Annotated in this window: 49 protein-coding genes, 1 tRNA gene, 1 pseudogene and 1 riboswitch (1 of these 52 cut by a window edge); of the genes and pseudogenes, 30 read left to right on the top strand and 21 right to left on the bottom strand. The window is 64.0% G+C overall.

Translation table 11 applies throughout. From position 1 onward, the window contains the following. Both F6X37_RS17250 and F6X37_RS17245 read left to right on the top strand, forming a co-directional pair. Positions 1–6: the end of an NAD(P)/FAD-dependent oxidoreductase gene (locus F6X37_RS17250; protein WP_187612170.1), read on the top strand. It extends 1,350 nt beyond the left edge of the window; only the last 6 of its 1,356 coding nucleotides appear in the window; the start codon falls outside the window, past its left edge; the stop codon is at positions 4–6. Between the two features lie 90 nt (positions 7–96). Next, positions 97–969: a dienelactone hydrolase family protein gene (locus F6X37_RS17245; protein ID WP_187612169.1), complete on the top strand. Its 873-nt coding sequence runs from the start codon at positions 97–99 to the stop codon at positions 967–969. 50 nt (positions 970–1,019) lie between these two features. Here the strand turns inward: F6X37_RS17245 and F6X37_RS17240 are convergent, their stop codons facing one another. Together F6X37_RS17240 and F6X37_RS17235 are read right to left on the bottom strand one after the other, a co-directional pair. Then, positions 1,020–1,889 (bottom strand): sulfurtransferase, encoded by an 870-nt coding sequence (locus tag F6X37_RS17240; RefSeq protein WP_187612168.1) that lies wholly within the window; start codon positions 1,887–1,889, stop codon positions 1,020–1,022. 149 nt (positions 1,890–2,038) lie between these two features. Next, complete coding sequence (locus tag F6X37_RS17235; protein WP_013092999.1) at positions 2,039–3,145, bottom strand: aromatic ring-hydroxylating oxygenase subunit alpha; 1,107 nt, start codon at positions 3,143–3,145, stop codon at positions 2,039–2,041. Between the two features lie 320 nt (positions 3,146–3,465). Between F6X37_RS17235 and F6X37_RS17230 the strand changes: the two genes are divergently transcribed. From F6X37_RS17230 to folE2, 4 genes are all read left to right on the top strand, one after another. Next, positions 3,466–3,774, top strand: a complete 309-nt coding sequence (locus tag F6X37_RS17230; protein ID WP_090808406.1) for an exodeoxyribonuclease VII small subunit — start codon at positions 3,466–3,468, stop codon at positions 3,772–3,774. Then, positions 3,771–4,652 carry a polyprenyl synthetase family protein gene (locus F6X37_RS17225; RefSeq protein ID WP_184057461.1) on the top strand — a complete coding sequence of 294 codons (882 nt, stop codon included), beginning with the start codon at positions 3,771–3,773 and terminating at the stop codon, positions 4,650–4,652. Before F6X37_RS17230 ends, F6X37_RS17225 begins: the two co-directional genes overlap by 4 nt. Before the next feature lie 87 nt (positions 4,653–4,739). Beyond that, positions 4,740–6,647, top strand: a complete 1,908-nt coding sequence (gene dxs, locus F6X37_RS17220) for a 1-deoxy-D-xylulose-5-phosphate synthase (protein ID WP_184057459.1) — start codon at positions 4,740–4,742, stop codon at positions 6,645–6,647. A 245-nt stretch (positions 6,648–6,892) separates the two neighbouring features. Further along, positions 6,893–7,699 carry a GTP cyclohydrolase FolE2 gene (folE2, locus tag F6X37_RS17215; RefSeq protein ID WP_187612167.1) on the top strand — a complete coding sequence of 269 codons (807 nt, stop codon included), beginning with the start codon at positions 6,893–6,895 and terminating at the stop codon, positions 7,697–7,699. A 94-nt stretch (positions 7,700–7,793) separates the two neighbouring features. On the opposite strand, the gene tsaD is transcribed toward folE2, so the two are convergent. After that, positions 7,794–8,822 (bottom strand): tRNA (adenosine(37)-N6)-threonylcarbamoyltransferase complex transferase subunit TsaD, encoded by a 1,029-nt coding sequence (gene tsaD, locus F6X37_RS17210; RefSeq protein WP_187612166.1) that lies wholly within the window; start codon positions 8,820–8,822, stop codon positions 7,794–7,796. A gap of 145 nt (positions 8,823–8,967) precedes the next feature. On the opposite strand from tsaD, the gene F6X37_RS17205 reads away from it, so the two are divergent. The 7 genes from F6X37_RS17205 (at position 8,968) to F6X37_RS17175 (ending at position 18,113) form a co-directional block, all read left to right on the top strand. Next, positions 8,968–10,203 (top strand): NAD(P)/FAD-dependent oxidoreductase, encoded by a 1,236-nt coding sequence (locus F6X37_RS17205; RefSeq protein WP_187612165.1) that lies wholly within the window; start codon positions 8,968–8,970, stop codon positions 10,201–10,203. Between the two features lie 49 nt (positions 10,204–10,252). Beyond that, positions 10,253–10,465: a 30S ribosomal protein S21 gene (gene rpsU, locus F6X37_RS17200; protein ID WP_018424196.1), complete on the top strand. Its 213-nt coding sequence runs from the start codon at positions 10,253–10,255 to the stop codon at positions 10,463–10,465. A gap of 235 nt (positions 10,466–10,700) precedes the next feature. Next, a complete protein-coding gene (locus F6X37_RS17195; RefSeq protein WP_184057455.1) occupies positions 10,701–11,147 on the top strand; it encodes a GatB/YqeY domain-containing protein in 447 nt (148 codons plus the stop codon). Positions 11,148–11,264: 117 nt separating this feature from the next. After that, a complete protein-coding gene (gene dnaG, locus F6X37_RS17190) occupies positions 11,265–13,145 on the top strand; it encodes a DNA primase (protein WP_187612164.1) in 1,881 nt (626 codons plus the stop codon). 91 nt (positions 13,146–13,236) lie between these two features. Further along, positions 13,237–15,627, top strand: a complete 2,391-nt coding sequence (gene rpoD / locus F6X37_RS17185; RefSeq protein ID WP_187612163.1) for an RNA polymerase sigma factor RpoD — start codon at positions 13,237–13,239, stop codon at positions 15,625–15,627. A 153-nt stretch (positions 15,628–15,780) separates the two neighbouring features. Then, positions 15,781–15,868: transfer RNA gene (locus tag F6X37_RS17180), tRNA-Ile, on the top strand. A 1,102-nt stretch (positions 15,869–16,970) separates the two neighbouring features. Beyond that, entirely contained in the window at positions 16,971–18,113 is a 1,143-nt protein-coding gene (locus F6X37_RS17175; RefSeq protein ID WP_187612162.1) for a porin, read from the top strand. Positions 18,114–18,398: 285 nt separating this feature from the next. Here the strand turns inward: F6X37_RS17175 and F6X37_RS17170 are convergent. Then, a pseudogene (locus F6X37_RS17170) lies at positions 18,399–19,186 on the bottom strand (porin); the annotation flags it as partial. A gap of 223 nt (positions 19,187–19,409) precedes the next feature. On the opposite strand from F6X37_RS17170, the gene F6X37_RS17165 reads away from it, so the two are divergent. Continuing rightward, a complete protein-coding gene (locus F6X37_RS17165; RefSeq protein WP_187612161.1) occupies positions 19,410–19,766 on the top strand; it encodes a transposase in 357 nt (118 codons plus the stop codon). An 18-nt stretch (positions 19,767–19,784) separates the two neighbouring features. Here F6X37_RS17165 and F6X37_RS17160 read toward each other — a convergent pair whose 3' ends face one another. Beyond that, positions 19,785–20,591 (bottom strand): Crp/Fnr family transcriptional regulator, encoded by an 807-nt coding sequence (locus tag F6X37_RS17160; RefSeq protein WP_410451375.1) that lies wholly within the window; start codon positions 20,589–20,591, stop codon positions 19,785–19,787. A 115-nt stretch (positions 20,592–20,706) separates the two neighbouring features. Here F6X37_RS17160 and F6X37_RS17155 point away from each other — a divergent pair, with 115 nt between their 5' ends. Next, the gene (locus F6X37_RS17155; RefSeq protein WP_187612159.1) at positions 20,707–22,341 is read left to right on the top strand and encodes an acyl-CoA synthetase; all 1,635 of its coding nucleotides are present in this window, start codon (positions 20,707–20,709) and stop codon (positions 22,339–22,341) included. Between the two features lie 81 nt (positions 22,342–22,422). Here the strand turns inward: F6X37_RS17155 and F6X37_RS17150 are convergent, their stop codons facing one another. After that, positions 22,423–23,061 carry a LysE family translocator gene (locus F6X37_RS17150; RefSeq protein WP_184057444.1) on the bottom strand — a complete coding sequence of 213 codons (639 nt, stop codon included), beginning with the start codon at positions 23,059–23,061 and terminating at the stop codon, positions 22,423–22,425. A 489-nt stretch (positions 23,062–23,550) separates the two neighbouring features. On the opposite strand from F6X37_RS17150, the gene F6X37_RS17145 reads away from it, so the two are divergent. Further along, the gene (locus F6X37_RS17145) at positions 23,551–23,817 is read left to right on the top strand and encodes an H-NS family nucleoid-associated regulatory protein (protein ID WP_187612158.1); all 267 of its coding nucleotides are present in this window, start codon (positions 23,551–23,553) and stop codon (positions 23,815–23,817) included. A gap of 96 nt (positions 23,818–23,913) precedes the next feature. Here the strand turns inward: F6X37_RS17145 and pcaG are convergent, their stop codons facing one another. Together pcaG and pcaH are read right to left on the bottom strand one after the other, a co-directional pair. Continuing rightward, positions 23,914–24,501 (bottom strand): protocatechuate 3,4-dioxygenase subunit alpha, encoded by a 588-nt coding sequence (pcaG, locus tag F6X37_RS17140; RefSeq protein WP_187612157.1) that lies wholly within the window; start codon positions 24,499–24,501, stop codon positions 23,914–23,916. A gap of 3 nt (positions 24,502–24,504) precedes the next feature. After that, positions 24,505–25,209, bottom strand: a complete 705-nt coding sequence (pcaH, locus tag F6X37_RS17135) for a protocatechuate 3,4-dioxygenase subunit beta (protein ID WP_187612156.1) — start codon at positions 25,207–25,209, stop codon at positions 24,505–24,507. A gap of 112 nt (positions 25,210–25,321) precedes the next feature. On the opposite strand from pcaH, the gene pcaQ reads away from it, so the two are divergent. Together pcaQ and F6X37_RS17125 are read left to right on the top strand one after the other, a co-directional pair. Next, the gene (gene pcaQ / locus F6X37_RS17130) at positions 25,322–26,275 is read left to right on the top strand and encodes a pca operon transcription factor PcaQ (protein ID WP_090808443.1); all 954 of its coding nucleotides are present in this window, start codon (positions 25,322–25,324) and stop codon (positions 26,273–26,275) included. Between the two features lie 162 nt (positions 26,276–26,437). Beyond that, positions 26,438–27,565 carry a 4-hydroxyphenylpyruvate dioxygenase family protein gene (locus tag F6X37_RS17125; protein ID WP_187612155.1) on the top strand — a complete coding sequence of 376 codons (1,128 nt, stop codon included), beginning with the start codon at positions 26,438–26,440 and terminating at the stop codon, positions 27,563–27,565. Between the two features lie 57 nt (positions 27,566–27,622). Here F6X37_RS17125 and F6X37_RS17120 read toward each other — a convergent pair whose 3' ends face one another. Next, a complete protein-coding gene (locus F6X37_RS17120; protein WP_187612154.1) occupies positions 27,623–28,555 on the bottom strand; it encodes a LysR substrate-binding domain-containing protein in 933 nt (310 codons plus the stop codon). 125 nt (positions 28,556–28,680) lie between these two features. Here F6X37_RS17120 and F6X37_RS17115 point away from each other — a divergent pair, with 125 nt between their 5' ends. Together F6X37_RS17115 and F6X37_RS17110 are read left to right on the top strand one after the other, a co-directional pair. Next, complete coding sequence (locus F6X37_RS17115; protein WP_187612153.1) at positions 28,681–29,718, top strand: DUF1338 domain-containing protein; 1,038 nt, start codon at positions 28,681–28,683, stop codon at positions 29,716–29,718. A gap of 63 nt (positions 29,719–29,781) precedes the next feature. Next, the gene (locus F6X37_RS17110; protein WP_187612208.1) at positions 29,782–32,754 is read left to right on the top strand and encodes an FAD-binding and (Fe-S)-binding domain-containing protein; all 2,973 of its coding nucleotides are present in this window, start codon (positions 29,782–29,784) and stop codon (positions 32,752–32,754) included. Between the two features lie 17 nt (positions 32,755–32,771). On the opposite strand, the gene F6X37_RS17105 is transcribed toward F6X37_RS17110, so the two are convergent. Both F6X37_RS17105 and F6X37_RS17100 read right to left on the bottom strand, forming a co-directional pair. After that, positions 32,772–33,407 (bottom strand): helix-turn-helix domain-containing protein, encoded by a 636-nt coding sequence (locus F6X37_RS17105; protein ID WP_090808454.1) that lies wholly within the window; start codon positions 33,405–33,407, stop codon positions 32,772–32,774. Between the two features lie 198 nt (positions 33,408–33,605). Next, positions 33,606–34,427 (bottom strand): oxaloacetate decarboxylase, encoded by an 822-nt coding sequence (locus F6X37_RS17100; RefSeq protein ID WP_187612152.1) that lies wholly within the window; start codon positions 34,425–34,427, stop codon positions 33,606–33,608. 261 nt (positions 34,428–34,688) lie between these two features. Between F6X37_RS17100 and F6X37_RS17095 the strand changes: the two genes are divergently transcribed. Next, positions 34,689–35,000: a DUF4148 domain-containing protein gene (locus F6X37_RS17095; RefSeq protein ID WP_187612151.1), complete on the top strand. Its 312-nt coding sequence runs from the start codon at positions 34,689–34,691 to the stop codon at positions 34,998–35,000. Positions 35,001–35,188: 188 nt separating this feature from the next. Here F6X37_RS17095 and F6X37_RS17090 read toward each other — a convergent pair whose 3' ends face one another. From F6X37_RS17090 to F6X37_RS17080, 3 genes are all read right to left on the bottom strand, one after another. After that, complete coding sequence (locus tag F6X37_RS17090) at positions 35,189–35,497, bottom strand: DUF4148 domain-containing protein (RefSeq protein WP_187612150.1); 309 nt, start codon at positions 35,495–35,497, stop codon at positions 35,189–35,191. A gap of 192 nt (positions 35,498–35,689) precedes the next feature. Continuing rightward, complete coding sequence (locus tag F6X37_RS17085; protein WP_090808459.1) at positions 35,690–36,784, bottom strand: aldose epimerase family protein; 1,095 nt, start codon at positions 36,782–36,784, stop codon at positions 35,690–35,692. A gap of 33 nt (positions 36,785–36,817) precedes the next feature. Continuing rightward, a complete protein-coding gene (locus tag F6X37_RS17080; protein ID WP_090808461.1) occupies positions 36,818–38,038 on the bottom strand; it encodes a XylR family transcriptional regulator in 1,221 nt (406 codons plus the stop codon). Between the two features lie 270 nt (positions 38,039–38,308). On the opposite strand from F6X37_RS17080, the gene xylA reads away from it, so the two are divergent. The 6 genes from xylA (at position 38,309) to F6X37_RS17050 (ending at position 46,719) form a co-directional block, all read left to right on the top strand. Further along, positions 38,309–39,631 carry a xylose isomerase gene (gene xylA / locus F6X37_RS17075; RefSeq protein ID WP_187612149.1) on the top strand — a complete coding sequence of 441 codons (1,323 nt, stop codon included), beginning with the start codon at positions 38,309–38,311 and terminating at the stop codon, positions 39,629–39,631. Positions 39,632–39,763: 132 nt separating this feature from the next. Further along, the gene (gene xylF, locus F6X37_RS17070) at positions 39,764–40,792 is read left to right on the top strand and encodes a D-xylose ABC transporter substrate-binding protein (RefSeq protein WP_187612148.1); all 1,029 of its coding nucleotides are present in this window, start codon (positions 39,764–39,766) and stop codon (positions 40,790–40,792) included. Positions 40,793–40,885: 93 nt separating this feature from the next. Further along, entirely contained in the window at positions 40,886–42,445 is a 1,560-nt protein-coding gene (xylG, locus tag F6X37_RS17065; protein WP_187612147.1) for a D-xylose ABC transporter ATP-binding protein, read from the top strand. Beyond that, entirely contained in the window at positions 42,442–43,641 is a 1,200-nt protein-coding gene (locus tag F6X37_RS17060; protein WP_187612146.1) for a sugar ABC transporter permease, read from the top strand. Before xylG ends, F6X37_RS17060 begins: the two co-directional genes overlap by 4 nt. A gap of 290 nt (positions 43,642–43,931) precedes the next feature. Continuing rightward, entirely contained in the window at positions 43,932–46,202 is a 2,271-nt protein-coding gene (locus F6X37_RS17055; RefSeq protein WP_187612145.1) for a xanthine dehydrogenase family protein molybdopterin-binding subunit, read from the top strand. Positions 46,203–46,257: 55 nt separating this feature from the next. Beyond that, on the top strand, positions 46,258–46,719 hold the full coding sequence (locus F6X37_RS17050; RefSeq protein WP_187612144.1) for a (2Fe-2S)-binding protein: 462 nt from the start codon (positions 46,258–46,260) through the stop codon (positions 46,717–46,719). Positions 46,720–46,933: 214 nt separating this feature from the next. Here F6X37_RS17050 and F6X37_RS17045 read toward each other — a convergent pair whose 3' ends face one another. The 6 genes from F6X37_RS17045 to F6X37_RS17020 form a co-directional block, all read right to left on the bottom strand. Further along, complete coding sequence (locus F6X37_RS17045) at positions 46,934–48,520, bottom strand: efflux transporter outer membrane subunit (RefSeq protein WP_187612143.1); 1,587 nt, start codon at positions 48,518–48,520, stop codon at positions 46,934–46,936. Further along, positions 48,517–49,524: an efflux RND transporter periplasmic adaptor subunit gene (locus F6X37_RS17040; RefSeq protein WP_187612142.1), complete on the bottom strand. Its 1,008-nt coding sequence runs from the start codon at positions 49,522–49,524 to the stop codon at positions 48,517–48,519. Before F6X37_RS17040 ends, F6X37_RS17045 begins: the two co-directional genes overlap by 4 nt. Next, on the bottom strand, positions 49,521–49,730 hold the full coding sequence (locus tag F6X37_RS17035) for a DUF1656 domain-containing protein (RefSeq protein ID WP_090808477.1): 210 nt from the start codon (positions 49,728–49,730) through the stop codon (positions 49,521–49,523). The genes F6X37_RS17040 and F6X37_RS17035 overlap by 4 nt, the downstream gene beginning before the upstream one ends. Before the next feature lie 82 nt (positions 49,731–49,812). After that, positions 49,813–51,915 (bottom strand): FUSC family protein, encoded by a 2,103-nt coding sequence (locus F6X37_RS17030; RefSeq protein ID WP_187612141.1) that lies wholly within the window; start codon positions 51,913–51,915, stop codon positions 49,813–49,815. Positions 51,916–51,921: 6 nt separating this feature from the next. Further along, positions 51,922–52,626, bottom strand: coding sequence for a MarR family winged helix-turn-helix transcriptional regulator (locus F6X37_RS17025; protein ID WP_090808481.1), 705 nt, complete (start codon positions 52,624–52,626; stop codon positions 51,922–51,924). A 97-nt stretch (positions 52,627–52,723) separates the two neighbouring features. Continuing rightward, positions 52,724–54,238, bottom strand: a complete 1,515-nt coding sequence (locus tag F6X37_RS17020) for an ATPase domain-containing protein (protein WP_187612140.1) — start codon at positions 54,236–54,238, stop codon at positions 52,724–52,726. A gap of 197 nt (positions 54,239–54,435) precedes the next feature. On the opposite strand from F6X37_RS17020, the gene F6X37_RS17015 reads away from it, so the two are divergent. Then, entirely contained in the window at positions 54,436–54,876 is a 441-nt protein-coding gene (locus F6X37_RS17015; RefSeq protein ID WP_187612139.1) for a hypothetical protein, read from the top strand. A gap of 13 nt (positions 54,877–54,889) precedes the next feature. Here F6X37_RS17015 and F6X37_RS17010 read toward each other — a convergent pair whose 3' ends face one another. Further along, positions 54,890–55,507, bottom strand: coding sequence for a histidine phosphatase family protein (locus F6X37_RS17010; protein ID WP_187612138.1), 618 nt, complete (start codon positions 55,505–55,507; stop codon positions 54,890–54,892). Positions 55,508–55,635: 128 nt separating this feature from the next. Then, a riboswitch (cobalamin riboswitch) is annotated at positions 55,636–55,709 on the top strand. 64 nt (positions 55,710–55,773) lie between these two features. On the opposite strand from F6X37_RS17010, the gene F6X37_RS17005 reads away from it, so the two are divergent. Then, a complete protein-coding gene (locus F6X37_RS17005) occupies positions 55,774–55,995 on the top strand; it encodes a CbtB domain-containing protein (RefSeq protein WP_187612137.1) in 222 nt (73 codons plus the stop codon). A gap of 11 nt (positions 55,996–56,006) precedes the next feature. Beyond that, on the top strand, positions 56,007–56,747 hold the full coding sequence (locus tag F6X37_RS17000) for a CbtA family protein (protein ID WP_187612136.1): 741 nt from the start codon (positions 56,007–56,009) through the stop codon (positions 56,745–56,747). Positions 56,748–57,226 lie beyond the last annotated feature (479 nt).

The raw sequence follows: 57,226 nt of genomic DNA, 5'->3' as shown, positions 1-57,226 counted from the left end.
CACTGACGCGCGCGGACGATCTCCTCAGTTGAATGTGCAACGGGATGCGCGCAAGGCGTATCCTGTTGCCTCTAACAGTACTTCGAGGAGCGCCACATGCTGAAGCCTGAGGTCGACTGCCTGGTCCCGCACGTTCCCTTCGATCGGCGCACCTTCATCAAGGCGGCGCTGGGCACCGGTTTCGCAGCGGCGGTGCTGCCAGTCTCGGCGCAAACCATTCATACCGACAGCGACGGCCTCGAAGCAGGGGAGGTGGCGTTTCATTCGCTCGGTACGCTGATACCGGCCTACCGCGCGCAGCCGAAGGGCAAGACGCATCTGCCGGTGATCCTCGTCGTGCATGAGGCTTTCGGCGTGCACGAGCATATCGCGGACGTCTGCCGGCGCTTCGCGAAGCTGGGCTATCTGGCAATCGCGCCGAACCTGTTCGAGCGCGAGGGCGATCCGACCGTCTACACGAGCATCCAGCAACTGAGCGAGCAACTGCTCAGCAAGGTACCCGACGAGCAGGTGCTGGCCGACCTCGACGCAGCCGTCGCGTGGGCCGGCGAAAACGGCGGCGACCTGAACCGGCTCGGCGTGAACGGCTTCTGCTGGGGTGGGCGCATCTCGTGGCTCTATGCCGAACACAATCCGCGCGTGAAGGCGGGGGTCGCCTGGTACGGTCGCGTGACCGGCGCGAAGAATGCGATGACGCCGGCCAATCCGATCGATCTCGTCGCTGACCTTCATGCGCCGGTGCTCGGCCTGTACGGGCGCCAGGATCAAAGCAATCCGCAGGACACGCTCGAGCAGATGAAGCAGGCGATCGCGCAAGGGCCGCAAGCGGGACGCGGCTCGCAGTTCGTCGTATATGACGACGCAGGTCACGCGTTTTTCGCCGATTACCGTCCGAGCTACAGGAAGGCCGATGCCGAGGATGGCTGGCGTCGCGCGCTCGTGTGGTTCAAGCAGCACGGCGTGGCTTGAAGCGCTGCTCGAATTCCTCGCGTCTGGTTACGACTTGCGGCGGCTCGCGCTCAAGGTTTCGCCCCCGTCGCCACCGGCCGTTTCGGGTCGGAACTCCATTCGCTCCAGGAGCCCGCGTACAACGCTGAACCATGCAGGCCGGCAACCTCCATCGCAAGCGAATTGATGCAGGCGGTCACGCCCGAGCCGCATTGCAGCACCACGTGTTCGGGCGGCGTGTCGCCGAGCAGCGCGTGGAATTCCTCACGCAGTGTGTGCGCCGGCTTGAAGCGGCCGTCGGGGGTCAGGTTGTCCTTGAAGAAGCGGTTCAGCGCGCCCGGGATATGGCCGCCGACGCGGTCGAGCGTCTCGTTTTCGCCGCGATAGCGATCGGCCGCGCGCGCATCGATGACGATTCGCTCCTTCGAACCGAGGTTGCGCTCGACCGCCTGGGTATCGATGGTCACGGCGAGCGGCGCGGCCGCCTTGAAGTCGCCGGTGTTCTGCGCGGGCACGTCCTGCGTCAGCGGTTGGCCAGCCGCTTCCCATGCCTGCAGCCCGCCGTCGAGCAGCGCGACCGCGTCGTGACCGAGCCAGCGCAACAGCCACCAGACGCGCGCCGCGTACATGCCGCCTTGTGCGTCATATGCGACGACCTGTTGACCTTGCTTCAGTCCCCGCGACTCCAGCGTTTCGACGAGCCGCGCGCGATCGGGCAGCGGATGCCGGCCGTTCGAGCCGTTCTTCGGCCCGGACAGATCGCGATCGAGATGCAGATAGTGCGCGCCCGGCAGATGGCCGGCCAGCCAGGCTTTCTCGCCCGCGTCGGTGTCGGCGAGGTCGAACCGGCAGTCGATCACGAACACGCTGCCCGGCGCGGCCGTGAGCCGCTCGGCAAGATTGGTCGCGGAGATCAGGGTGGTGTAATGAGTGTGGGGCATGAGGGTCTCCTCGATACGGGCGATGGCGGCTGCGGGCCGCGTCGTTCACGCGGCTGGCGCATGGCCGGTCTATATCGGTAGTCTAAACAAAAAAAGACGGGTCGAAGCCCGTCTTTCCTTGAGTCGATCGATGCGCCACGCGGCGCGGATCAGATCGTGCCGAGTTCGCGCCGCAGAAACTCGTGGAAGTGCTGCATACCGTCTTCCATCGGGCTCTGATACGGTCCGACCTGTGATTCGCCGCGCTCCATCAACGCGAGGCGGCCGGCGTCCATGCGCTCGGCGATCTCGTCGTCTTCGCGGGCTGTCTCCATATAGGCGGCGCGCTCGGCTTCGACGAAGTCGCGCTCGAACAGCGCGATTTCCTCGGGGTAATAGAACTCCACCACGTTGGTGGTCTTCTGCGGACCGCGCGGAATCAGCCACGACACGACCAGCACGTGCGGATACCACTCGATCATGATGCCCGGGTAGTACACCATCCAGATCGCGCCGAACTCGGGCGGATTGCCGTCGCGAAAGCGCAGCACTTCGTCGTGCCACTTGCGATACGTCGGGCTGCCCGGTTGCTCGAGCGCCTTGTGCACGCCGACCGTCTGCACGCTGTACCAGTCGCCGAACTCCCACGTCAGATCGTCGCAATTGACGAAGCTGCCGAGGCCCGGATGGAACGGTGCGACGTGATAGTCCTCCAGATAGACCTCGATGAAGGTCTTCCAGTTGTAGTTGCACTCATGGACTTCGACGTGATCGAACATGAAGCCCGAGAAATCGAAATGGCGCTTGGTGCCGAGGCGTGCGAGATCTTTCGCGACGTCCCGACCTTGGGCCTCGAACAGCAGACCCTGCCAGTTCTGCAGTGGCGTGGCGCCGAGATTCAGGCACGGGTTGTCGGCGAAATGGGGCGCGCCGAGCAGCTCGCCCTTCAGGTCGTACGTCCAGCGATGCAGCGGACAGACGATGTTCTGCGTCTGGCCGCGGCCGTTGAGCATGATGGCTTGCCGGTGGCGGCACACGTTCGACAGCAACTCGACTTGCGACTGCTGGTTACGGACGAGTACCCGCCCCTCGCGTTCGCTGGGCAAGGCAAAATAATCCCCCGCTTCGGGCACCATGAGATCGTGGCCGATGTAGCGAGGACCTTTCTTGAAAAGGGTGTCGATTTCGCGCGTAAGAAGCGCTTCGTCAAAGTAAGCCGTGACTGGCAGCTGGCTATGAACAGACCGCAACTGCAATGCATTGCTCAGATTGGACATTCCCACTCCCGATGAAGACGTGAAAGCAGTGAACAACCCAACCATCGAAGATTCGATTTAGGGAGCCCGCGATTATACCCGTTTCCCTGTGACAGGGGCACTTAAGTCCCTGATTTGGGTTAAAAATGTCAAGAAAGTTCGGCATTTTCGCCGCAGACCTCGAGCTTTTTTTCTGCGAGACTTCAGGGTCGAAGCGGGGCAAGGGTGGGCATCGGACAGGCTCGAAGCGAGACAGCACGGCGGGGCGCAGGCCGGCGAGCGGATCGAAAATGTCGCTTTTGCCGTAGAATGTCCGACTTGTTTTAATTTTGCGACTATTCATGGCGAAGACCGCATCGAACGATTCCGCCGCCGCACCAGCCGAAAGCGGCGATAGCGCGCCGCTGCCGGAGAACTACGAGGCCGCGCAGACCGAACTGGAAGAACTCGTCGCGCGCATGGAAGGCGGCAGTCTGAGCCTCGAGGAATCGCTGGCCGCTTACCGTCGCGGGGCGGCACTTGTCGCATTCTGTCAACAGCAGCTCGAAAAGGTCGAGCAGCAGGTGCGGGTCCTTGATGGCGAGACCCTCAAGCCGCTGCCCATGAATACCGCAGGAACAGCCGCGACTGAGAGCGGGGACGACCTATGACATTCGAACAATGGACGCGCTCGGTGCTCGAACGCGTCGAAACGGCTCTGGAACACTATCTGCCGGCCGAGACGACCGAACCCGCCAGGCTGCACGAGGCGATGCGCTATGCGGTGCTCGGCGGCGGCAAGCGGGTGCGGCCGCTCCTGTGCCACGCGGCCGGCGAGCTGACCGGCGCGCGTGCCGAATGCCTCGATGCGGCGGCGGCGGCGCTGGAAATGATTCACGTGTACTCGCTCGTGCACGACGACATGCCCTGCATGGACGACGACGAACTGCGCCGCGGCAAGCCGACGGTCCACGTCAAGTATGACGAAGCGACCGCGCTGCTGGTCGGCGACGCGCTGCAGTCGCAGGCATTCATCGTGCTCACGTCCGACGTACTCGGCCGGCCGCAGCAGGCCTCACTCGTACGCGAACTCGCGCTCGCAAGCGGCTCGATCGGCATGTGCGGCGGCCAGGCCATCGATCTGGCGAGCGTCGGCCACACGCTGACCCGCCCGCAGCTCGAGACCATGCATCGCATGAAGACCGGCGCGCTGCTGCGCGCGGCCGTGCGCATGGGCGCATTGGCCGGCGAGACGCCGGACGCGCAGGGTCTGGCGTCGCTCGACGCCTACGCCGCCGCGGTCGGTCTTGCGTTTCAGGTCGTCGACGACATTCTCGACGTCACGACCGACTCCGCAACGCTCGGCAAGACCGCCGGCAAGGACGCGAAGGACGGCAAGCCGACCTACGTGTCGATTATTGGGCTCGACGCGTCGCGCGCGCTCGCGGCGCAACTGCGCAGCGACGCGCACGCCGCGCTCGCGCCGTTCGGCGCGCGCGCGCAGCGTCTTGCCGAACTGGCCGACCTGGTGGTGAACCGGGTCAGCTGAACGCGAAAGCCCGCCGCCGCGCACCCTCCATCCCCGGGGTGCATGTATGAAGTGCGGGCGCGTAAGTTTTCCTACAATGGAACGACGATGTACGACTTGCTGAAAACCATCGACGACCCGGCAGCCCTGCGCCGCCTCGATCGCCGCCAATTGCACCCGCTTGCCGACGAGTTGCGTGCCTTCGTGCTCGACAGCGTATCGCAGACGGGCGGCCATCTCTCGTCCAACCTCGGCACGGTCGAGTTGACCATCGCGCTGCACTACGTCTTCGATACGCCGCACGACCGGATCGTCTGGGACGTCGGCCATCAGACCTATCCGCACAAGATCCTGACCGGTCGTCGCGACCAGATGCACACGCTGCGTCAGTTGGGCGGCATCTCGGGCTTCCCGAAGCGCGACGAATCGGAATATGACACCTTCGGCACCGCGCACTCGAGCACGTCGATTTCGGCCGCGCTCGGCATGGCGATCGCGAGCAAGCTGCAAGGCGACAACCGCATGGGCATTGCCGTGATCGGCGACGGCGCGATGACGGCCGGCATGGCCTTCGAGGCAATGAACAACGCGGGCGTCGAAGACGACGTGCCGCTGCTCGTGATCCTCAACGACAACGACATGTCGATCTCGCCGCCGGTCGGCGCGCTGAATCGCCATCTCGCGCGTCTGATGTCCGGGCGCTTCTATGCGGCCGCGCGCGCGGGCGTCGAGCGCGTGCTGCGCGTCGCGCCGCCGGTGCTCGATCTCGCGCGCAAGCTCGAGGAGCACGCGAAGGGCATGATCGTGCCGGCGACGCTGTTCGAAGAGTTCGGCTTCAACTACATTGGACCGATCGACGGTCACGATCTCGATTCGCTGATTCCGACGCTGCAAAACATCAAGGAACTGCGCGGGCCGCAATTCCTGCACGTGGTCACGAAGAAAGGCCAGGGCTACAAGCTGGCCGAGGCTGATCCGGTGCTGTACCACGGCCCCGGCAAGTTCAATCCGGCCGAGGGCATCAAACCGGCCGCGACGCCGTCGAAAAAGACCTACACGCAGGTGTTTGGCGAGTGGCTGTGCGACGCAGCCGAGCTCGACTCGCGCGTGATCGGCATTACGCCGGCAATGCGTGAAGGCTCGGGCATGGTCGAGTTCGAAAAGCGCTTCCCGGATCGTTACTTCGACGTCGGCATCGCCGAGCAGCACGCGGTGACGTTCGCGGGCGGCCTTGCCGCGGACGGCATGAAGCCTGTCGTCGCGATCTATTCGACCTTTCTGCAACGCGCGTATGACCAGCTGATTCACGACGTCGCGCTGCAAAACCTGCCGGTGGTGTTCGCAATCGATCGTGCGGGTCTCGTTGGTGCGGACGGCGCGACGCATGCGGGCGCGTACGACCTCGCGTTCATGCGCTGTATTCCGAACATGACCGTGATGGCGCCGTCGGACGAAAACGAGTGCCGCCAGATGCTGTACACCGCGTTGCAGCAGTCGCATCCGACCGCTGTGCGCTACCCGCGCGGCGCGGGTACCGGGGTCGCAACGGTCAAGCAGATGGCCGCGTTGCCGCTCGGCAAGGGCGAAGTGCGTCGCGAGACGTCGGCGCCGGCCGGCAAGCGCATCGCGATTCTCGCGTTCGGCACGATGGTCGCGCCGTCGCTCGCGGCCGCCGAGCAACTCGACGCCACCGTCGCGAACATGCGCTTCGTGAAGCCGCTCGACACCGAACTCGTGCGCAAGCTGGCCGAGACGCACGACGCGATCGTCACCGTCGAGGAAGGCTCCATCATGGGTGGCGCGGGTTCGGCGTGCGTCGAAGCCCTGCTCGCGAGTGGGGTTATGCGCCCCGTACTACAATTGGGCCTCCCCGATCGGTTCATCGATCACGGGGACCCGGCCAAGCTGCTCGCCGCGTGCGGTCTCGACGCCGCGGGTATCGCCCGGTCGATCCGCGAACGCTTCCTTGCGAGCGGCGCGGTCGGCGGTCAGTCGTCCGTGAAGCGCGTCGCGTAAAGCGCTGTCGGCTCTCGTGCCGTCGTAGGTGCGACTCATGCCGCCGTCATGCGACGGCGGCTTCGGCAATCTCCAGTTTGAACCGACGGGTGTTGTGGGCCGTCACCCAACGCCGGCGCGAGCCGGCGTTCGCCGTTGCGCGCACTGATCCGCATGGCCGATGGGTGCCTCGCACTCGCTGCGCGATAGTCGCCGATGCAGCGAAACCTTGGCGCAGCCCGGCGCTTTCCAGAAAGGACAAAAGAATGAATCAGATGAATCCCGCTTTCGTGATGCCCGACGTGCAAAGCACCCCCGACACGCGCCAGATTCCGATCCAGCGGGTCGGCGTGAGGGGCGTGCGTCATCCGTTGACGATTCGCACGCAAGGTGGCGAAGTGCAGCCGTCGGTCGGCACGTGGAATCTCGACGTGCATCTGCCGGCCGAGCAGAAGGGCACCCACATGTCGCGCTTCGTCGCGTTGCTCGAAGAGAACAAGGCGCCGCTCGAACCGGCCACGTTCCGCACGATGCTCGCGGCTATGCTCGAAAAACTCGAGGCGGAGGCGGGCCGCATCGAAGTGTCGTTCCCGTACTTCGTGAACAAGACCGCGCCGGTGTCGGGCGTGCAGAGCTTGCTCGATTATGAAGTCACGCTGACCGGCGAGACCCGCCATGGCGCGACGCGGGTGTTCCTGAAGGTGCTGGTGCCGGTCACGAGCCTGTGCCCGTGCTCGAAGAAGATCTCGCAGTACGGCGCGCACAATCAGCGTTCGCACGTGACGATCGATGCCGAGCTGAACGGCGACGTCGCTGTCGAAGAGTTGATCCGTATCGCCGAGGAAGAAGCGTCGTGTGAACTGTGGGGCCTGCTCAAGCGCCCGGACGAGAAGTTCGTCACCGAGCGCGCGTATGAAAATCCGAAGTTCGTCGAAGATCTCGTGCGCGACGTTGCCCAGCGTCTGAATGCCGACGAGCGCATCGTCGCGTATGTGCTAGAAGCGGAGAACTTCGAGTCGATTCACAATCACAGCGCGTATGCGGTGATCGAGCGGGACAAGCGCCTCGCCTGATACGTTCCTGATCGCTCCACGCTGTTTCGTTGCGAAAGCATTGAAGCAAAAAAGCCGCTTGTAAAGCGGCTTTTTGTCCTCTTGGGGCGGCGGTTCAGTGCGCGAGCGACGTCAGATCCCAACGCGGCTTCACGGTGAACGCGTAGTCGTGGCCGGCCTGTTCGGGCCAGCGTTGCAAACGCAGCGCGCCGGCCAGCGCGATCATCGCCCCGTTGTCCGTGCACAGCGACAGGTCCGGGTAGTGGACGTAGAAATTGCGCTTCTGCGCGGCGGCCGACAGCGCTTCGCGCAATTGCCGGTTCGCGCCGACGCCGCCCGCCACCACCAGCCGGTTCAGCTTCGTGCGCTTGAGCGCCGCTAGCGATTTCGCGGCCAGCACGTCGACGGCGGCATCGACGAAACCGCGCGCGAGGTCGGCCTTGGCCTGCTCGCAGATGTTCGCGCCGCCCAGCCGGTTCGCGTGCGTGAGCACGGCGGTCTTCAGGCCGCTGAAGCTGAAATCGAGGTCGCCGGAATGCAGCATCGGGCGCGGCAGCACGACTGCGCCGGGTGTACCGAACTCGGCCATGCGCGAGACTTCGGGGCCGCCCGGATAGCCGAGGCCCAGCAGCTTGGCGGTTTTGTCGAAGGCTTCGCCGGCGGCGTCGTCGAGCGTCTCGCCGAGCGTCTCGTAGAAGCCGACGTCCGTCACGCGCATCAACTGCGTGTGGCCGCCCGAGACCAGCAGCGCGACGAACGGGAACGGCGGCGGCTCGTCGACGAGCAGCGGCGACAGCAGATGCCCTTCGAGATGGTGAATGCCCACGGTCGGCTTGTTCCACGCCATCGCCAGCGAATTCGCGACGCTCGCGCCGACCAGCAGCGCGCCCGCGAGCCCGGGCCCTTGCGTGTAAGCGATCGCGTCGATGTCGCCGCGCGCGACGCCGGCGCGCTCCATCACCTCTTCGAGCAGCGGCAGCGCGCGGCGGATATGGTCGCGCGATGCAAGCTCCGGCACGACGCCGCCGTACTGCCGATGCATCGCAATCTGCGAATGCAGCGCGTGCGCGAGCAGGCCGTGCTCCGTGTCGTAGAGCGCGAGACCGGTTTCGTCGCAGGAGCTTTCGATGCCGAGAACGAGCATGATGAATCGCTTGAGACGGGCGCGCGCGACGCGCGTCCGGAAGTGAAAGGTAAGCCTGAAAGTATACCAGCGCGGACAGGCGGCCGCAGGCGGCCGGCAGAGCACGGGCATGGACGCGAGGGCCCGGCAGGTACAATACGGCCCCATGGAATCCTTCGATATCGCGGTGATCGGCGCGGGCGCGGCCGGCATGATGTGCGCGGCCGTGGCCGGTCAACTCGGCCGGCGTGTGGCGCTGATCGACCACTCGCAGCGTCTCGCGGAAAAAATCCGCATTTCCGGCGGTGGCCGGTGCAACTTCACGAATCTGTATGCGGGGCCGGCCAATTATCTGTCGGCGAATCCGCATTTTTGCCGCTCGGCGCTCGCGCGCTATACGCCGCGCGATTTCATGGCGCTGCTGAAGCAGCATCGCGTGACATGGCACGAGAAGCACAAGGGCCAGCTGTTCTGCGATCAGTCGAGCGACGCGGTCATCGACGTGCTGAAGAACGAGTGCGACGCCGGTGGGGTTGCATGGCGCACGCCGCTGTCGGTCGAAGAGGTGCGCCAGGACGCCGAAGGACAGTTCCTGCTCGGCACGACGGCGGGCACGATCGCCGCCCGTGCGCTCGTGATCGCGACGGGCGGTCTGTCGATCCCGAAGATCGGCGCGACCGATTTCGCGTACCGGATCGCCAGGCAGTTCGGCCACAAGTTGATCGACACGCGTCCCGCGCTGGTTCCGCTGACCTTCGCTCCGGCCGACTGGGAGCCGTTCGCGGCGCTATCGGGCGTGTCGCTTGAAGTACAGCTGTCGACTGGCAATACGAAGACCGGCGCCGAATTCACCGAAGATCTGCTGCTCACGCACCGCGGCCTGTCGGGCCCAGGCGTGCTGCAGATCTCGAGCTACTGGCAGCCCGGCGAGCCGATTCACATCAATCTGCTGCCGGAGCGCGACGCCGCGACTGCGCTCATCGACGCGAAAAACGGCACGAAGCGGCAGATCGCCAATCTGCTATCGGAATGGGTGCCGCAGCGGCTCGCGCATGTGTGGCTCGACACTCACCGGATGGTTGCCGAGGCCCGCGTCGCCGATCTGCCGGACAAGGCGCTGCGCGGCATCGGTGAGGCGCTATCGCGCTGGACCCTCACGCCGAACGGCACCGAGGGTTATCGCAAGGCCGAAGTGACGCGCGGCGGGGTCGATACGCGCGGTTTGTCATCGACCACGATGATGAGCGCGCGGGTGCCGGGCCTCTACTTCATCGGCGAGGCGGTCGACGTGACCGGTTGGCTCGGCGGCTACAACTTCCAGTGGGCGTGGGCGTCGGGTGTCGCGGCGGGCGAGGCGGCGGCCGAATATGCCCGGGGGCTTGACGGCGCAATGGCTTTGTGAGAAAGCTCTGCTATACTCCTGAACCTTTGCAAAGTTCCGTTATTGAAAAATGACGACCATCCGCGTAAAAGACAATGAGCCGTTCGAAGTCGCCATGCGCCGTTTCAAGCGCACCATGGAGAAAAACGGCTTACTGACGGAACTTCGCGCTCGCGAGTTTTACGAGAAACCCACAGCCGAACGCAAGCGCAAGAAAGCGGCGGCGGTGAAGCGTCATTTCAAGCGTCTGCGTGGCCAGATGCTGCCAAGGAAGCTCTACTGATTCTGGCGTTGCCCCGCTGTACGTGGCGCGGCAGCATCCAAGCCGATGGCGGCACGACAGGTGTCATCATGGCAAACCCGGCCCGTCGGGCCAACCGGCAGGGTCGCATCCACTACGCAAAATTGCGCCAACCCGCTTGAGGAAGAAGTCCCAAGCGGGTTTTTGTGCTGATGCGGCGGTATCGCCGCCGTCGACCGGCCGGTTTTTCAACTTTTCAACGCAATTCAGGTGAGTGATGAGTCTCAAGGACCGGATCAACGACGATATGAAAGCTGCCATGCGGGCGCGCGAGACCGAACGTCTCGGGACGATCCGCCTGCTGCTCGCCGCGATCAAGCAGCGTGAAGTCGATGAGCGGGTCACGCTCGACGATGCCGCCATAACCTCCGTCATCGACAAGATGATCAAGCAGCGCAAGGATTCGATCAGCCAGTTCGAGGCCGCAGGACGTACGGATCTTGCGGACAAGGAAAAGGCCGAGTTGGCCATTCTTTCCGCGTACATGCCTGAGCAGATGTCCGAAGCGGAAATCGTTGCCGAGGTGCAGGCGGCGGTCGCGCAAACCGGCGCTGCCGGCCCGCAGGACATGGGCAAGGTGATGGGCGTGCTGAAGCCGAAGCTGGCCGGCCGCGCCGACATGACCGCCGTCTCCGCACAGGTCAAGGCCGCGCTCGCTAAGTAACTCTGTCGACTTGTCCGGGTCGCGCGCCTCCTGAAGGCGAGGCGCGGGACCCGGGCGCGGTGTCGAGCCCGGGCTCCGGGCTTGGATTTTGAAGCTTTCCAGGCAGCGTCATTTACTGTGATCCCACCGTCATTCCTGCAGGACCTGCTCAACCGCGTCGATATCGTCGACGTGGTCGGCCGGTATGTGCAGCTGAAAAAGGGCGGCGCGAACTTCATGGGGCTGTGCCCGTTTCACAACGAGAAGAGCCCCTCGTTTACGGTTAGTCCGACTAAACAGTTTTATCACTGCTTCGGCTGCGGTGCGCATGGTACGGCCATCGGTTTCCTGATGGAACACGTGGGCGCGTCGTTTCCCGAAGCGGTCAACGAGCTCGCGCAATCGGTGGGTCTCACCGTACCGCACGAGGCTTCTCCCGGATATGGCGGCGGCGGTGGTGGCGGAGCTGGCGGCGGCTACGCGCCGGCGGCATCGAAGGCCGTGACAACCGCGCTGTCCGATCTCATGCAGACCGCCTGCGACTACTACCGTAAGCAACTGCGCGGTGCGCCGGGCGCGATCCAATATTTGAAGAAGCGCGGCCTGACCGGCGAAGTCGCCGCGCGCTTCGGTCTCGGCTATGCGCCGGACGGGTGGCAAAACCTCGAGGCGGCGTTCCCGAACTATCGCGACGACGCCCTGGTCGAAGCGGGTCTCGTGATCGTCAGCGAAAAGTCGGACGCGCAGGGTCAGAACCGCCGCTACGACCGCTTTCGCGAGCGGATCATGTTCCCGATCCGCAATGTCAAAGGGCAGGTGATCGGCTTCGGCGGCCGCGTGCTCGACGGCGGCGAGCCAAAGTATTTGAATTCACCGGAAACGCCGCTATTTAACAAGGGCAGCGAGCTGTACGGGCTGTTCGAGGCGCGTCTTGCGATTCGAGAGCAACATTACGTGCTGGTCGTCGAAGGTTATATGGACGTGGTTGCGCTGGCCCAATTGGGCTTCCAGAACGCCGTCGCGACCCTCGGCACCGCTTGCACGCCGATTCATGTGCAGAAACTGATGCGCCAGACCGACACGGTCATCTTCAGTTTCGACGGCGACGCGGCCGGCCGGCGCGCCGCGCGTCGCGCGCTCGATGCGTGCCTGCCGCACGCCGCCGACAACCGGACGATCCGTTTCCTGTTCCTGCCCAGCGAGCATGATCCCGACAGCTACGTGCGCGAGTTCGGCACCGAGGCTTTCGCCGAGCAGGTCGAACGGGCGATGCCGTTGTCGCAGTTCATGCTCAACGAGGTGTTGACCGGCAAGGAGCTCGATCAGCCCGAAGGCAAGGCCCGCGCGCTGTTCGACGCGAAACCGCTGCTGCAGGCGTTGCCGGCCAATGCGCTGCGCGCGCAGATCATGCATATGTTCGCAGACCGGCTCGATGTGCCATTCAGCGAAGTCGCGGCGCTTTGCGAAGTCGACGCGCGGATCGCGGCCGCGTCGCGCAGGGCGCCGGCCCGCAAGGACCGGCGCAGCGTGACCGGCATCGAGGAAAAGACGCTGCGCAATCTGGTGATGTATCCGCGCACGGTCGCGATGCTCGACGAAGCGGCCGAAGAGGCGCTGCTCACCGTGACCCGGCACGGCGAACTGTTCGCGGAAGTGACGACGCACGCGCGAGCCCTAGGCGATTCGGCAGCGTTCCAGTTGTTGTCCGATCTCTTGCGAAATGGCGCGAACGCCCCAACTTTCGAGGAAATCTTTCGCAAAATTCTAGACTATGATGAAAACGTCCGGGATTTGCTGCTGAAAGACCCGCAGGACGCGGCCGTCATCGAGGAACGGCGCGAGCAGGAACGAATTGTCGGCGAGGAGCTGAAAGCCGCGATTTTGAAGATGCGATACGACGCTTATTGCGATCGTCTCGAACAGCTTTCGCGACAGTCGCGGCATACGCCGGAAGAGTTTGCCGAGTTTTCGGAGCTCAACCGGAAGCGGGCCGACATGAAGCGTCAACTCGGGCTGTAGCGGAGAGGCCGAAACCTCGGGTGGTATAATCAAAAGTTTCTAGCGGTTTGTTTTTTCAAGGGTTTTCCTAGCAAAGGCGAAAGGCGATGCGATGGCAAAGACGACAGGCGGAAATCATGCAACGGGCTCACGCGCTAAAGAGCGCACCGGAAAAGTTACCGAAGCCAGGCTGACTGCATCCGCCAGAAGAACGTCTGCTGTCAGCGTTGCACCGGCTGCCGGGAAGAAGTCGTCGACCACTGCGGCCGCGCAGGCCGCACCGGTTCGGGCGGCGAAAGCTGTAGCACCGCCGGCTGCCAAGCGGGCGGGTGTCAGAAGCGCAAGGGAAGCGGCTGCCGTTCAGGACGATGAGGTAGCGCGCGTGACTTCAGTATCCACGGTTCAACCGGCTGTTGTCCAACAGCCGGGGGTCGAGACTACAGCCGGTACGGCGAACTCCATGACGAAAAAGCTGAATGAAGTACCCGTCGATGACGATGCAACCCAGACCGAAGAAACCGCTGCTGCCGCACCGGGCAAGCCGGAGAAGGTCAAGGCTCGCGACCGTCGTGCAAAGGAAAAAGCGCTGCTGAAGGATGCGTTCGCGTCGTCGCAGCCTGGCACGGTGGAGGAACTCGAGGAGCGTCGCTCGAAGCTGCGCGCCCTGATCAAGCTCGGCAAGGAGCGCGGCTTCCTCACGTACGCTGAAATCAACGATCACCTGCCGGACAACTTCACCGAGACCGAGGCGATCGAAGGCATCATCAGCACGTTCAACGACATGGGCGTCGCGGTCTACGAACAGGCCCCGGACGCTGAAACGCTGCTGCTCAACGACAACGCGCCCGCGGCTTCGTCAGACGACGAAGTCGAAGAGGAAGCTGAAGTCGCGCTGTCCACCGTCGACTCCGAATTTGGCCGCACCACCGATCCCGTGCGTATGTACATGCGCGAAATGGGCACGGTCGAGCTGCTTACGCGTGAAGGCGAAATCGAAATCGCGAAGCGCATCGAAGACGGCTTGAAGCACATGGTGATGGCCATCTCCGCGTGCCCGACCACGATCGCCGACATTCTCGCGATGGCCGAGCGCGTCGCCAACGACGAAGCGCGCATCGACGAACTCGTCGACGGTCTGATCGACGTCGACGCGGCAGACGCCGACGGCTTCTCCGCGCAGGAGGCGGAAGCGATCGAGAATGAAGACGAGGAAGCCGAGGAAGAGGACGAAGAGGACGAGGAAGAAGACGATGGCGCGGCGCAAGCCACCGCCAACGCCGCGCAGCTCGAAGCGCTGCGGCGCGCGTCGCTCGAAAAATTCGCGTCGATCAGCGAATGGTTCGACAAGATGCGTCGCGCGTTCGAGAAGGAAGGCTACAAGTCCAAGTCGTATCTGAAGGCGCAGGAAACCATCCAGAACGAGCTGATGACGATCCGCTTCACCGCGCGTACCGTCGAGCGTCTGTGCGACACGCTGCGCGCGCAGGTGGATGAAGTGCGTCAGGTCGAGCGTCAGATCCTGCATACGGTCGTCGACAAGTGCGGCATGCCGCGTGCGGAATTCATCGCGCGTTTCCCGGGCAGCGAGACGGACCTCGAATGGGCCGACAAGATCGTCGCCGAAGGTCACGGGTATAGCGCGATCCTCACGCGCAACATTCCGGCGATCCGCGAACAGCAGCAACGTCTGCTCGATCTGCAGGCGCGCGTGGTGCTGCCGCTGAAGGACCTGAAGGAAACCAACCGTCAGATGGCGGCCGGCGAGCTTAAGGCGCGCCAGGCGAAGCGCGAAATGACCGAGGCCAACCTGCGTCTCGTGATCTCGATCGCGAAGAAGTACACGAACCGCGGTCTGCAGTTCCTCGACCTGATTCAGGAAGGCAACATCGGCCTGATGAAGGCGGTGGACAAGTTCGAATACCGTCGTGGCTACAAGTTCTCCACGTATGCGACGTGGTGGATCCGCCAGGCCATTACGCGTTCGATCGCCGACCAGGCGCGCACGATCCGGATTCCGGTTCACATGATCGAAACGATCAACAAGATGAACCGCATCTCGCGTCAGATCCTGCAGGAAACCGGTCTCGAGCCGGATCCGGCGACGCTGGCCGAGAAGATGGAAATGCCGGAAGACAAGATCCGCAAGATCATGAAGATCGCGAAGGAGCCGATCTCGATGGAAACGCCGATCGGTGACGACGACGATTCTCATCTGGGCGACTTCATCGAAGATACGAACACGGTCGCCCCGGCGGATGCGGCGTTGCACGCGAGTATGCGCGACGTCGTGAAGGACGTGCTCGATTCGCTGACGCCGCGCGAAGCGAAGGTGTTGCGCATGCGTTTCGGTATCGAGATGAGCACGGATCACACGCTCGAAGAAGTCGGTAAGCAGTTCGACGTGACGCGTGAGCGAATTCGTCAGATCGAGGCGAAGGCGCTGCGCAAGCTGCGTCATCCGAGCCGTTCGGACAAGCTGAAGTCATTCCTCGAAGGGAATTGACGGCGACGGCCGCGGTTGGCCGCAAATGATGCGATCAAAGGGGCCTCCCGGTCGTTTCGCCGAAGCGAAGCGGTTGCGGAGGCTCCTTTTTCGTGTAGTATGTCGGCCAATCGACGAAACGGGCCCGGCCTTCACGACCGGGTCTTTTTTCTTGGGCTGGACGCCGTGTTGGTTGCAGGCAGTGGACTCATAATCCACCTCCGAAAGGACATCGTGGGTTCGAATCCCACCCGGCCCACCAAAGTATCGAAAAAAGGGTTCCGAATTCCGGAACCCTTTTTTGTTTTTGGGCGGCCTTCGGCTGCCTCAGCTGGGCGACCCAGTGCCAGCCTCAACCCCGGCGAGCGGCGTCCGTTGCCCCACACACCGCCCGACACCGACCCGCTCGCGCCAGGCTCCTCGCCTGAGGACGAGGAGGCGCTCAAGCGCGCTCCGCGCCAGCCATAACCGGTGATCACGCGTAATCAGGGAAACTCCGTGTAAAAGCGGGCGCAACCCCGCCGTTAATTGAATGCGAAAGGCTTGTTGATGCATGCCGTCCGCTTTCAGCGCGGGTCTTGTCACGCGGTGGCCGGCGTCGCAATTCACCTCCGGGCAACGTCCGTGCTGAAGGCTTTTTCGAATCGCGCGCGCATCTTATAGAGACGTGACAGAGGGTGCTCACTAAAGCGAGAAATCAGAAGACCGCCGCAATGGCAGTGTCTCAATAGTGAATGCTGATTCGGCGCGGTGGGCTCGGACCGTTGCGCCGCCCGGGGGCGGCAGCGATTGCTTGCGTCGGTCAATAAAGATTAGGTGAATGAGCCGTCTTGGTGATTCGACGAGTTAATCGCCCCGCCGGAAACCATTAATTGGCGGGTGCGCGAGCATGACTGCATTTAACTCTATTAAGTTCCGGCGCTCCAAAAATAAATCTCAAACGACGCGGATAACCGTCACTTCAACCATTTGATTACAAAAATATCGGCCGGTCTTTTCGTCAATTTGCTCCGACCCGATTACGTCACGCGTATTAAAGCACTGTTGCAAACGCGCAACTCAGAATATTGAGGCGTTGCAAATTCGTTTTGGCTGGAGCTGTCGATCCGGCCCCTCGATCTTGCAATAAACGGTGGAAAAACAAGAAGTTATCCCCATCGGCTCTAACATTGTTGCGAATTTCGAAAGATCCTGTTGCGGGAATTGCCTGCGTCGGTACCAGGGTGTCCCCCTACACTCACGCTTCGCTTCAAGGGTGCCCGGTCGATCCCCACGGTTCGGCCAAGCGGGCGGCGGCAAATGCGATGCATCGGCTGCTGAAGCAGGTCCTGCTCCCCGTATAAATTTTTCGAATTGGAGTTCCCATGAAAAAGAGTCTCATCGTCGTTGCGGTTGCCGCATCGTTCGCTTCGGTCGCTCACGCACAAAGCAGCGTGACCCTGTACGGTCTGCTCGACGCAGGTCTGACGTACACCAGCAACGTTGCCCACAACTCCAAGTGGGCAGCAGGTAGCGGCGGCATCAACCAGAGCATGTTCGGCCTGCGTGGTTCGGAAGATCTGGGCGGCGGTCTGAAGGCAATCTTCACGTTGGAAAGCGGCTTCAACATCAACAACGGCAAGTACGCTAACAACACCGGCATGTTCAACCGCCAGGCCTTCGTCGGTCTGTCGAGCTCGCAATTCGGTACGGTCACGCTGGGTCGCCAGTACGACGCAGCGCAGGACTACCTCGCACCGCTGACCGCAACGGGCAGCTGGGGCGGCACGTACTTCGCGCACCCGTTCAACAACGACAACCTGAACACCAACGGTGGTCTGTCGGTCAACAACTCGGTCAAGTACTCGAGCGCTAACTACGCTGGCTTCACGTTCGGCGGCACGTACGGCTTCTCGAACCAGGCTGGTGGCTTCGCAAACAACCGTCAGTACAGCTTGGGCGCCGCATACCAGTGGCAAGGCCTGCACCTCGGTGCTGCCTACGCTCAGCAAAACAACCCGGCTGCTAACGCAAGCGGCGCATCGGACGGCGTTCTGGCGAACACCGCGGGCGTGCTGCAAGGCGACTTCCTTCAGCGTCAGTTCGGCGCAGGCGCTTCGTACGGCTTCGGCCCGGCGCTGGTTGGCGTGGCATGGACGCAATCGCGCGTCGACAACCTGGTTGGTGAAGCTCCTGGTCAGCGTCAAGGCCACACCAACAACTACGAAATCAACGGCAAGTACAACGTGACCCCGGCTATGGCTCTCGGCGTCGCGTACACGTTCACCGACGCGCGCGGCTACGGCATCAACGCCGACGGTAACGACATGAAGACCCGTTACCACCAGATCGGCCTGCAGGCTGACTACTCGCTGTCGCGTCGCACCGACGTCTACGCTCAGGCTGTGTACCAGCACGCAATGGGTGACGGCGGCGTGGCTTCGATCTACAGCGGCGACAACACGGTTCCGACCTCGTCGTCGAAGAACCAGACGGCTGCTACGGTCGGTCTGCGTCACCGCTTCTAAGCTTCAGCAGAAGCTGCCTGTAGCACAGTAAGGTGCCGTTCGCGGCACCTTTTTTTATGCGCGCGGCAGACCGGTGAGCCGGTTTCCGTATGCGGGGCAAAAAAAACGGGCGTCCCTGGGGATGCCCGTTTTGCCATGACGACGTGAAACGATTCAGAAAATTGTCCGCAAACCGAGCGCAACGTCGGTCTGGTTGTCGCGGCCCGGCAGTTCGACCGACGCCGCGCCCGACACCTTGTCGAAATCGACGGTGCCGTACACCTCGGTGCGCTTCGACAGCGCGTACTCGGCCAGTGCGACGAACGTGTAGCGATAGCCACTGCCGAGCTGACCAGCGCCGATCGCCGCGTTCGACATGTGGTCGTAGTACCCGGCGCCAGTCAGCGTCAGCGCGCGCGTGGCCTGCCACCTGACGCCGGCGAACGGTCCGTTGTCGATGCGGCCCGAGCCCTTGACGATATCGACGCCCGGCATGAGCGTCTGCTGCGCGAGCGCGCTGTCGACGAAGCCGGTGTCGTCCTTCGAATGCAGATAGCCGACGTACAGCTTCGTCGAGCTGAACGCATAGACCGCGTTCGCGTTGAAGATGGTCTGCTTGTGATTGCTGTTGTCGCTGTTCTGCTGCACGCCGGCCGCGACCGACAGCGGACCCGCCGCGTACGACAGCGTGAAGCCGTACATGTTGCCCGCGCCGAGATGGCCTGGCACCTGGCCCGAGAAGCCGCCGTCGCCGGTCGATTCCGAGTTCGTGCCGAATGAGTACATCGCGGCCACCGTCAGGCCTTTGAACGTGCCCGTGTACCTGATCGCGTTATCGGCGTAAAGCCCCGCGCCGAGCGCGCCAGGCAGCCAGGAGTTCTCGTTGTAGTTGCCGACCGTGAGCGGGTCGTAGGTGTCGCCGAGCAGAGGTCTTCCGAGCCGCGCAGACCCCAGCGGCTGTTGGTGATCGCGCCGTTCGTCATGTACAGACGATTGTCGTTTTTGGCGTTCGAGTTCGTCAGATAGCGCACGCTGACGTCGGCGACGCCATACAGCGTGATCGAGCTTTGTGCCGAAGCTTGTTCGGACGTCACGGCAAGGGCGGCGCCGCCGGGCGCGCCGATGATAGATCACCGTCCATGCCGCGCCATCGCCGCTCTCGCGCAATGACCTATTGCCATTTTTGACAATCGCGCCGTTCCTGTGACAAAAGTTGACCTTCTCCCAGGCAAGCTTCGAGTAGTCTCGAGCGAATTGACGTATCGACACGACTTTCGGAGCGACGCCAGCACGCGTTTTACGCGCGCGCTTTCACGCATGAATAGTCCATCTTCCGAATCCATCGAGACCTCGCCAGTCGTTCAGGAGCTGACCGACGAGCAATGGCAGCGGGTCGCGCCGCTGTTACCTGAAACCTTGCATGATGACGGCCCGCGCCGTGGTCGTCCGCCGATCGAAATTCGCCACGTGCTCAATAGCGTGATGTGGGTGCTGCACGCGCGCACGCCGTGGAGCGCAATGCCCGAGCACTACGTCCCGTACCAGACCGCGCATCGCTACTATCTGCGCTGGAAAAAAACGGGCGTGTTGAGCGCGATCATGCTCGCGCTGTTCAAGACCGACGACGCTCTCGAAACGCGCGCGACGCGCAAGGGCGGCGTGCGCGCCGGGTAGCGAGCGCCAGTTGCGTCGCTAGATCTGTTCCCGCCCGTACGCGGCCAGCCGCTCGAGATCGAGCACCTCGATCCGGTTATACGACAGTCGCAAAATCCGCAGCTTCTCGAGGTTCTGCAGCGCCTGATTGATGCGCTGCCGCGACACTCCCGCGAGCAGACCGACTTCTTCCTGTGAAATCGCCAGTGGGCGACCCGTGTCCGGATACAGATCCGGATTGAACAGCTGCGCGAGCGATTGCGCGACGCGTGCGTCCACGTCGAGCAGCCGGGTGTTCTGGATCGACGCGATGAATTCCCCCATCCGGTTGTTCAATTGCCGGATCACGAAGCCCGTGAACGGCAGACTCGATTCGAGCAACGCATGGAAGGTCGCGGACGGCACGAACATCACGAGCGACGGCTGGATCGCGGCCACGTCGTATTTGCGCAATTCGCGCTTGATCACGCTGCCTTCGCCGAACCAGCCGCCCGGCGGCACGCCCGACAGCGTGCAGCTGCGGCCCGACGCGTTGTAGATAGCGAGCTTGATGAGCCCCGAGTGCACGCCGATCCAATAGTCGGACGGTTGCTGGCGGCGGGCGATCCACGCACCGCCTTCAAAGTGCTCGGCGTGTGCGCTGGCGAGTACCATCGCCTGATGATCGGCGGCGAGCGCGCGAAACCACGCGCACGCGACGAACAGTCGCGCGAGGTCGGCGGGCGCGACCCGTTGGGGCGGCCGGGTGTCGGCGCGGTCAGTCAGCGGAGCGTCGGTCATCGGCGATAAGCGGTTTGGGAGCGCTGCCGGCTGAGCCAGGTCAAGGCGGGGCGTCAGTGGCGCCACTCTGTCATTTGAATGACAGACAGTTCATGACGACAATTGCTAGGCTAGGCCCTGGTTCATTCACAGAACACGGTCAACAATCGGCGGCGCGGCTCGCGCCTCAGGAGACGAAGCAATGACACAGCAAATGTTCGACGAAGGCCTCGGGCGGCGCGAGGCCAATTATGTCCCGTTGACGCCGATCGATTTCCTCGTGCGCGCAGCGCAAGTGTATGGCGAGCGGCTCGCGATCGTCCATGGGGAGATCCGCCGCAACTGGCGCGAGACCTATGAGCGTGCGCGGCGGCTCGCGAGCGCGCTGCACGAGGCCGGCATCTGCCGCGGCGACACGGTCGCCGCGCTGCTGCCGAACATCCCGTCGATGGTCGAGGCGCACTTCGGCGTGCCGATGGCCGGCGCCGTGCTGAATACACTGAACACGCGGCTCGACGTCGCGACGCTGCTGTTCATGCTGCGCCACGGTGAGGCGAAGGCGCTGATCGTCGACACCGAATACGGCGAGTTCGCGCATCGCGCGGCGCTAGAATTCCCGGAGCTCCGCGTGATCAGCGTGGCCGACGCGCAGCCCGCCGACGCCGCGCAGTTCATTCGCGCGACAGACTACGAGCAGTTCCTGCAAACCGGCGACCCTTCCTTCGAGTGGACTCCGCCCGCGGACGAATGGGACGCGATCGCGCTGAACTACACATCGGGCACGACCGGTGACCCGAAGGGCGTCGTCTACCATCACCGTGGCGCGTATCTGAACGCGCTGAGCAACATCCTCGAATGGGACATGCCGAAGCACGCGGTCTATCTGTGGACGCTGCCGTTGTTCCACTGCAACGGCTGGTGCTTTCCGTGGACGGTGGCCGCCCGCGCGGGCGTCAACGTCTGTCTGCGCAAGTTCGACGCGAAGATCGTGTTCGAATTGATTCGTCGCGAACACATCACGCATTACTGCGGAGCGCCGATCGTACAGAGTTCGCTCGTGAATGCGCCGGCCGAATGGCGCGGGGGCATCACGCATCGCGTGTCGACGATGGTCGCGGGCGCCGCGCCGCCGCCCGCGGTGATCGCGAAGATGAAGCAGATCGGCTTCGATCTGACGCACGTGTACGGGCTCACCGAAACCTACGGGCCGGCGGCTGTCTGCGCAAAGCAGGACGAATGGGACGCGCTCGACGATCAAATCCGCGCCGACCTGACCGCGCGCCAGGGCGTGCGTTATCACCTGCAGGCGGCGGTCGCGGTGCTCGATGCGGACACGCTCGCGCCGGTGCCGGACGACGGCGAAACGATCGGCGAGATCATGTTTCGCGGCAACATCTGCATGAAGGGCTATCTGAAGAACGAGCGCGCGACCGAAGCGGCTTTCAAAGGCGGCTGGTTCCATACCGGCGATCTCGGCGTGCGCTCGGCCGACGGCTATATCCGCATCCGCGACCGCAGCAAGGACATTATCATTTCCGGCGGAGAGAACATTTCGAGCATCGAGGTCGAGGACACGCTGTACCGGCATCCCGCGGTGTCGGTGGCGGCGGTGGTCGCGATGGCCGATCCGAAGTGGGGCGAGGTGCCGTGCGCGTTCATCGAGTTGAAGGAAGGCGCGCAGGCGACCGAGGAGGAAATCATCGCGCACTGCCGGCTGTTTCTGGCCGGCTACAAGTTGCCGAAGGCGGTGCGCTTTGGCGAGTTGCCCAAGACGTCGACGGGGAAGATCCAGAAGTTCGAGTTGCGCGCGCGGATCAAGGCGGAGGGAAAAGGGTAACGCGCCGCGATTACCGCTGATTCAGGGCGGCGCGAGTGGCGCGCATCGAGTCACGACGGTGCGCGCCGCTTCGGGTTGCCGTCAAATTCCCACCTTGTGCGCGTTAAAAATCAGCCGCAGGCCCAGCGCGGTCACCGCGCTCGCGGCGATGCGATCGATCCACCCCTTCCAGCGCAGATAGATTTCGCGCGGCCGTTGGCTCGAAAAGCACAGTGCGACGATCGTGTACCAGCCCGCCTCGATCGCGAAGATCGCCGGCGGCAGCGCGAAATAGCACCACACCGGCGGATGCTGCGGCAGCAGCGCAGCGAAGATACTGCCGTAATAGACAGCCGTTTTCGGATTGCTGAGCTGCGTGCTCAAGCCGATCCAGAACGACTTGCGCGGATTGCCGCCGCTGCCGGTTCGCGTTTCGCTGAACGCGAGCGGCTTCGCGGCGCCGCGCCAGATTTTCGACGCCAGATAGACCAGGTAGACGCCGCCGGCCACTTTCAGCCCGACGTAGAGCCATTCGACCGTCGCGAGCAGCGTATAGAGCCCGAGCAGCGCGATGCCGCTAAAAAACACACCGCCGATACCCATGCCGAGCGCTGTCGCGAGACCGTCGCCGCGCGACAGACCGATCGCATTGCGCGCGACGATGACGAAGCTGGGCCCCGGACTCATCGCGCCCAATAGCAGCGCGGCGAGGATCGTGAGGATGGCGGTCGAGGCGGGCATGGTCGTGTCTCCTGATGTCGGGCCGATGCCAGATGTTCTGGCGAATACAGAGTCTCGCATTGTCCGCCAGTCGCGCAGCGGAAGCCACGAATACCGAAAACTCGGAAGTCGCGCAATCAGTGAAATTAGAAAAAGTTCTTTGCTGCGGCCCAAATACATCGAATGCTAGAATGACTTTCCATACGCGGAAGCTCCCTCGTCACGACGAGGCGACGCACGACGCGAAACACGGGCGCAATTCGAGCCACGCCGATTTTTCGAGTAGCCGATTCGCTTGATTCCAGCGCTTCAACTCAGGCGCTTTACTTCAGGCGCTTTAATTCAGGATCTGACAGGCATCTCTTGCAAACGCGGGTTTTCACGCATTTGCATGGATCGCGTGAATTCGTCGAATTGCTTCCATTCAAATTGAATTACGCACGAGCCTCGCGTTGCTATGCGAGTTGCCCGTTTGTCTAATGCCAGCAAGAGCTGCGACACCAATACGTTATGAAACAACGAGAAGGACAACAACGCCTGTTCGAACGCGACGAGAGCCTGCGCGAGCGCATGATCGCGTGGATCCGCCGACGCATGGACGACCACGGCATCACATTCGAAGCGCTGGCCGAATCGCTCGAAGCCGATGCGAACGCCGTGGCCGCGGTGCTGTATCGCGACGCATTCGGTAACACGTGGGACGGTCGCGGCGATAAACCGGCATGGCTCGCGCGCGCGATTCACGCCGGACAAAGCATCGATCATTTCCGCTGCTGAACGCGCGCAGGCGCACCGCGAAACGCCCGCGCGAAAAAAAGCCCGCGCAAGGCGGGCTCGATCTTTACTGCTCGGAGTCTCGCGACGAATCGCGCATCACAGGTCGAAAAACACGGTTTCCTGATCGCCCTGCATGTGGATGTCGAAGCGATACAGGTTGGCCGTACCGGCAACGCGGCGCGCGATCAGCGTATTACGGCGCTCGGCCGGCACCGACGCCAGCACGGTGTCCTGCTCGTTCGCCTGCGCTTCGTCCTCGAAATAGATGCGCGTGAACGTGTGCAGTAGCATGCCGCGCATCGTCAGGATTACGTCGATGTGCGGCGCTTCGTCGGGATTCGCGCGGCCCGGCTTCACCGTCTCGACGATGAAACGCTTGTGCGGATCCGTGCCCGTACCGACGCGCGCAAAGCCGTGAAAGCCGGTCTTCAAAATTTCTTCGCGCGATTCCGGATAGTGGCCGTTCGAGTCGACTTGCGACATCTCGATCATCGCGTCGCCGATCACCTTGCCGTCGCCGTCGAACACCTGACCGACGATCGTGATGTGCTCGCCGGCCGCTTCCATGCCGGCCAGAACGTTCGTGAACAGGCTCTTGAAGTCGAAATCGTATTGCTGCGGGCAAAGACCGTAGGCGAAGTACGGACCAACGGTTTGCGAAGGCGTTTGCTTGAGAGTCGTCATGGCTTAGCGCTCCATCGGGGTTTCGTTCGGGCCGCGCAGCACGATGTCGAAATCGTAGCCGAGCGCGTAGGCCTCTTGCGTGGTGTCGAGCGAGAACTTCGAGACCATGCGCTCACGGGCGTGCTCGGGCGTGCCCTGGTAGATCGGGTCGAATGCGAGCAGCGGATCGCCGGGAAAGTACATCTGCGTGACGAGACGCGAGCCGAAGTGGTCGCCGAACAGCGAGAAATGGATGTGCTGCGGACGCCAGGCGTTCGGATGGTTGCCCCACGGATACGCGCCCGGCTTGATGGTCATGAAGCGGTAACGGCCTTCGTTGTCGGTGATGCAGCGGCCCGCGCCGAGGAAGTTCGGGTCGAGCGGCGCGTCGTGCTGGTCGGCCTTGTGCACATAGCGGCCGGCGGCGTTCGCTTGCCAGACTTCCACCAGCGTGTTGCGCACCGGGCGGCCGCCTTCGTCGAGCACACGGCCCGTCACGATGATGCGCTCGCCGAGCGGTTCGCCATTGCGCACCGCGTTGCGGGTCAGGTCGCTGTCGAGCGGGTCGAGGTCGTCGGTGCCGTAGACCGGCACGTGCTGGTCGCGCAGTCGTTCCTTCAGCGGAATCAGCGGACGCGACGGACCGCGTTTGACCGACGAACCGTACGGCGGATAGATGTACTCGGGATGGGACGCGAAATCTCGCGGCGAAAGAATTGAATCTTCCATGAGGTGTCTCCGTTGGAGGAATCGGGGGGATGCGACGTTATGACTCGCACTTTATACAAAGCGTGCGGTTATGAAAAATGACGTTTTTGCCCGTTTCGTATAACCTTCCGTTATGCAACGCAGTCTCGCGGATAGCCGCGTCAAATTCCGTCATCTCCAGTGCTTTCTGGCCGTCGCGCAGTTCGGCAGCGTCCAGCGGGCGGCGGACAGTTTGTCCATCACGCAGCCGGCGGTATCGAAGACGGTCGCTGAGCTGGAGACCATTCTCGGCGTGAAGCTGTTCGAGCGCGGCCGTCACGGCGCAGTGCCGACGCGCGAGGGGCAGCTTTTCATGCCGCACGCGAGCGCCTGCGTGAGCGCGCTGCGCCAGGGCGTCGATCTGCTTGCGCGGGCCGAGGGCGCGGCCGCCGCGACGCTCGAAGTCGGTGTGCTGCCCACTGTCGCCGCGGTGCTGGTACCGCCCGTGCTGAGACAGTTCGCGACGCAGTGGCCGCGCGTGATCGTGCGCCTCGCGACCGGCGCAAATCCGGAATTGCTCGAACGCCTGAAAGCGGGGTCGATCGAATTCGCGATCGGCCGCCTCGCGGACCCGGAGCGGATGGTCGGCCTGAGTTTCGAGCAACTGTTTACCGAGCCGCTGATCGCGGTCGTGCGCGCCGGGCATCCGCTGGCGCAAGGGAAGGCCTTGCCCGCCACGTCGCTGGAGGAATTTCCGATCGTGCTGCCGCCGTTCGGCACGCTGATCCGCCAATCGGCCGAGAGCCTGCTCGGCGCGTGGGGCGTGCCGCCGTTGTCGGCGTTCGTCGAGGTGTTGTCGGTATCCACGGGGCGCGCGCTGACGCTCGAAAACGGCGCGGTGTGGTTCGTGCCGCAAAGCGCGGTCGAATACGAACTCGCGCACGGCATGCTGGTGCGCCTGCCGCTGCCGTTTGCGGGCACCGGCGAGCCGGTGGGGCTGATTCGTCGCTCGGATACGCAGCCGTCGACGGTGGGACGCGCGTTCATCGAGGCGGTGCGCGAGGTCGCGCGGGGCAGACGGTTGCGAACGCCCCGCGACCCGGTGTAAAAACACGGTGCGAAAGCCGCCACAGACCGTTGTTCCTGCGGCACGCCGCGTGCGCGCCACGAGCGAGCACGCACCACGCAGCCCCTCGCGAACGACCGGAACACTTCGCGCCGAACCCGGAAAGACCGGCCCCGCGTCGAAAGACCGTACAAGGAGATTGCCATGCCCAGCGACTTGCCCACTCCAGAGGCCGCGCAGCGCGCCGTATTGGCGCCGCAGCACAATCCGCTCGGCACGGCCGGCCTCGAGTTCGTCGAGTTCGCCGCGCGCGATCCGCAGGCGCTCGGCGAGACCTTCACGCGGCTCGGCTTCAAGGCGATCGCGCGTCATATCAGCAAGGATGTGACGCTGTATCGCCAGGGCGAGATGAATTTCCTGATCAACGCGGAGCCCGATTCGTTCGCAGCGCGCTACGCGGAAGAATACGGGGTCGGCATCTGCGCGATCGGGATTCGCGTCGCCGACGCACAGCGCGCGTTCGAACGCGCGGTGGAACTCGGCGCGTGGGCGTTCGAAGGCGAACGCCTCGGTGCCGGCGAACTGCTGATTCCGGCCATTCAAGGCATCGGCGATTCGCACATCTATTTCGTCGATCGTTGGCGCGGGCGAGGCGGTCAGCGCGGCGGCCTCGGCGATATCTCGATCTTCGACATCGACTTCCGGCCCATCGAAATCGACACGGCCGCAGCCGATCTGAATCACGCGGGCAGCGGCCTGATCGCGGTCGACCATCTGACGCAGACCGTTGGCGAAGGCCGCATGCAGGAGTGGATCGACTTCTATCGCGACCTGCTGAATTTCCGCGAGATCCACGAGCTGCACGCCAACTGGCATGTGTCGGCGGAATCGCGCGTGATGGTGTCGCCGTGCGGCGCGATCCGCGTGCCGCTGTACGAGGAAGGCACGGGCCGGACCAACCTGATGCACGAGTATTTGCCCGATCATCCCGGCGAAGGCGTGCAGCACATCGCGCTCGCCACCGACGACATCTTCGCGTGCGTCGAGCGTCTGCTCGCGAACGGCGTCGAATTCGTCGAGCCGCCGCCGCGCTACTACGAGCAGCTCGATGCACGTTTGCCGGGCCACGGGCTCGATGTCGAGCGACTGCGGCACACGCATGTGCTCGTAGATGGCGAGATCGGCGCGGACGGCGTGCCGCTGCTGTTTTTCCAGACCTTCGTGCGCCGCCGCGCCGGCGAGATTTTCTTCGAGATCGTGCAACGTCAGGGACATCATGGCTTCGGCGAAGGCAATCTCGCCGCATTGGCCCAGGCGCGCACCGGCAGCTGAACACTGCGCGTAGTCGCGTGCGTGATTGGATCACTCACGCATGCGGCTTTCGTCGCGTCACGCCCCCTCGGGCCTCTCCACCAACTCCGGATAAATCGCGCCGTATGCGGCGGCCTCGCGCAGCAGCCACTCGCGGAAACTCGCGAGCGGCTTGCCGTGACTCAACTCGGTCGGATAGACAAGGTAGTACGCCGCCTCGGCGAGCGCGGGTGTGTCGAACGGAATCACGAGACCGAACTGCTGCAACTGCGTGTCGACGAAAAAGCGCGGCACCAGCGCGATGCCGAGTCCGGCCGCGGCAGCGCTGATCAGCATCGTGTGCAGTTCGTAGCGCACGCCCTGCATCGTATGGTTTTCGTCGACGCCGAGATTCGAGAACCAGTTCGCCCAGCCGTCGGGTCGCGTCGTCGAATGCAGCAGCGGATAGTTGAGCAATTCGGCGACGTTGCGGACCGGCCGCTTCAGCAGACTCGCTGCGCAGACCGGCACCACTTCCTCGCGGAACAGAAAATCGGCCGACGTACCCGGCCACGTCGGCTTGCCGTAATGAATTGCCGCTTCGAAATGCGTCTCGGCGAACGGGAACGTCGCGGTACGCACGCCCATGTTCACGCGCACCTCGGGGTATTGTTCATTGAATGTGGCCATGCGCGGAATCAGCCATTGCGATGCGAACGTCGGCAATACCGCGAGTTCCAGATAACCGCCGCCGCTGCCGTGCGCGATGATCGACAGCGTGTCGCGATCGAGGTGTTCGAGCGAGCGTCGCACCTGCGCGCTGTAGACCTTGCCCGCGCGCGTCAGCACCACGCGTTGCTTGACGCGCACGAACAGCCGCACGCCGAGATTGCTTTCGAGCGTATTGATCTGTCGCGACACCGCGCTTTCGGTGAGGAACAGTTCGCGCGCCGCATGCGTGAAGCTCTGGTGCCGCGCGGCGGCTTCGAACGCGAGCAGCGCGCCCATGTTGGGAATCTTGAACTTTCGCACGTTAATTCCAAAAACGCATCAAGTGGCGAGTTTATCTCGCTTTACGGGGGCGCAGCGCATTTTGAATAATCTCGCCCGTTATGAGGCGCTCGTGCAGCGCTCAACGTATAGCGTGGAGAAGCCGGATGCGAAACCTGAAGAATGCGAACGTCGAACAACTGCTGGTGAAGCTGCTGGGCGCGCAGAAAGCCGCGCGCCTGTTTGCGACGCTGAATCATCCGCGTGTGTTGAACGAGTGGGAAAGCGGCAGCGTCACGCGCGCCGAACTCGCACAGGCGATGAACATGGCGCTGTTCGACGATCTGCTCGCGCGCTCGGAAAACGGCCGCCGCTATACGGAGGAAACCGTCGCCGCCGACGGCAGCGTGTACTTCGATCATGGCGCGCTGCGCACCGTGCGCTGGCCGCACAGCGGCGCGCTGCCGCCCGGCGAGGCCGCGTTCGCGCGCATCCTGCGGCCGCTCGGCTTTCGGATCAACGGCCGTTACCCGCTCGATCGTCTCGGCATGACCGGCCGCGCGTGGGCGCATGAGGACGCCGCCGACGAGATCGCGCAGTTCTTCGTCAGCGAACTGCACCCGGAGCGTTTTTCCGCGGCGTTCCAGCAGGCGGTGACGAACGTGATCGGTGGCTCGCGCGATCCGTTGACGCCGCGCGCCCATGGCTTCTTGTGGGAACTCGAACGCGATGGCCTGCTGCCGCTCGATGCGGCGCAGGAGTTGCTACCGGTGATCGTTGGTGCGTTCGCGCGTCAGCACGAGATGCCACGCGAAGCCGATTACGAAGTATTGTTGAAGGAATCGGCGGAGATGGCGTGGATCGCGACCGAAGGTAACGCGTTCAATCACGCGACCGATCGCGTCGCGGACGTCTTCAAGCTGTCGGACGAACAGAAGGCGAAGGATCGGCCGATGAAGCCCGAAGTCGAACATTCGCGTTCCGGGCGCGTGTTCCAGACCGCGTATCGCGCGGATGTCGTGCAGCGTGAATTTCGCGCGGCCGACGGCAGCGTCGTCACGCGCGACGTGCCGGGCTCGTTCTACGAATTCATTACGCGCAAGCGCAGTTTCGATCAGGACGCGCGCCGCTGGGAAACGGACCTGCGTTTCGACGCGGGCAACGCACAGGGTATCTTCCGGATGACCGCGAGCCAGGCGGCCTGAGCGCTTACGGCAGCTCGAGCGCCGGCATCGCAGACGAGGTGCGCAGTGGGGACGTCATTGTCATTGGATGAAGAGCGGCGGGTTGGCGCGCAGCGGGGCGCTTTGCATGAACCGCGTGTCGCCACGCCTTTCTCGGCCCGCGCGGAGCTATTGCAGGCGCTCGAAAGCGACCTGCGCCAGCACGTGCGCGGCGAGGTGCGATTCGATCAGGGTTCCAAAGCATTGTACGCATCGGATGCGTCGAACTATCGGCAAGTCCCGCTCGGTGTCGTGGTGCCGGCCGATATCGACGATCTGCTCGCAACGCTCGCCGCATGCCGTCGCAACGACGTGCCGTTTCTCGCGCGCGGTGGCGGCACGTCGCAGAACGGCCAATGCGTGAACGTCGCGGTCGTGGCCGATGCGAGCAAGTATCTGAACCGCGTCGTCTCGATCGATCCGCGTGCGGGCGTCGCGGTCGTCGAGCCGGGCGTGGTGTGCGACTCCTTGCGCGATGCCGCCGAACAGCACGGCCTCACGTTCGCGCCCGATCCCGCCACGCATAGCCGCTGCACGCTCGGCGGCATGATCGCGAACAACTCGTGCGGCGCGCATTCGGTGATGGCCGGTAAGACCGTCGAGAACATCGAAGCGCTCGAAATCGCGACCTTCGACGGCGCGCGTTTCTGGGTCGGCCCGACCTCCGGGGAAGAACTCGAACGCATCATCGCGGCGGGTGGCCGACAAGGCGAAATCTACGCGGCGCTCAAGCAACTGCGCGACACCTACGCCGAACGGATTCGCGCGAAATTCCCGCAGATCAAACGGCGCGTGTCGGGCTTCAATCTCGATCAACTGCTGCCGGAAAACGGCTTCAACGTCGCGCGTGCGCTCGTCGGCAGCGAAGGCACGTGCGCGGTCACGTTGCAGGCGAAAGTGAGGCTCGTGAAGAGTCCGGCCAGGCGCGTGATCGTCGTGGTCGGCTTCACCGACATCTATACGGCGGCGGACGCAGTGCCGCATTTCATGCGCTGCGGGCCGATCGCAGTCGAGGGACTCGACCGCGCGATCATTCGCGGCTTGCAGGCGCGCGGCCTGAAGAAGGACGAGATCGCACTGCTGCCCGAAGGCGATGCGTGGGTCGTGCTCGAATTCGGTGCGCACACGCAGGACGAGGTGCTGCAACAGGCACGCGACGCCGCCGCGTATTTCCAATCGGGCGCGGCTGGGCCGCAAATCTCGACGACGCTCGTCGAAGATCGCGCCTTGCAGGCGAAAGTGTGGTCGATTCGCGAGACGGGGGCGTCGGCGGTCGCGTTGTCAGTGGATCGCGACAAGCCCGATCCGGTGGTCGGCTGGGAAGACGCGGCGGTCGATCCGCTGCGGCTCGGCGATTATCTGCGCGCCTTTCAGGCGCTCGTCGATCGCCATGGCTACGAGACGAGCCTGTACGGCCATTTCGGCGACGGCTGCGTGCACGCGCGCATCACGTTCGATCTGCGCAGCGCGGAAGGTATCGCGACGTGGCGCGGGTTCTTGCGCGAAGCGGCGGAACTGGTGGTCGAATTCGGCGGCTCGCTGTCGGGCGAACACGGCGATGGCCAGGCGAAGGCCGAGTTTCTGCCGATCATGTACGGCCCCGAGCTGATTCAGGCGATGGAGCAGTTCAAGGCGATCTGGGACCCGGCGAATCGTCTGAATCCGGGCAAAGTCGTGCATGCATACCGCGCCGACGAAAACCTGCGCATGGGCCCTGCGTACAAGCCGGTGACGCTGCATACGAGGCTCGCGTTCGCGAGCCAGGAAGGCGACGGCTTTCAGCGTGCGATCGAACGCTGCATCGGCATGGGCAAATGCCGCTCGCTCGAAGGCGGCACGATGTGTCCGAGCTATCGCGGCACGCGCGAGGAAAAGTACTCGACCCGCGGGCGCGCGCATCTGTTCTGGGAAATGCTGCAAGGCGACGTGATCGCCGACGGCTGGAACAGCCGCGAAGTGAAAGAAGCGCTCGATACCTGCCTCGCATGCAAGGGCTGCAAGTCCGATTGCCCGACGCATACGGACATGGCGTCGTACAAGGCGGAGTTCCTTTCCCACTACTACGAGAACAATCGTCGGCCGCGTCAGGCGCTGTTCATGGGGCGGATCGGCGAATGGGCACCGTGGGCCGCGCGTTTTCCGCGCGCGACGAACTTTCTGACGACGGCGCCCGGTTTGTCCGCGCTCGGCAAATGGATCGCGGGTGTGGCGCAGACGCGTGCGTTGCCGCGGTTCGCCGCTGCAACTTATCGACGGAGTGCGTCGTCGCAAGCATCCGCGATTCATGCGCTCGGCGGCGACGCAAAGAAGGTGATCCTGTGGGTCGATACATTCAACGACCACTTCACGCCCGAGATCGCGCAGGCCGCCGCTGATGTGCTCACGCAACTCGGCTGGCACGTCGTATTGCCGAAGAAACGTTTGTGTTGCGGGCGTCCGCTGTACGACTTCGGCCTGCTCGAACGCGCGCGCGAGCTGCTCACGCATATCGTCGACGTCCTCGCGGACGACATCGCCGCCGGCGTGCCGCTGGTCGGTCTGGAGCCTGGCTGTCTATCGGTGTTCAAGGACGAGTTGCTGAAGCAACTCCCCGATCATGCGTTGGCGAAGAAGCTGTCCGCGCAAACATATCTGTTTGCCGATTTCGTCGCGCGTCAGCCGTTCGAGTGGCCGACGCTCGCGGCCGATGTGATCGTGCATGGCCATTGTCATCAGAAGGCGCTATTCGGCATGCAGGGCGACACGGCGTTGCTGAACAAGCTCGGCGTCAGATGGAAGCTGCTCGATACCGGCTGCTGCGGGATGGCGGGATCGTTCGGCTTCAACATCGAGCATCACGCGTTGTCGGAAAAGATCGGCGAGGACATGTTTGAGGCCGTGCGCGACGCTATCGCGGCGAATGCGGAAACGATCGTGCTGACCAACGGCTTCAGTTGTCGCGAGCAGATCGAGCACGGCACAGGGCGACACGCACTGCATATCGCGCAACTCGCGCAACGGGCGCTGGCGGCGCGCTGAGTGCAGGGCGCGCTATTTTATTTCTTCGCTGACTCGTTCGCGGCAGGCGGTGTATGCGGAAGGTCCGCATTGGTCGCCATCCACAACACTTCGGCGTCTTCTTCGCTGGTCGACACCGCCGCATGACCCGTGCGGCTGTCGAAGTAGAGGCTGTCGCCCGTGTTCAGATGTGTCGGCGCGTACAGCTCCGAATAGAGGCACACGCTGCCGCTGATCACGTAGAGAAACTCCTCGCCTTCGTGGCGGCCCCAGTCGTCGAATGCATCGAGCGTGTGCGCCGAGATGCGGATGCGAAACGGCAGCATCGCCTTGTGGGCCAGGTCGGTGGCGAGCAACTCCATCTGATAGCCGCGATAAGCGTGGCGCTGGCCTTCGTTCTTGCGGGTCAGCGCGCGCCGGCCGCTCGCGCTGACTTTCGGCGTCGAGCCGAACAGTTCGCCAATTTCGATCTTCAGGCCCAGCACGATTTTTTGCAGCACGTCGAACGTGGGGGACATCAGGCCGTTTTCGACCTTCGACAGCGTCGAGCGCGAGACACCGCACAGGCGGCTCGCGGTTTCGAGCGTCAGATCCTGCGCTTGACGGGCGGCGCGCACGCGCCGGCCGAGATCGGTGGAGGACGTGTCGGCGGATTTGGTGAGGTGGGTGTCCATGAGGCTTGCTGCTGGTCGAGTATGCGCTTGATCGGGCGAATAATGTTTCCGATCATAACATTTGGCGTGGCCGGGGCCTTTGTGCGCCGATTCAGGCGTTCGTGCGCTTTTCTCATCGGAAACGTCGTGGCTTTTCCGATGAGTTCGACGCAGCGTGGCGATCTCAAGTTGATGAGGCGTCCTTTGCGCGGCGTTTTTTTACGCGCTGCGATTGAAAAGCTCATTGAGCTGCGTGCCCGCCGTCGCGCCGGTGAAGTCGAAGCGGCCATCGGCCAGCGCCTGAGCGGCGTGCATGAAGCCACCCCACGCCGCGCGCGCGAGCCCGCCGCCGACGCTGATCCGCCGCACGCCGAGCGCGGCCACGTCCTGCAACGTCAGGGTCGATGTCGAGCCGATCAGCAGATTGACGGGCTTCGGCGCGACGGCCGCGACCACCGCTTCGATCTGCTCGCGCGTCTGGATGCCGGGCGCATACAGGCAGTCGGCGCCCGCCGCCGCATAGGCCTTCAGACGCGCAATGGCGTCGTCGAGATCGGGCCTGCCGGCGAAGAAATTCTCCGCGCGGCCGACGAGCAGCGTGTCGCCGCCGTTCTGATCGATCGCACGTCGCGCCGCGCTGAGCCGCTGCACGGCGACGTCGACCGGAAACAGCGGCGCGGCGGGGTTGCCGGTCGAGTCCTCGATCGACAGACCCGCGACGCCCGTTTCCACCGCGAGCGTCACGCTCTCGGCGACTTCTTCCGGGTCGCGGCCGAAGCCGTTTTCGAAGTCGGCGTTGACCGGCAGATCGGTCGCGTCGACGATTGCGCGCAGGTGCGCGAGGATCGTTTCGCGCGGCAACGTATTGTCCGCATGTCCGGTCGACCACGCGAAACCGGAACTCGTCGTCGCGAGCGCCTTGAAGCCGAGTGTATGCAGATAACGGGCGCTGCCCGCGTCCCACGGATTGGGCAGCACGAAACAGCCAGACGAGTGCAGCGCGCGGAAAGCGGCGCGTTTTTCAGCGGCGGTGCGGGGCATCGCATGTCTCCTTGGTGTGAGGGAGCGGCTCCCTCGTTGAGGGGAAAACGCCGGGCCAACTGTTGCGCAGGCGAATCGGCATTCACCAGGGGAAAGTCTATGTCCGTATCGAAACCGTGGTTGATGAAATGGGTGGCGACTTTCACAGACGTTTCCAATAATTCAAAATGACGACAGGCGAACAAGCCGGTTCAGAGATGCGAAGGGCCGCGTGGGAAGACGGCATTCGCGACGAGGTCATTTCCCCAAAGGAGGCACAACATGAACATCACGACCCGGACGCGGTCGATCTCTGCCGTGTTGGTGCTCACGCTCGTTGGCTGCGCCGCGGGCGGTGGGAATGGCGGCGCGCAAACGCATCTGAGTGCAACGCAATGCCGCGATCTGACCGACCTCAGGAACAAGGCACCGGCCACGCACCAGCGGAGCATGAGCGAACTGACAGCGTTGCGGCAAGCGGGCTACCACCCTGAACGACGCTTTGATCCTGACTATCCGGCGAGTCTCGAGCGCGCGCAGAGGCAGGTGGACATCTGGTATCAGGCGGAATGCCCGCAGGCACGGGCTGGGTGAATCTGCCGCGGCGTCAGAATTAGCGGTACGTTGTTAGCGCCGCATAAACGTAAAAAGCGGGCGCATGCCTTGAAAACATGCGCCCGCTTCATATCGGTTCGAAACGGCGAAAACCGCAAAGAGGGGAAAGGGCCGTTAACTCGAGAATCTTTCCTCGCTACGGACATTCGCTATACGTTCGCGACTCGTCACTGACCGTCCGGATTGACCCACATCGGATGATGGCCCGCTTGCGATGATCCGCCCATCGACGACCCATAGCCAGACGTGTCGCCTTGGCCCTTCGCGTTCATCGCGGAGACGCGTGCCTCGGCCGCCTGGATGTCCGCGGGATACTGGGCATCGAGCACGATGGCCGGGTTATAGCCAATCTGTTCGAGTTGCTGCACCTCTGCCTTGACTTGGGCCCGCGTGATCGGCTGTTCCGATTGCGCGAACGACGCGACCGGTGCAGCGATCAGGGCCGTAAGCGCAACTGCCTGGATAAGCGATTTCATGATGTTTCCCTCCGTAGTTGTCTATCCGGCACCGCAGCGATACCGGTGCCATAAGCGCAGTCTAGAGGGGGGTGAACTTGGGGAAAACCACTAGCCGACTAATTCAGTATTGCAAAGAACGGGTAGTCGGCGAGCTGTAATCTCGCCGTCGCGGGTTCTCGTAAAACAGCGCAAAAGCGGCCGTAAATCTGGTCACACACCTTTGCGCACATCGACGCGATAACTCGTGATTTGCCGATAAGTATCTCCGGGTCGCACGATCACTTCGTTCTGCCCGGTCATATTGACCTCGTTCGGGAAACCGCCCGCCTCGAGGCACAAGCCGGCGTGCCGTTGATAGCGAACACCGCCGCGTCCCGGGTTGCCGTTCAACGCGTTGCCCGTGTAAAACTGCAAGCCCCGCTGATCGGTCGCGACGGTCAGTTCGCGTCCGCTGCCCGGATCGTATGCCCAGGCGACTTCGCGCAGCGGCGGCGCGTGGCCCTCGTTGCCCTGCATCGCGTTTGCCGGCGCCTCGCGCAGCACATAGCAATGATCGAAGCCGCCGGCGCGCGCGAGTTGCGCGTGCGGCCAGTCGAGCCGGCCGCCGATCGGCGCGCTCTGCCGGAAGTCGAATGCGTTGCCCGCGACGTCGGCGAGCTTGCACGGAATCATCGTCGCGTCGACTTCGAAAAAGCGCTCGGCGTCGATCGACAGCACGTGGCCGCGAATGTCGGTGCCCGCGCGCCCGGTCAGGTTGAAGTAGGGATGGCTCGTCAGATTGAGCGGCGTCGGCGCGTCGGTGATCGCTTCGTAGCCGATCGTCAGCGTGCCGTCGTCGTCGAGCGAATAGCGTACTTGCACCGTCACGTTGCCCGGAAAACCGGCATCGCCTTCGGGCGACTCGAGCCGCATCAGCAACGCGCCGTCGTCCTCGGCGACCTCCCACAACGCCCGATGAAAACCGACCGTGCCGCCGTGCAGCAGATTCGGACCTTCGTTGCGATCGAGCGTGTACTCGATGCCGTCGAGCGAAAAGCGCGCGCCCGCAATGCGATTCGCCCAGCGGCCGATCAGTCCGCCCATGTAGGTCGAGGCCGCCACGTATTCGGCGGGCGTGTCGTGACCGAGCAGAATATCGCCGAGACGTCCGGCGCGATCCGGTGCGTGCCACGAAACCAGCGTCGCGCCGAGGTCGCTGATGGCGACTTTCATGCCGTGCGCGTTGCGCAACGTGTAAAGCCGTACGCGATCGCCGCCCTGTAGCGTGCCCCACGGCTCGGAAGAGAGTTGTGCGATGCTGATCATGTGGTCAGTGCGAAGAAAAAATAGAAAGCATGCTCAGCCAGCGGTTTTGGTCTTCGGGCCCACGCGCTCCTGGTATTCGCGCGGCGTGCAGCCGAGTTCGCGGCGAAATACCGCGTACATGTATTGCAGCGACGTGAAGCCGCAACGGATCGCGACTTCCGCGCTCGACGCATCGCGTTTCGCGAGCAGCGACTTCGCGACGTCGAGCTTGTGGCGCAGGATCTCCTGATGCACGGTGCACTGACGTTCGCGCCGGAAATACTCTTCGAGCGACGAACGCGACACGCCCACATAGTCGGCCACCTGCTCGGTGCGGATGCCCTGGCACGCGTACTGGCGAATGAAATGGCGGGCGCGCATCACGTAAGGACTCGCGAGCGGCTGATGCCGCGTCGATTCGAGCACGTTGATGCCGACCGGCGGCACCAGAATGCGGCGCCCCGGAAAGCGCGCGCCGTGCAGCATCTGATGCAGGATATGCGCGGCGGTACGGCCCATTTCCTCGGTGCCCTGGATCACCGACGACAGCGGAATGCGCGTCAGCGTACGCGTGAGCGGATCGTTGTCGATGCCGATGATCGCGACTTCCTCGGGCACCGGAATGCCCGCGATCAGACATGCCTGCAGCAAATGCCGCGCACGCGCGTCGGTCACCGCGATGATGCCGACCGGCTTCGGCAGTTGCCGCAGCCAGGTGGTCAGTTGCTCGATGGCCTGGTTCCAGGACGGCGCGCTCGTCGACAGACCGCGATAGATCTCGCTATCGATCTGCGCCGCGCTGCGTCCGTCCGCGCTGCGCAGATGCGCGAAGGCGAGTTCGCGCTGTTGCGCCCAACGGTTTTCCTGCGCCTGCGGCAGGCTGTACAGCGCGAAGTTTTCGAGGCCCGCGCCGATCAGGTGCGTGTACGCGAGCGACACGAGCTTGCTGTTGTCGGTCGCGATATAGGGTAAATCCGGAGGGTACTGCGTCGGATCCTCGTACGACGAACCGACCGCGACCACCGGCAGTGGACAGTCGCGCAGGGCTTCGTCGACGGCGGGATCGTCGAAGTCCGCGATGATGCCGTCGCCGTCGAAGCGCTGGATACCCGCGAGCCGGCAGCGGAAGTCTTCTTCGAGGAAGAGATCCCATGCGACGCGCGTCGACAGCAGGTAGTTGCCGATGCCGGTGATGATCTCGCGATCGTAGACCTTGTTCGCGTTGAACAGCAGCGCGATGCGATGGGTTGTCTGAGGTGCTTGTGGACGGGTCATGGCGGTGAGCGGCGGGTGGCTCGATGGACCACACGCCTTTGTCTCCATTGTGTCGGGTGCCTGGGAGCAACCCCGTTTTTAAGCGTCTGGTTATTCTAGGCGCCGAATCGCGCGGCGGCAGTAAACAAACGCGCGGGCGGTAAGAAACATCAAGCGCGCTGCGCAATTTCGCAATTGCCGGCACATCGTGCAAGCGGCAGCATGGCGTCACTTTGTCGGCCTGCGCGGCTTCTCGCGTGGGTTGCAATGCACCATACATTGGAGACGCCGATGTCCTACTTCGAACACATTCCAGAGATCCGTTACGAAGGCCCGCAATCGGACAACCCGCTCGCGTACCGTCACTACGACAAAACGAGGAAGGTACTCGGCAAGACGCTCGAGGAACATCTGCGTATCGCCGTCTGCTACTGGCATACCTTCGTATGGCCCGGCGTCGATATCTTCGGTCAGGGCGCGTTCCGGCGGCCGTGGCAGCAACCCGGCGACGCAATGGAGCGGGCGCAGCAAAAGGCCGACGCCGCGTTCGAATTCTTCTCGAAGCTCGGCACGCCGTACTACACGTTCCACGATACCGACGTCGCGCCCGAAGGCGCGAGCGTGAAGGAATACAGCGAGAACTTCCTGCGCGTGTCCGACTACCTCGCGCGCAAGCAGCAGGATACCGGTGTCAAATTGCTGTGGGGCACCGCGAATCTGTTTTCCCATCCGCGTTACGCGGCCGGCGCCGCGACCAATCCGAATCCGGAGGTTTTCGCCTTTGCGGCGACCCAGGTGCGTCACGCGCTCGACGCGACGCTGCGCCTCGGCGGTGAAAACTACGTATTGTGGGGTGGCCGCGAAGGCTACGACACGCTGCTGAACACCGACCTCGTGCGCGAGCGCGAGCAGTTCGCGCGCTTCCTGCACATGGTCGTCGAACACAAGCACCGGATCGGTTTCAAGGGCGCGCTGCTGATCGAGCCGAAGCCGCAGGAGCCGACCAAGCATCAATACGACTACGACGTCGCGACCGTGCACGGCTTCCTGCTGCAGCACGGCCTCGACAAGGAGATTCGCGTCAACATCGAGGCGAATCACGCGACGCTCGCGGGGCACTCGTTCCATCACGAGATTGCGACCGCATTTGCGTTAGGCATCTTCGGTAGCGTCGATGCGAATCGCGGCGATCCGCAAAATGGCTGGGACACCGACCAATTTCCCAACAGCGTCGAGGAACTCACGCTGGCCTTATACGAAATCCTGCGCCACGGCGGTTTCACGAGCGGCGGCATGAACTTCGATGCGAAAGTGCGGCGCCAGAGTGTCGATGCGGAAGACCTGTTTTATGGCCACATCGGCGCGATCGACAACCTCGCGCTAGGCCTCGAACGCGCCGCGGTGCTGGTCGAAAACGAGCGCCTCGAGCAGTTCAAGCGGCAACGCTACGCGGGCTGGGATGGCGAGTTCGGCCGCAAGATCCTGTCCGGCGGGTATTCGCTGTCGACGCTCGCCGCGGACACGCTGGCGCGCGATCTGAATCCGCGGCATGTGAGCGGGCAGCAGGAACACATGGAAAACATCGTAAATCAGGCGATTTATAGCGGACGTTGAATAAAGATCGCGCGGCCACGTCGACCGCGCGCATCAGCAAGCTGTGGGTTGTCGCTTGTCCGAGTCTGCGGCTCGCAGCGCAGACCGATATGTCCGGTATTCCGGCTATCACTACACAAAAAGGAGACATCAATGAAATTTGCAATGCGTCGTAACGTCCTGAGTTCGCTGTTGTGCGGCGCGGTACTCGCCAGCCTGTCGCTCGCCGCGCCGCTCGCGCACGCCAGCAAGGCTCATCCGGAAATCGGCTTCTGTATCGACGATCTGCGCGTCGAGCGCTGGTCGCGCGATCGCGACTATTTCGTCGCCGCGGCGGAAAAGCTCGGCGCGAAGGTGTCGGTGCAATCGGCCGATGCGAGCGAAGAGCGCCAGATCTCGCAGATCGAAAACCTGATCTCGCGCGGCGTCGACGTGATTGTGATCGTGCCGTTCAACTCGAAGACGCTCGGCAACGTCGTGGCGGAAGCACGCAAAGCGGGCATCAAGGTCGTGTCGTATGACCGCCTGATTCTCGACGCCGATATCGACGCCTATATCTCGTTCGACAACGAGAAGGTCGGCGAGATGCAGGCGCAGGGCGTCTATGACGTGCGGCCGAAGGGCAACTACTTCCTGCTCGGCGGCGCGCCGACCGACAACAACGCGAAGATGCTGCGCCAGGGCCAGCTGAAGGTGCTGCAACCGGCGATCGACAAGGGTGACATCAAGGTGGTCGGCCAGCAGTGGGTGCCGGAGTGGAGCGCATCGACCGCGCTGCGCATCATGGAAGACGCGCTGACCGCGAACAACAACAAGATCGACGCAGTCGTCGCGTCGAATGACGGCACCGCGGGCGGCGCGATCCAGGCGCTCGCCGCGCAGGGCCTCGCGGGCAAGGTACCGATCTCGGGTCAGGATGCCGACCTCGCAGCCGTGAAGCGCGTGGCGGCCGGCACGCAGACGATGACGGTCTACAAGCCGCTGAAGCTGATCGCGAGCGAAGCGGCGAAGCTGTCGGTCGCGCTTGCCAAGGGTGACAAGCCGGCGTTCAACGCGCAATACGACAACGGCAAGAAGAAGGTCGATACGGTGCTGCTGCAGCCGACCAGGCTGACCAAGGCGAACCTCGACACCGTCGTGAAGGACGGCTTCTACACGCAAGAGCAACTCGCGAGCAAATAACACAGAGACGGGCTATGTGAACGCCACGCTCCGGGGTCATCGCGCCCGGGAGCGTGATCGAACATCGGCCCAACTTGCAGCGAGGCATAGCGAATGACGCAACCTGTTCTGACGATGCGAGGCATCGTCAAAGCTTTTTCCGGCGTGAGGGCGCTCGACGGCATCGATCTGACCGTATCGCCGGGCGAATGCGTGGGCCTGTGCGGCGAAAACGGCGCGGGCAAATCGACGCTGATGAAGGTGCTGTCCGGCGTGTATCCGCACGGTACGTGGGATGGCGAAATAACCTGGGAAGGCGAGACGCTGAAGGCCGCGTGCGTACGCGACACCGAACGCGCGGGCATCATCATCATCCATCAGGAACTGATGCTCGTGCCGGAGTTGTCGGTCGCGGAAAATATCTTTCTCGGCAACGAAATTACGCTGCCCGGCGGCCGCATGAACTACGCGGCGATGTATCAGCGTGCCGACGAACTGTTGCGCGAACTCGGCATCAGCGGCATCAACGCCGCGCAGCCCGTGATGAACTACGGGGGCGGCCATCAGCAGCTGATCGAAATCGCGAAGGCGCTGAACAAGCGCGCAAAGCTGCTGATCCTCGACGAACCGTCGTCGTCGCTGACCGCCTCCGAAATCGCGATTCTGCTCGATATCGTGCGCGATCTGAAGCGGCGCGGCATTGCCTGCGTGTACATCTCGCACAAGCTCGACGAAGTCGCGGCCGTCTGCGACACGATCAGCGTGATTCGCGACGGCCGCCATGTCGCGACCGAGCCGATGCACGCCCTGACGACCGAGCGGATCATCTCGCTGATGGTCGGCCGGGAGATCAAGAACCTGTTTCCGCGCGAGCCGCATCCGATCGGCGACGTGATCTTCGAAGCGCGCAACGTGACCTGTTTCGACGTGACGAATCCGCGCCGCAAGCGCGTGGACGACGTGTCGTTCTCGTTGCGGCGCGGCGAAATTCTCGGTGTCGCCGGGCTCGTCGGCGCGGGCCGCACCGAACTGATGCAGGCGGTTTTCGGCGCGTATGCAGGCATCAGCGAGGCGCACGTCATGCTCGACGGCAAGCCGCTGAAAATTCGCGCGCCAATCGACGCGATTCGCGCCGGCATCGCGATGGTGCCCGAGGATCGCAAACGCCACGGCATCGTTCCCGGCATGAGCGTCGGCCATAACATCACGCTTGCGGTGTTGCAGCGTTTCGCGTCGGGCGGACGTATCGATTCCGCGGCCGAACTCGACACGATTCAGACGGAAATGAAGCGGCTTTCCGTGCGCGCCGCGAATCCGATGTTATCGATTGCAAGTCTGTCGGGCGGCAATCAGCAGAAGGCCGTGCTCACGCGCATGCTGCTGACCAACCCGACCGTGCTGATTCTCGACGAACCGACACGCGGCGTCGACGTCGGCGCCAAATACGAGATCTACAAGCTGATCTTCCAGCTGGCGCAGCGCGGCATGTCGATCGTGATGGTGTCGTCCGAATTGCCGGAAGTGCTCGGCATCAGCGACCGAGTGCTCGTGATCGGCGAAGGTGAGTTGCGAGGCGATTTCATCAACGACGGTCTCACGCAGGAAGACATTCTCGGCGCCGCGATCCGCCCCGCGCATCTATCTTCGAACCCAACCGCAGCGAGTGCCGCATGACTCCCGAAGTAACTTCCCAACGCACCGACAACGCCGCGCCGCGAGGCGCATTCGGCGGCACGCAACGGATCCAGCAACTGTTCGCGCGCTACAAGATTCTCGCGCTGCTGATCGCCGTCGCCGTGATCTGGATTTTCTTTTCGGCGCTCACGCACGGCGCGTTCGTCACGCCGCGCAATCTGTCGAATCTACTGCGGCAGATGTCGATTACCGGCATGCTCGCGTGCGGCATGGTGTTCGTGATCATCGCCGGTGAAATCGATCTGTCGGTCGGTTCGCTGCTTGGTTTGCTCGGCGGCGTTGCGGCGATTCTCGACGTGAACCGGCACTGGCCGATCGGCGTGACGCTTCCGGTCGTGTTGCTGCTCGGCATCGCGGTCGGCGTGTTCAACGGCTGGTGGTCGACGTATCGGCGCGTGCCGTCGTTTATCGTCGGGCTCGGCGGCATGCTCGCGTATCGCGGCATTCTGCTCGGCATTACCGGAGGGTCGACGATCGCGCCGGTGTCGGACAGCTTCGTGTTCGTCGGCCAGGGCTATCTGCCGCGGCTCGCCGGCGACACGCTCGCCGTCGTGCTGTTCCTGCTGCTGGCATTCCTGACGATCCGCCAGCGCGCGAATCGGCAGCGTTATCAGTTGCGCGTCGTGCCGTTCTGGCAGGACGTCGCGAAGGTGATCGGCGCAGGCGCGATTCTCGCCGGCTTCATCGCGATGCTCGACAGTTACGGCGGCATTCCGGTGCCGGTGTTGCTGCTGCTCGCGCTGCTCGGCGTCTTCACATGGATCGCGACGCAGACCGTGTTCGGACGCCGCATCTACGCGGTCGGCTCGAACCTCGAAGCGACGCGGCTGTCGGGTGTCAACACCGACCGCGTGAAGCTCGCGATCTTCGCGCTGATGGGGCTGATGTGCGCGTTTGCCGGCATCGTCAACACGGCGCGGCTCGCGGCCGGTTCGCCGTCGGCGGGCTCGATGGGCGAACTCGACGCGATCGCCGCGTGCTTTATCGGCGGCACCTCGATGCGCGGCGGCTCCGGCACCGTGTATGGCGCGCTGATCGGCGCGCTCGTCATGGCGAGCCTCGACAACGGCATGTCCATGCTCGACGTCGACGCGTTCTGGCAGATGATCGTGAAGGGCGGCATCCTCGTGCTGGCCGTGTGGATCGACGTGGTGTCGGGTTCGAACCGCCGTTGATCCGGTCGCATGATCGCCTGATTGAATCAAGCGCAAGGTTCGCGGTGTGCCGGCGGTGACTTACGCCGGCACACCGCCGCCTCTGCGCGGCCGCAGTTAATGAAACACCCCACGACTTTCCCCCGCCGCTTTCAGTCCCCGCCTTCCCACGCCGCACGGCCGCTCGAGGTTCACGCGCGCATTTAAGTCTCACGCTCGCCGATTCGTCTTATTACTATTCGCAGACAAAGACGGGCGCATCGGCGCTGTCGCCGCTTTCCTACCATCGAGCCAGCCGGGCGAGCCATGCCATGTTGACGCGCAGAACCTTTCTGCTTGGCGGCGCCAGTGCGTTGGGCGGGCTGCTGGTCGGCTGGGCCGTGGTGCCGCCGCGCCAGCGCCTGATGACGTCGACGCCGCTGCCGACGCAAGGCACGCAGGTCGCGCTGAACGGCTGGGTCAAGATCGACGCCGACAACCGCGTGACGATCATGGTGCCGAAGGCCGAAATGGGGCAGGGCATCCATACGGGGCTTGCGATGCTGCTCGCCGAGGAGCTCGACGCCGACTGGCCGCAGGTGAAAGTCGAAGAGGCGCCGATCGACCGGATCTACAACGCGGTGCAGAGCATCGTCGACGATCTGCCGTTTCGCCCCGACGACGACAGCTACATCCGCCGCGGCACCGTGTGGATCACGAGCAAGGCAGTGCGTGAGATCGGCACGATGATGACGGGCGGCTCCTCGAGCATGAACGATCTCTGGACGCCGATGCGCGAGGCCGGCGCGTCGGCGCGCGTGATGCTGATCGCGGCGGCGGCCGAGCGCTGGGACGTGCCGGTCCGCGAATGCCGCGCGGAAAAGGGCTACGTGCTGCACCCTTGGGGGCACAAGGCGACGTTCGGCGAATTGTCGTCGATGGCCGCGCGCCAGCCGCTGCCGCGCAGCGTCGTCCTGAAGCAGCCGGCCGACTTCAGGCTGATCGGCCAGCCCGTGCGGCGCATCGAAGCCGCTTCGAAAATCGACGGTGCGGCGCGCTTCGGCATCGACGTGTTGCCCGACGGTTTGGTCTATGCAAGCGTCGTGATGTGTCCGACGCTTGGCGGCACGGTCGCGCATTTCGACGCGACGCCCGCGCAAAAGATACGGGGCTTCATCAAGGCGTTCGCCGTGCCGCCGTACGCGGGCGGCACCGGCGGCGTGGCCGTGATCGCGGACAACGCGTTTCGCGCGATGAGCGCGGTCGAGGCGATCAACGTGACCTGGCATGACGGCGCGGCCGCGAAGGTGTCGAGCGCGGCGGTGGACTCCCGCCTCGTCGAGGCGCTCGACCATACGGACGGCCACGTGTATTACCACGTCGGCAACGTCGACAACGCGATGAGTCGCGCGGCGCGCACGATCGAAGCGGTCTATCACGCGCCGTATCTCGCGCATGGCGCGGTCGAGCCGCTGAACTGCACGGTGCAGGTCGCGGACGGCGCAGCGACCGTCTGGGTGTCGACGCAGATGCCGCGGCTCGCGCGGCATCATGCGGCGAAAGTGCTCGGCCTCGACGTCGATCTCGTCGATGTACAGACGCAGTTGTTGGGCGGCGCGTTCGGCCGGCGCCTCGAACTCGATTTCGTCGCGCAGGCCGCGGCGATCGCGCGCGAGGCCGATGGCCGTCCGGTGCAAACCATCTGGTCGCGCGCGCAGGACTTCACGCACGACTTCTACCGGCCCGCATGCGCGGCATGGCTTCAGGCCGGCTTCGACGAGCACGGCACGCTGGTCGCCTGGCACGCGAAGTCGGCGGGTCAGGCGATCGTGCCGGATGCGCTCGCGCGTTACTACGGCGTGCCGCACATCCCGATCGACAAGACCACCTGCGAAGGCGCGTTCGATCAGCCCTACGAGTGGCCGGCCGCGCGCGTGTCGCACGAGATAGTCGAATTGCCGGTGCCGATCGGCTTCTGGCGCTCGGTCGGCCACTCGCATCAGGCCTTCTTCACCGAGAGCTTCACCGACGAAGCCGCCGCCGCGGCCGGCCAGGACCCGATTGAGTTTCGCACGATGCTGCTCGTGCAGCATCCGCGTCATCTGGCGGTCCTGAAGCGTGTCGAGAAGTTGTCCGACTGGGGGCGTCCGCTAAAACCCGCCGCCGATGGCGCGCCTTGCGCTCGTGGCGTCGCGTTGCACGAGGCGTTCGGCAGCGTGGTCGCGCAGGTCGCGGAGGTGTCGATCGGCGCGAACCGGCAGATTCGCGTGCATCGGGTGGTGTGCGTGATCGATTGCGGCTTGCCGGTGAATCCGAACCTGATCCGTCAGCAGATGGAAGGCGGCATCGTGTTCGGGCTGTCGAGCGCGTTGCAGAACGAGATCACGATCGTCAACGGCCAGGTGCAGCAGAAGAACTTCGTGGACTTTCCGGTCGTGCGGATGAACGGGTGCCCTGCGATCGAGGTCGACATCATGCCGAGCGAGCTGCACCCGCAAGGTGTCGGCGAGCCGGGCGTGCCGCCGATCGCGCCGGCGGTGGGCAATGCGGTGTTCGCACTGACGGGGCAGCGTTTGCGGACGCTGCCGTTGCGGCTTGCATGACGGACGGTGGATGAGCACAAGCTTGCGGTGTTGCGCGGCGACTCAGGAGGCAAGCATGGCGGTACTGAATATCAACGGACGCAAGGTGAAGGTCGATGCCGATCCGGACATGCCGCTGCTATGGGTGTTGCGCTGCGATCTCGGCATGACCGGCACCAAGTTCGGCTGCGGCGTGGGCATCTGCGGCGCGTGCACGATCAATCTCGACGATGCCGCGTGCTTCGCGTGCCAGACGTTGATGTCGAGCCTGCATACGCAGAAGATCACGACGATCGAGGGTTTGCAGGGACGCGAGGCGCAGGCGTTGAAGGCCGCGTGGATCGAACTCGATGTGGTGCAGTGCGGTTATTGCCAGAGCGCGCAATTGATGGCGGCTTGCGCGTTGCTGAAGCGCAAGCCCGATCCGACCGATGCCGACATCGACGAGGCGATGACGCCGGTGGTGTGCCGTTGCGGCACATATCCGCGGGTACGGGCGGCGATACATCAGGCGGCGGCGAAAGTGCGGAACAGCTAGCCACTCTTTCGGTCCGCCGCCCGCCCAGCTCAATTAGCCAACATTTCGACCACCGCAACCACCGCGGTGAAGATACCGATGCATCCGCCCAACGTGACTACACCCTGCATGAATGGCGACATACGAGACTCCGTAGCGTGAAGTGGTGTCACGTATTTAACCGAAAGTGAAAGCAAAAAGAAAGATTGTCAAAAATAAATCGTAAGACGGCCGATCAAGGCGCTTTCGCAGTTGCGGCCGTCGACGCTCCCGACTTCGCGGACGGCTTGGCCGCGACGGGTGTTGCCTTCAGCTGCGGCCGCGTTTCACCCGGCGTGCTTTGCCCGCCAACTTCCCACCCGCCGCCCAGCGACAGGAACAGATTGACCTGATCGATCGCCACCTGGCCCTCCGCCGCCGCGAGCTGTGACTTCACGGCCGTCAGCGTGCGCGTCGCGTCGAGATCGGAGATGAACGACTCGCGCCCGGCGCGATACAGCCGATGCGTTTCATCTGCCGATTGCGCCGCCGACTTCAGCGCCGCGCGCAGCGATTCGGCGCGCGCGTAATCGGACGCGTAGGTCGCGAGGTTGGTCTCGGTTTCGCGCAGCGCGGTCAGCACCACGCCGTCGAACTTCGCGAGCGCGACCTGGCTCGACGCTTCGGCTTCGTGGACCCGTTGGCGCGCGCCATTGGTCGGGAAGGTCCAACTGATCAGCGGACCGAAGGCCCAACGCGCCGTCGGCGAGGTGGGAATGTCTTCCAGAATGCCGGTGAAGCCCGCCGACGCGCCAATGCTGATGCTCGGATAGAGCGCTCCGGTCGCGACGCCGATGCGCGCCGTCGACGCCGCGAGCTGACGCTCGGCTTCGTGCACGTCCGGGCGTCGCCGCAGCAGCCCGGCGCCGTCGCCGATCGGAATCGGCTGGTGGATTTGCGGCAGCCGGTCGCAGGCGAGCACGGCCGGCGGCAATTGCGACGGCGCCTGGGCGAGCAGCATCGCGAGCCGGTATTGTGCGATCTTGCGGCGCGCGGTGTAGCGCGGAATGTCGGCCGTCAGAGTCTCGACCTGAGTCTGGCCGCTCGTGACCGCGGTCTGGTTTCCGCGTCCCGCGTCGCGCAGACGGCGCGACACGTCCACGCGCTCCTTCTGTAGCGCGAGCGATTGCTGCGCGATGCGCAGCTCCTCGGCCGCCGAGCATTGTTCGACGTACGAGCGCACCACGTCCGCGACGACAGTGATGCGCGCGAGGTCGCCCGCGGCTTCCACGGCCTCGGTATCCGCCGCCGCCGCTTCGACGCCGCGGCGCAGCTTGCCGAACAGGTCGATTTCGTACGAGACGTTGATGCCCATGTCACCAAGGTTGGCGACCGGCAGTTTCTCGAAGAGCAGGTATTGCTCGGCCGATTCCTGCGCGCGCTGGATCGCCACCGACGCGTTGCCCGAAAAACCGCCCTGCGCTTGCGCTATGCCCAGCGCCTCGCGCGAGCGCGCGAGATTCGCGGTCGCGACGCGCAGGTCGGTATTCGATTTCAACGCCTGGTCGACCAGACCGTTCAGCACCGGATCGTCGTACAGCTTCCACCAGACGGTCGGCAGATTGAGGGTTGACGTCAGCATGGGATCGGCGCCCTCGATCGCTCCGTTCGCGAGCGGGGCATTGACGAGCGCCTGTTTCGGCAGCGTGTAGTTCGGCCCGACGTTGATGCAGCCGTTCAGCGCGACGGTGAGCGGCAATAACGGCAGCAGCGGCAGCAGCGGCAGCAGCGGCAGCAGCGGCAAGCGCGGCGCCAGCGCGGACAAGGTACGCACGAACTTCATTGCGACGCGCCCGACGGTGCGGTGCCCGACCCAGCGGACCCGGACGCCACCGACGAACCCGGCGCCACCGGCGCAGCCGAAGCGGCGACCGTGCCAGATGCGCCACCCGTGCCCGACACGGCTCGTCTCCTGAGCGGCGACAGGTCACGCACCGACACCGTCGCGGTACGCCCCGCGATCAGGCGGAAATCAGCGGGCACTTCATCGAGCGCGACCCGCACCGGAATGCGCTGCGCGAGCCGCACCCAGCTGAACGCCGGGTTCACGTTCGGCAGCAGATTGGCGCTTTGCGTGCGGTCGCGGTCTTCGATACCGGCGACGATGCTTTGCACGTGCCCGCGCAGCGGCTTCGGCTCGCCCATTACGATGATGTCGACCGGCTGGCCGATGTCGATGCCGCGCAGCTTGGTTTCCTCGAAGTAGCCGTCGACGCGGAACGAATGCATGTCGACCACCGCGACCACCGCGCGGCCGGCCGCGACGAATTCGCCGGCGCGCGGCGCGCGGTCGTTCAGATAGCCGTCTACCGGGCTTTTGATCGTCGAGCGCTCGAGGTTCAGCTTCGCGGTGTCGATCGCGACGTTCGCGTCGGCGAGCGCGGCTTCGCCCGCCTCGACGCGCGAGCGGCTTTCTTCGAGTACTTCGGCGGCGACGAGATTGCCGAGCTGACGATTGCGCGCGTATTCGCGGCGGGCCTGATCGAGCGTCGCGCGGCGCTGCTGCGCCGTTGCCTCGGCCTGACGCAATGCGAGCGTGTAGCGCGCCTGATCGATCCTGAACAGCACCTGGCCCTGCTTGACCTGCTGGTTGTCCATGACCTCGACCGACGAAATCAGTCCCGACACGTCGGGCGCGACCTGGATCACGTCGGCGCGTACGCGCCCGTCGCGGGTCCACGGCGCGAACATGTAGTAGTTGACGAGTTTCCACAGCACCAATGCTGCGACCACCACGACGATCAGGGTCAGCAGGATCTGACCGACGGAGAACCAGGTTTTTTTCACGTTATTAGTCTGTGCGAAACGACGACGACAAGGCCCAGCACCAGCACATAGACGCCGAGATCGAAGATGGAGCGATGCCAGACGAAGCGGTAAAAGCCGGTGTAATCGAGCGCGGTGCGAATGCCGAGGTTGATCAGATACGCGATCAACATCAGCACCAGCACGGACGGTACGAACACGCCGAAGATATCGATTTCACCGATCATCGCGGGAACTGGGAAAAGGGGGAGGCGGGGTGCGAAGGCGGGCGCAAGCAGGGGCGCAAGCAGGGGCGCAAGAATGGGTGCATCACGCGGCGGCCTCCGGTTCGGTCGGCGTTGGTTTCGTGAGGGTCGCCGGAAACAGCGAAAGACGCAAGCCGACCAGCGCGTGCAGCGCATCGCGCAACTGACGCGCCGAGGTCTGCGAGGTCTCGGTCGGCGCGGCGGCGTTGGCGAGCCCCTGCGCGGTGACGCGCGCGACGGCCACGTCGATCAACGACATCAGGCTGTCCGGCACCGGCTCGCGGTGGCGTCGATCGATGCAGCTCTCGTAGTATGTACGCACTCCATCGAGAACATGGTCGATCGCGCCGGCCGCTTCGCTGCCGAGCTTGCGTGTGAGGCGGCGCAGGTCCAGCGCATTGAACCCGATGCGCAGATCGCGGAAGCTCTCGATCGACGGATGGCGGTAGTCGTCGGTTGCAGCGAGGCGCGGGATCAATTGCATCAGCCGGTCGAGCATGCGCGCGGCGAGATTGCGCGGGTCTTCGATCGGCCGCGTCGACGCGCTCAGCGCGACGTCGGCCCAGCTCGAGCGCAACAGGCGCGCCGCGGCCAGCTCGGCGCCGAATGGGCGCGTTGCACGGGTCCACAGGTATGCATAGAGCAGGCCGGAGAGGCCCGCGAGGTTGGCGTTCAGGAACGTCAGGAAGTTCGCGTCGTACGCGTCCTGAATGCTGATGAAGGTGGCCGTGTTCACCGCGACCAGCACCGTCACCATGTTGAACTGCGGGCGCGGAATCAGCGTGCCGACCAGAATGAACGGCGCGGCGAACAGGATCACCAGCATCGGGAAGTCGTGCACCTGCGGCAGCACGACGAACAGATAGAGGCCCGCGGCCACTACGGCGACGCCAGTCGCGAGGAAGAAGCGGAACACGAACGGCGCGGGTTCGTCGAGCGCGGCGAAGAAGCAGCAGGCGACCGCCGCGAGCGTGACCGCGCTCGCGCCGTCGTTCCAGCCCGAGCCGATCCACAGCGCGCACGCGAGCACCACGGCCGCGGCCGCCGACACGGTCGCGAACAGCATCATGCCGCGATCGTAGAAGCGCTCGGTGCCGCCGAGCCGCCAGTGACGGAAATGCGGCCGCCACGAACCTTCCTCGCGCGTGATGATGATGCGCAGCGAGCGGCAGTCTTGCCACACGTCGATCACTTGCGCGAGGCGCCATAGTGCATTCGACAGCAGCGCGCCGTCCCAATGCGTGAGCGCGGCGGCGGGCGGGTGCATCGCGGCGATGCGCGCGCGCAGCGCGTTGGCGGTCTCGTCCGCGTGATAACCCTCGCTCGGCGCGGGCAGCGGTTGGTTGAACCACTTGATGACGTCGTCGATCAGCGTCTGAAGTCCTTCGGGCCAGTGTTGCGGGCCGTTGTTGTAGAGCGCGAGCAGCGGATCGGCGAGCGACGACATGATCGGCAGCAGCAGTTGCATGCGGCCACGTAGTTCATGCGCGCGCGCGAGGACGTCGGGCCGCGTGTGATCGTAGGCGAGCTGGCTCAGCAGCAGTTCGAGACCGTTGATCGTGCTCGCGAGTCGTTGCCGAGCACCGGAAATCGCCGAGCTTGCGATACGGCCCGACAGCGTTTCGGTCGCGTAGAACGCGGCGTCGCGAAACCATGCGTCGGTGCGCTCGATGATCGTCGGCGCGAGCCGGCTCGGAAACACCGCGCTGCCGACGATACTCGCGCACACGATGCCGAGAATGATCTCCTCGGTCCGGCTCACGGCGAGATCGAAGACGCCGGTCGGATTCGTCACCGACGGCAGCGCGATGATCGGCATCGTATAGGCCGCCAGCATGAACACGTAGCTGCGCGCGGTGCGGTCGGACACCGCGAGGTAAAGCATCGTGCCGGTCCACGCCGCGACGACCACGCTGAACAGGTACGGCGATTCGACGAACGGCGGCACCAGCAGCACCGCGCCCGACGCGCCGAGCGCAGTGCCCAGCGCACGATAGATCGCCTTCGAGCGGGTCGCGCCGACGAACGGGTTCGACACGATGTAGACGGTCGCCATCGCCCAGTACGGCCGCGGCAGTTGGAACGCGAGGCCGATGTAAAGCGCGAGCATGGCCGCGGCGAACGTTTTGACGGAAAACAGCCAGTCGCGGAGAGTGGGATAGACCATGAACCGTTATGCGGAATCGGCGTTGTGCGGCGCGGTGGCTCGCGCGCCGCTCTTGGTGGACTTGCGCGCCTTGGCGGTGCCGCGTGATTTGCCGGCCGTTTTGGCAGCGCTTTTGCCGCTCGTCCGTTTGACCTTGCTGGCAAGCGCCTCGCCTTTGGCGGGCTCGCGCTTCGCCGACGAGGTGCGCTTCGTCGCCTCGTGCCTGACCGATTCCGGGCGCACCGGCTGCGCGCGTTCGTGACGCGTGTCGCGCTCGACGCTTCCCGGTTCGGCGCGTCCGGCGGCATCGGCCGTGAATGCGCCGAGCACGCGCAGGGCGGCCTCGAGATCGTCGCGCGATACGCCTTTGAGCGCCTGCGCGCGCAACGTGACCAGCTCCTCTTCCATCTTCGCGGTGACGGCGCGGCCTTCGTCGGTCAGTACGACGGTCTTCGCGCGGCGGTCTTCGGGATCTTCGTCGCGGCGCATCAGGCCGGCCGCGCACAACTGGTCGAGCAGCCGCACGAGGGACGGCCCCTCGATGCCGATGTGATCGGCGAGCGTGACCTGACGCACCGCCGAGCCGAGCCGGCTCGCGGTCAGCAGCGGCGTCGCGCACGCTTCGGATACGTTGAAGGCCGCGAGCACACCATGACTCGTGCGCCGCCACTTTCTGGCGGCGACGACCAGCGTGCTGCTGACGGTGCGGCGCAGGGCATCGAGATTCGACATGGCCGGTATTGTATTTCCAAAATATTCGTTAGCAAACTATTGAATTGGAAATCGTGGCCGAACCGGAGGAGTCTGCGGCGCGAATGCGACAGCGGCATTAAATCGGTGGCCAGGAGGTGGGCTTACAGAATCGTTGGGTGTGCGGTGCGCCGCGATACAAGGGCAGGCCCGACAGCACGCCCTCGAAGTCGCGCAGCGCTTCGCCGACCTCGACGCCTTCGGTGCCGAGGCGGAACTGGCGGATCGTGCGTTCATGATCGTTCGCGCGGCTCTTGACGGCGGTTATTGCCGTCAGCACTTCGCCGTGGTGCTCGAAATAGCGGAACAGCACGACCACGTCGCTCAGATAACTGCCGTCGACCTCGGTCTGCACTTCGCCGATGATGCCGTGCTGCCCGAGCACGAGCATCGTGACCACGCCCTGCTGATTCAGATAGCCGAGCAATTCGTGCATGTGCAGCAGCAGGTAGCGCTCGCCGGGCATCGCCTGCAGATAGGCGCTCAGGCTGTCGACCGCGACATAGCGCACGTGCTCGTTTTCGACCGCGTTGCGCACGTCGCTCGACAGCTCGCCCGGCGAGATTTCCGCGGGATCGATCTGGCGCAGCATCAGCAGACCGCTTTCGACGTGCGGCGCGAGATCCATGCCGAGCGTCGCGCAGCGTGTGACCAGCGTGCTGAGCGTTTCGTCGAATACGTAGTACGCGCAACGCTCGCCGCGTTCGAGTGCGGCAAGCAGGCACGACACGACGGTGGTGGTTTTGCCGACCCCCGACGGGCCGATGATCAGCGAATTGGTGCCGGGGACGAGGCCACCGCCGAGCAGCGCGTCGAGGCCGGGCGTGCCGGTGCTCATCGGGCTCGTGCCGAATTCGCTGTGATGCTCGGCGGCGACCAGACGCGGATAGACGCTCAGACCGCCGGTGTTCAGCGTGAAGTCGTGACAGCCCTCGCGGAACTTGATGCCGCGCATCTTCGCGATGCGCAGACGGCGGCGATTGCCGCCGTAATCATGAGCGACGTTTTCGAGGCTGATCACGCCGTGCACGATGCTGTGAAGCTGAATGCCGGAGGCGCTGGCCGACGTGTCGTCGAGCAGCAGCACCGTGCATTCGCGCGTCGCGAAATGGTGCTTGAGCGCGAGAATCTGCCGACGGTAGCGCAATGGGTTCTCCGCCAGCAGACGCAGTTCGGACAGGCTGTCCAGGACGACGCGCGCCGGCTTCAGTTCGTCGACGTGCTCGATTACGTTGCGCACGCTTTCGCCGAGTTCGACTTCGGCCGGGTGCAGCACGGTCTGTTCGTATTGCGGTTCGAGCCCTTCTTCGGGCAGTTGCTCCAGTATCGTGAAACGGCTCAGATCCCAGCCATGGCTCGCGCCGATCGCGAGCAGTTCAGCACGGGTTTCGGACAGCGCGATATAAAGGCCGGTCTGCCCTTCGTGCAGGCCCTCGAGTAAGAATTGCAACGCGAGGGTGGTCTTACCCGTGCCTGGCACACCCTCCACGAGGTACATGCGGTTCGGCGTAAGACCACCGCCGAGGATGTCGTCGATGCCTTCGATGCCCGACGATATGCGGGCGGGGGTAGGGGCGGCGGTAGTGGTCGACATGATGGTTGAAATGACGTCGGCAGTGGCTTTGATCGAAACGGGCGCGATGTCGCGGCCGGTATGGCGCTACGGAATTTGTGTGTCGACGTGCATTGCCTGCGTGCTCGGGCCTCGCGCGCATGGGCATGAAGCGTGCTGTTAAAGGTGGCTCGCTGCGAGTTTTTCTTCAGCAGCACTTTGGAAGCTTCACGCCCACCATGAAAACCTATCGACTTTCCGCTATCGCGCTTACCGCGGCATCGCTCGTTGCGCTGCTGCCGGTCAGTGCATCCGCCGACGATAGCCCCAGACCTTGCGGTGCGCTCAAACGGATCGTGGCCGCGGCGCCGGACGGCTTCGCCTCGCTGACACCCGACGACGGCAAAGGCGTTGCGCAACCTTATGGCGATGACGCGCAATGTTCGGCCGGCCGTCGAAGTTTCCAGTGCACGTGGACGCCGCATCAGGCGGCGGGCTCGAACGCGGATGCATTGGAAGCGGTCGCGGCCGACGTCGCGTCGTGCCTGCCCGATGCAACGCACGATCAGAATTCGCCAGGACGTCAGCACTTTTATCTCGGCGCGAAGGATCGACGCACCGAAATCACGCTGACGCCCGAGGGGTCCAACCGGTTGCGGCTCGTGGTGTCGGGCAGGTAAGCGGCGGTGCCGTTCAGGCGCTGGCGGGCCACCACGACCAGCCGCGTCGCGAGTGGCGTAATTCGACGACCGACAGCGGTGCGATTTCGATGCGACAGAACACGGTTGGCGATGCGCCGAGGCCGTGCACGATTGCCGCTCGCAGCAGAGTCGCGTGGGTGATGGCGACGATGGTTCGACTGTGCGCAAAGGCCGCGAAGCTTGCTTCGTTGACGGCATTGCATGAACGCACGTCTGCCTGCTGCGCGTCGAGCCACTCTCCAACCCGCTGCACGAGTTGACCGAACGATTCGCCGCCGGGCGGCGCGGCGTCGGGCTCGCGTGTCCAGGCGGCGAGTTCGCGGGGCGTTGCGTCGGCAATGGCCGCGAGGCGCTGGCCGCGCCATTGGCCATAGTCGATATCCGCCAATGCGTCGGCAGGCGTGGCGCTCAGACCGAGCGCGGCGGCCGTTTCGCGCGCGCTGGCGGCGGGGCTGGTGAACACGGCGGCGTCGGCGGGAAGCGCGAGACGCGGTCGCGCCGCTTCGGCTTCGGCGCGACCGCGCGCGTCGAGCGGATCGTCGGCAGGGAAGCGGCCCGCGCGCTGCGCGGCCGTTGCCGCGTGGCTCACCAGTAATAGTCGCGTATCCATTCTTTGCCTTGGCGCCTCATTCGTACTTGCCTGCGTGGTTTCATCGGCTCGCGGCGCGCGTTGCGAGGTAGCCCTCGCCGTCACGGAAGCCGCAGTTTAGCGGGTAGAATACCGACACTGCGAAGCACGGAAGCCGGTGAGAGCCCGGCGCGGTCGCGCCACTGTGATCGGCATTGCAATCCACAAGAGCCGAAAGCCAGACCCGAGCTTCGCACCATCCCTCTGCAATCGACTTTCGGGGCGCGTCACCCCAGGAGATGTCCATCATGACCGAAGCTGTTCTTGATCGCGCCGCGCAACCGGCGGCCCAGCCCACTCCCATTCCTTTGCGCGAACTGCTGCCGTGGGTCGTGTTCGGCGGCTTGCTGCTGTTGCTCGCGCTTTACTTCATTGGTGCGGAACAGGGCGCGACGTCGCTCGTGCCCGGCATGTACGTGCATGAGTTCGTGCACGACGGCCGCCATCTGCTCGGCTTTCCCTGCCACTAACGGAGTTCGACATGGTAGGTAAATTGTTGGTGCGCGGGATGCTCGCGGGCATCGTCGCGGGCTTGCTCACGTTCGCGTTCGCGCGAATCGTCGGCGAACCACAGGTCGATCAGGCCATTTCATTCGAAGAAAAAGCGGCCGCCGCGCGCGGCGAGGCGCCCGAGCCCGAAATCGTGAGCCGTCAGACGCAGGCTGGCCTCGGCCTGCTGACTGGCGTGGTCACGTATGGCGCGGCATTTGGCGGCCTGTTCTCGCTGGTGTTTGCGTATGCGTATGGACGCGCGGGTACGTTGAGCGTGCGCGCGCTGTCCGCGTGGCTCGCGCTTGGCGCGTTCATCACGCTCGTGATCGTGCCGAATATCAAGTATCCGGCTAATCCGCCGTCGGTCGGTGATCCGGAGACGATCGGCACGCGCACGGGCCTGTTCTTTCTGATGATCGCGATTTCGCTCGCGACGATGGTGTTTTCGCTGAAGGTGCGGCGTCGCGCGGCGGCGAAGCTGGGTGCGTGGAACGGTTCGATCGTCGCGGGGCTCTTGTTCGTCGTGATCATCGCGGCCGTGCAACTGTCGATACCGGTCATCAATGAAGTGCCGGCCGCGTTCCCGGCTGTGCTGCTGTGGAAGTTCCGCGTCGCGGCGATCGGCATGCAGGTGGTCATGTGGACGACGATCGGGCTGCTGTTTGGCGCGATGGTCGAGCGCAGCGCTTTTATGCGTACGAATGCGCGGGTGACGATGAAGTCCGCCTGATTGTGACGGTGACACGCGGCCGCGCAAGCGGCCATTCTCGCGCGCAACGCGCGAGAATGGTTTTGGATCAAGTACTTGGCGCGGTTGTGGAGTGGTTATCCACAGCCTTGCGAACATTTTCTGTGGAAAAGCTGCTTAACGGCTTTTCGCAACTGCACTCATCTCTCCCTTTCGCCGCGGCGCTCCGGAGAATTCAATTGGAAGCCTAACTAATTCAGGTTGCACGCGGCGCTGCTCAATTTTTAAGCTCTTCAACTTTTTAAAATAAATTGTGAGAAGGGTATTGACGTGTTGTTGACCGCTCTCCATAATCTCGCTTCTCTGCTGCAGACGCAGCGACGCAAACGAAGCAGTGCCGGGTAGTGGTGGTTCAGGCGCGGCGGGTTTGGCGGACCGATCTTTAAAAACTAACAGTCGATAAGTGTGGGCGCTTGATGCGGAATGCGGCGGCGGATTCTCCGGAGTCTGCTGTCAGGCAG

Source organism: Paraburkholderia sp. 31.1, from assembly GCF_014397645.1.
In the GTDB taxonomy this organism is placed as follows: Bacteria; Pseudomonadota; Gammaproteobacteria; order Burkholderiales; family Burkholderiaceae; genus Paraburkholderia; species Paraburkholderia tuberum.
This window is presented reverse-complemented; position numbering and strand designations above follow the sequence as displayed.

Bases quoted from the DNA above. Each gene is read 5' to 3' on its own strand.
- F6X37_RS17245 (WP_187612169.1), top strand. From the start codon at position 97: ATGCTGAAGCCTGAGGTCGACTGCCTGGTCCCGCACGTTCCCTTCGAT.
- F6X37_RS17240 (WP_187612168.1), bottom strand. From the start codon at position 1,889: ATGCCCCACACTCATTACACCACCCTGATCTCCGCGACCAATCTTGCC.
- F6X37_RS17235 (WP_013092999.1), bottom strand. From the start codon at position 3,145: ATGTCCAATCTGAGCAATGCATTGCAGTTGCGGTCTGTTCATAGCCAG.
- F6X37_RS17230 (WP_090808406.1), top strand. From the start codon at position 3,466: ATGGCGAAGACCGCATCGAACGATTCCGCCGCCGCACCAGCCGAAAGC.
- F6X37_RS17225 (WP_184057461.1), top strand. From the start codon at position 3,771: ATGACATTCGAACAATGGACGCGCTCGGTGCTCGAACGCGTCGAAACG.
- dxs (WP_184057459.1), top strand. From the start codon at position 4,740: ATGTACGACTTGCTGAAAACCATCGACGACCCGGCAGCCCTGCGCCGC.
- folE2 (WP_187612167.1), top strand. From the start codon at position 6,893: ATGAATCAGATGAATCCCGCTTTCGTGATGCCCGACGTGCAAAGCACC.
- tsaD (WP_187612166.1), bottom strand. From the start codon at position 8,822: ATGCTCGTTCTCGGCATCGAAAGCTCCTGCGACGAAACCGGTCTCGCG.
- F6X37_RS17205 (WP_187612165.1), top strand. From the start codon at position 8,968: ATGGAATCCTTCGATATCGCGGTGATCGGCGCGGGCGCGGCCGGCATG.
- rpsU (WP_018424196.1), top strand. From the start codon at position 10,253: ATGACGACCATCCGCGTAAAAGACAATGAGCCGTTCGAAGTCGCCATG.
- F6X37_RS17195 (WP_184057455.1), top strand. From the start codon at position 10,701: ATGAGTCTCAAGGACCGGATCAACGACGATATGAAAGCTGCCATGCGG.
- rpoD (WP_187612163.1), top strand. From the start codon at position 13,237: ATGGCAAAGACGACAGGCGGAAATCATGCAACGGGCTCACGCGCTAAA.
- F6X37_RS17175 (WP_187612162.1), top strand. From the start codon at position 16,971: ATGAAAAAGAGTCTCATCGTCGTTGCGGTTGCCGCATCGTTCGCTTCG.
- F6X37_RS17165 (WP_187612161.1), top strand. From the start codon at position 19,410: ATGAATAGTCCATCTTCCGAATCCATCGAGACCTCGCCAGTCGTTCAG.
- F6X37_RS17155 (WP_187612159.1), top strand. From the start codon at position 20,707: ATGACACAGCAAATGTTCGACGAAGGCCTCGGGCGGCGCGAGGCCAAT.
- F6X37_RS17150 (WP_184057444.1), bottom strand. From the start codon at position 23,061: ATGCCCGCCTCGACCGCCATCCTCACGATCCTCGCCGCGCTGCTATTG.
- F6X37_RS17145 (WP_187612158.1), top strand. From the start codon at position 23,551: ATGAAACAACGAGAAGGACAACAACGCCTGTTCGAACGCGACGAGAGC.
- pcaG (WP_187612157.1), bottom strand. From the start codon at position 24,501: ATGACGACTCTCAAGCAAACGCCTTCGCAAACCGTTGGTCCGTACTTC.
- pcaH (WP_187612156.1), bottom strand. From the start codon at position 25,209: ATGGAAGATTCAATTCTTTCGCCGCGAGATTTCGCGTCCCATCCCGAG.
- pcaQ (WP_090808443.1), top strand. From the start codon at position 25,322: ATGCAACGCAGTCTCGCGGATAGCCGCGTCAAATTCCGTCATCTCCAG.
- F6X37_RS17125 (WP_187612155.1), top strand. From the start codon at position 26,438: ATGCCCAGCGACTTGCCCACTCCAGAGGCCGCGCAGCGCGCCGTATTG.
- F6X37_RS17115 (WP_187612153.1), top strand. From the start codon at position 28,681: ATGCGAAACCTGAAGAATGCGAACGTCGAACAACTGCTGGTGAAGCTG.
- F6X37_RS17105 (WP_090808454.1), bottom strand. From the start codon at position 33,407: ATGGACACCCACCTCACCAAATCCGCCGACACGTCCTCCACCGATCTC.
- F6X37_RS17100 (WP_187612152.1), bottom strand. From the start codon at position 34,427: ATGCCCCGCACCGCCGCTGAAAAACGCGCCGCTTTCCGCGCGCTGCAC.
- F6X37_RS17095 (WP_187612151.1), top strand. From the start codon at position 34,689: ATGAACATCACGACCCGGACGCGGTCGATCTCTGCCGTGTTGGTGCTC.
- F6X37_RS17090 (WP_187612150.1), bottom strand. From the start codon at position 35,497: ATGAAATCGCTTATCCAGGCAGTTGCGCTTACGGCCCTGATCGCTGCA.
- F6X37_RS17085 (WP_090808459.1), bottom strand. From the start codon at position 36,784: ATGATCAGCATCGCACAACTCTCTTCCGAGCCGTGGGGCACGCTACAG.
- F6X37_RS17080 (WP_090808461.1), bottom strand. From the start codon at position 38,038: ATGACCCGTCCACAAGCACCTCAGACAACCCATCGCATCGCGCTGCTG.
- xylA (WP_187612149.1), top strand. From the start codon at position 38,309: ATGTCCTACTTCGAACACATTCCAGAGATCCGTTACGAAGGCCCGCAA.
- xylF (WP_187612148.1), top strand. From the start codon at position 39,764: ATGAAATTTGCAATGCGTCGTAACGTCCTGAGTTCGCTGTTGTGCGGC.
- xylG (WP_187612147.1), top strand. From the start codon at position 40,886: ATGACGCAACCTGTTCTGACGATGCGAGGCATCGTCAAAGCTTTTTCC.
- F6X37_RS17060 (WP_187612146.1), top strand. From the start codon at position 42,442: ATGACTCCCGAAGTAACTTCCCAACGCACCGACAACGCCGCGCCGCGA.
- F6X37_RS17055 (WP_187612145.1), top strand. From the start codon at position 43,932: ATGTTGACGCGCAGAACCTTTCTGCTTGGCGGCGCCAGTGCGTTGGGC.
- F6X37_RS17050 (WP_187612144.1), top strand. From the start codon at position 46,258: ATGGCGGTACTGAATATCAACGGACGCAAGGTGAAGGTCGATGCCGAT.
- F6X37_RS17045 (WP_187612143.1), bottom strand. From the start codon at position 48,520: ATGAAGTTCGTGCGTACCTTGTCCGCGCTGGCGCCGCGCTTGCCGCTG.
- F6X37_RS17035 (WP_090808477.1), bottom strand. From the start codon at position 49,730: ATGATCGGTGAAATCGATATCTTCGGCGTGTTCGTACCGTCCGTGCTG.
- F6X37_RS17030 (WP_187612141.1), bottom strand. From the start codon at position 51,915: ATGGTCTATCCCACTCTCCGCGACTGGCTGTTTTCCGTCAAAACGTTC.
- F6X37_RS17025 (WP_090808481.1), bottom strand. From the start codon at position 52,626: ATGTCGAATCTCGATGCCCTGCGCCGCACCGTCAGCAGCACGCTGGTC.
- F6X37_RS17020 (WP_187612140.1), bottom strand. From the start codon at position 54,238: ATGTCGACCACTACCGCCGCCCCTACCCCCGCCCGCATATCGTCGGGC.
- F6X37_RS17015 (WP_187612139.1), top strand. From the start codon at position 54,436: ATGAAAACCTATCGACTTTCCGCTATCGCGCTTACCGCGGCATCGCTC.
- F6X37_RS17010 (WP_187612138.1), bottom strand. From the start codon at position 55,507: ATGGATACGCGACTATTACTGGTGAGCCACGCGGCAACGGCCGCGCAG.
- F6X37_RS17005 (WP_187612137.1), top strand. From the start codon at position 55,774: ATGACCGAAGCTGTTCTTGATCGCGCCGCGCAACCGGCGGCCCAGCCC.
- F6X37_RS17000 (WP_187612136.1), top strand. From the start codon at position 56,007: ATGGTAGGTAAATTGTTGGTGCGCGGGATGCTCGCGGGCATCGTCGCG.